Annotated in this window: 48 protein-coding genes and 3 pseudogenes (2 of these 51 running past the window's edge); 20 read left to right on the top strand and 31 right to left on the bottom strand. The window is 54.1% G+C overall.

Annotation, left to right across the window (positions count from 1 at the left end):
- The 3 genes and pseudogenes from Q8X51_RS08880 to Q8X51_RS08870 all read left to right on the top strand — a co-directional run.
- Positions 1-678 carry the end of an SMODS domain-containing nucleotidyltransferase gene (locus tag Q8X51_RS08880; protein WP_407693749.1) on the top strand. Its footprint begins 747 nt before the window's first position, so only the last 678 of its 1425 coding nucleotides appear in the window; its start codon lies beyond the left edge, outside the window; it ends in the stop codon at positions 676-678.
- Between the two features lie 98 nt (positions 679-776).
- Positions 777-991, top strand: a pseudogene (locus tag Q8X51_RS08875) (DUF4113 domain-containing protein); the annotation flags it as partial.
- 783 nt (positions 992-1774) lie between these two features.
- Positions 1775-2761 carry a hypothetical protein gene (locus Q8X51_RS08870; protein WP_407693750.1) on the top strand — a complete coding sequence of 329 codons (987 nt, stop codon included), beginning with the start codon at positions 1775-1777 and terminating at the stop codon, positions 2759-2761.
- 367 nt (positions 2762-3128) lie between these two features.
- Here Q8X51_RS08870 and ltrA read toward each other — a convergent pair whose 3' ends face one another.
- Together ltrA and Q8X51_RS08860 are read right to left on the bottom strand one after the other, a co-directional pair.
- Positions 3129-4358, bottom strand: coding sequence for a group II intron reverse transcriptase/maturase (gene ltrA, locus Q8X51_RS08865; RefSeq protein WP_407693751.1), 1230 nt, complete (start codon positions 4356-4358; stop codon positions 3129-3131).
- Between the two features lie 513 nt (positions 4359-4871).
- Positions 4872-4940: pseudogene (locus Q8X51_RS08860) on the bottom strand (IS66 family transposase); the annotation flags it as partial.
- Between the two features lie 585 nt (positions 4941-5525).
- On the opposite strand from Q8X51_RS08860, the gene Q8X51_RS08855 reads away from it, so the two are divergent.
- From Q8X51_RS08855 to Q8X51_RS08825, 7 genes are all read left to right on the top strand, one after another.
- A complete protein-coding gene (locus Q8X51_RS08855) occupies positions 5526-6953 on the top strand; it encodes a 4-hydroxyphenylacetate 3-hydroxylase N-terminal domain-containing protein (protein ID WP_407693752.1) in 1428 nt (475 codons plus the stop codon).
- Between the two features lie 102 nt (positions 6954-7055).
- Positions 7056-8276 (top strand): M24 family metallopeptidase, encoded by a 1221-nt coding sequence (locus Q8X51_RS08850; protein WP_407693753.1) that lies wholly within the window; start codon positions 7056-7058, stop codon positions 8274-8276.
- Between the two features lie 19 nt (positions 8277-8295).
- Positions 8296-9327, top strand: a complete 1032-nt coding sequence (locus Q8X51_RS08845) for a pyridoxal-phosphate dependent enzyme (protein ID WP_407693754.1) — start codon at positions 8296-8298, stop codon at positions 9325-9327.
- Positions 9328-9380: 53 nt separating this feature from the next.
- On the top strand, positions 9381-9887 hold the full coding sequence (locus Q8X51_RS08840; RefSeq protein ID WP_407693755.1) for a flavin reductase: 507 nt from the start codon (positions 9381-9383) through the stop codon (positions 9885-9887).
- Positions 9888-9947: 60 nt separating this feature from the next.
- Positions 9948-11804, top strand: a complete 1857-nt coding sequence (gene asnB / locus Q8X51_RS08835; RefSeq protein ID WP_407693756.1) for an asparagine synthase (glutamine-hydrolyzing) — start codon at positions 9948-9950, stop codon at positions 11802-11804.
- A gap of 93 nt (positions 11805-11897) precedes the next feature.
- Complete coding sequence (locus Q8X51_RS08830) at positions 11898-13094, top strand: MFS transporter (protein WP_407693757.1); 1197 nt, start codon at positions 11898-11900, stop codon at positions 13092-13094.
- A gap of 72 nt (positions 13095-13166) precedes the next feature.
- Complete coding sequence (locus tag Q8X51_RS08825) at positions 13167-13772, top strand: TIGR00730 family Rossman fold protein (protein WP_407693758.1); 606 nt, start codon at positions 13167-13169, stop codon at positions 13770-13772.
- A 116-nt stretch (positions 13773-13888) separates the two neighbouring features.
- Here the strand turns inward: Q8X51_RS08825 and Q8X51_RS08820 are convergent, their stop codons facing one another.
- Positions 13889-14347 (bottom strand): nucleoside 2-deoxyribosyltransferase, encoded by a 459-nt coding sequence (locus Q8X51_RS08820; RefSeq protein WP_407693759.1) that lies wholly within the window; start codon positions 14345-14347, stop codon positions 13889-13891.
- A complete protein-coding gene (locus Q8X51_RS08815; protein WP_407693760.1) occupies positions 14340-15962 on the bottom strand; it encodes an SIR2 family protein in 1623 nt (540 codons plus the stop codon). The genes Q8X51_RS08820 and Q8X51_RS08815 overlap by 8 nt, the downstream gene beginning before the upstream one ends.
- Positions 15963-16224: 262 nt before the next feature.
- On the opposite strand from Q8X51_RS08815, the pseudogene Q8X51_RS08810 reads away from it, so the two are divergent.
- A pseudogene (locus Q8X51_RS08810) lies at positions 16225-16464 on the top strand (transposase); the annotation flags it as partial.
- 620 nt (positions 16465-17084) lie between these two features.
- Here the strand turns inward: Q8X51_RS08810 and Q8X51_RS08805 are convergent.
- Positions 17085-17288 carry a hypothetical protein gene (locus Q8X51_RS08805; protein ID WP_407693761.1) on the bottom strand — a complete coding sequence of 68 codons (204 nt, stop codon included), beginning with the start codon at positions 17286-17288 and terminating at the stop codon, positions 17085-17087.
- A 239-nt stretch (positions 17289-17527) separates the two neighbouring features.
- Here Q8X51_RS08805 and Q8X51_RS08800 point away from each other — a divergent pair, with 239 nt between their 5' ends.
- Positions 17528-18361, top strand: a complete 834-nt coding sequence (locus Q8X51_RS08800; protein WP_407693762.1) for a TniQ family protein — start codon at positions 17528-17530, stop codon at positions 18359-18361.
- A 51-nt stretch (positions 18362-18412) separates the two neighbouring features.
- Here Q8X51_RS08800 and Q8X51_RS08795 read toward each other — a convergent pair whose 3' ends face one another.
- The 20 genes from Q8X51_RS08795 to mnmG all read right to left on the bottom strand — a co-directional run bounded on the left by Q8X51_RS08795 (position 18413) and on the right by mnmG (position 40485).
- On the bottom strand, positions 18413-19885 hold the full coding sequence (locus Q8X51_RS08795; protein WP_407693763.1) for a TnsD family Tn7-like transposition protein: 1473 nt from the start codon (positions 19883-19885) through the stop codon (positions 18413-18415).
- Between the two features lie 23 nt (positions 19886-19908).
- Positions 19909-21354, bottom strand: coding sequence for an ATP-binding protein (locus tag Q8X51_RS08790; protein WP_407693764.1), 1446 nt, complete (start codon positions 21352-21354; stop codon positions 19909-19911).
- Positions 21347-23518, bottom strand: a complete 2172-nt coding sequence (locus tag Q8X51_RS08785) for a transposase (protein ID WP_407693765.1) — start codon at positions 23516-23518, stop codon at positions 21347-21349. Before Q8X51_RS08785 ends, Q8X51_RS08790 begins: the two co-directional genes overlap by 8 nt.
- Positions 23511-24410: a TnsA endonuclease N-terminal domain-containing protein gene (locus Q8X51_RS08780; protein ID WP_407693766.1), complete on the bottom strand. Its 900-nt coding sequence runs from the start codon at positions 24408-24410 to the stop codon at positions 23511-23513. The genes Q8X51_RS08785 and Q8X51_RS08780 overlap by 8 nt, the downstream gene beginning before the upstream one ends.
- Positions 24411-24674: 264 nt before the next feature.
- Positions 24675-26507 (bottom strand): glutamine--fructose-6-phosphate transaminase (isomerizing), encoded by a 1833-nt coding sequence (glmS, locus tag Q8X51_RS08775; RefSeq protein ID WP_074848068.1) that lies wholly within the window; start codon positions 26505-26507, stop codon positions 24675-24677.
- A gap of 10 nt (positions 26508-26517) precedes the next feature.
- Positions 26518-27285 carry a DeoR/GlpR family DNA-binding transcription regulator gene (locus tag Q8X51_RS08770; protein ID WP_027608178.1) on the bottom strand — a complete coding sequence of 256 codons (768 nt, stop codon included), beginning with the start codon at positions 27283-27285 and terminating at the stop codon, positions 26518-26520.
- A gap of 228 nt (positions 27286-27513) precedes the next feature.
- Positions 27514-28881, bottom strand: a complete 1368-nt coding sequence (gene glmU / locus Q8X51_RS08765) for a bifunctional UDP-N-acetylglucosamine diphosphorylase/glucosamine-1-phosphate N-acetyltransferase GlmU (protein WP_065926801.1) — start codon at positions 28879-28881, stop codon at positions 27514-27516.
- A gap of 122 nt (positions 28882-29003) precedes the next feature.
- Positions 29004-29420, bottom strand: a complete 417-nt coding sequence (locus Q8X51_RS08760) for a F0F1 ATP synthase subunit epsilon (RefSeq protein WP_003177061.1) — start codon at positions 29418-29420, stop codon at positions 29004-29006.
- A gap of 44 nt (positions 29421-29464) precedes the next feature.
- The gene (gene atpD / locus Q8X51_RS08755) at positions 29465-30841 is read right to left on the bottom strand and encodes a F0F1 ATP synthase subunit beta (RefSeq protein WP_003177062.1); all 1377 of its coding nucleotides are present in this window, start codon (positions 30839-30841) and stop codon (positions 29465-29467) included.
- Between the two features lie 27 nt (positions 30842-30868).
- Positions 30869-31729 (bottom strand): F0F1 ATP synthase subunit gamma, encoded by an 861-nt coding sequence (gene atpG / locus Q8X51_RS08750; RefSeq protein WP_003195829.1) that lies wholly within the window; start codon positions 31727-31729, stop codon positions 30869-30871.
- A 50-nt stretch (positions 31730-31779) separates the two neighbouring features.
- Entirely contained in the window at positions 31780-33324 is a 1545-nt protein-coding gene (gene atpA, locus Q8X51_RS08745) for a F0F1 ATP synthase subunit alpha (protein WP_003177064.1), read from the bottom strand.
- Positions 33325-33345: 21 nt separating this feature from the next.
- Positions 33346-33882 (bottom strand): F0F1 ATP synthase subunit delta, encoded by a 537-nt coding sequence (locus tag Q8X51_RS08740; RefSeq protein WP_065926802.1) that lies wholly within the window; start codon positions 33880-33882, stop codon positions 33346-33348.
- Positions 33883-33894: 12 nt separating this feature from the next.
- Positions 33895-34365 carry a F0F1 ATP synthase subunit B gene (locus tag Q8X51_RS08735; RefSeq protein ID WP_008439543.1) on the bottom strand — a complete coding sequence of 157 codons (471 nt, stop codon included), beginning with the start codon at positions 34363-34365 and terminating at the stop codon, positions 33895-33897.
- Between the two features lie 55 nt (positions 34366-34420).
- Positions 34421-34678 (bottom strand): F0F1 ATP synthase subunit C, encoded by a 258-nt coding sequence (atpE, locus tag Q8X51_RS08730; RefSeq protein WP_002555987.1) that lies wholly within the window; start codon positions 34676-34678, stop codon positions 34421-34423.
- A 133-nt stretch (positions 34679-34811) separates the two neighbouring features.
- Entirely contained in the window at positions 34812-35681 is an 870-nt protein-coding gene (atpB, locus tag Q8X51_RS08725; RefSeq protein WP_017736231.1) for a F0F1 ATP synthase subunit A, read from the bottom strand.
- Positions 35682-35697: 16 nt separating this feature from the next.
- Complete coding sequence (locus Q8X51_RS08720) at positions 35698-36105, bottom strand: F0F1 ATP synthase subunit I (protein ID WP_010565865.1); 408 nt, start codon at positions 36103-36105, stop codon at positions 35698-35700.
- Between the two features lie 148 nt (positions 36106-36253).
- Positions 36254-37126: a ParB/RepB/Spo0J family partition protein gene (locus tag Q8X51_RS08715; RefSeq protein ID WP_027608174.1), complete on the bottom strand. Its 873-nt coding sequence runs from the start codon at positions 37124-37126 to the stop codon at positions 36254-36256.
- Between the two features lie 9 nt (positions 37127-37135).
- Positions 37136-37933, bottom strand: a complete 798-nt coding sequence (locus Q8X51_RS08710) for a ParA family protein (protein WP_016978715.1) — start codon at positions 37931-37933, stop codon at positions 37136-37138.
- 18 nt (positions 37934-37951) lie between these two features.
- Positions 37952-38596 (bottom strand): 16S rRNA (guanine(527)-N(7))-methyltransferase RsmG, encoded by a 645-nt coding sequence (rsmG, locus tag Q8X51_RS08705; RefSeq protein WP_065926803.1) that lies wholly within the window; start codon positions 38594-38596, stop codon positions 37952-37954.
- Positions 38593-40485 carry a tRNA uridine-5-carboxymethylaminomethyl(34) synthesis enzyme MnmG gene (mnmG, locus tag Q8X51_RS08700; RefSeq protein ID WP_027608172.1) on the bottom strand — a complete coding sequence of 631 codons (1893 nt, stop codon included), beginning with the start codon at positions 40483-40485 and terminating at the stop codon, positions 38593-38595. The genes rsmG and mnmG overlap by 4 nt, the downstream gene beginning before the upstream one ends.
- A 564-nt stretch (positions 40486-41049) precedes the next feature.
- Here mnmG and Q8X51_RS08695 point away from each other — a divergent pair.
- The 3 genes from Q8X51_RS08695 (at position 41050) to Q8X51_RS08685 (ending at position 45031) form a co-directional block, all read left to right on the top strand.
- Positions 41050-41556: a sigma-70 family RNA polymerase sigma factor gene (locus tag Q8X51_RS08695; protein ID WP_065926804.1), complete on the top strand. Its 507-nt coding sequence runs from the start codon at positions 41050-41052 to the stop codon at positions 41554-41556.
- The gene (locus tag Q8X51_RS08690; RefSeq protein ID WP_407693767.1) at positions 41556-42500 is read left to right on the top strand and encodes a FecR domain-containing protein; all 945 of its coding nucleotides are present in this window, start codon (positions 41556-41558) and stop codon (positions 42498-42500) included. The genes Q8X51_RS08695 and Q8X51_RS08690 overlap by 1 nt, the downstream gene beginning before the upstream one ends.
- A gap of 92 nt (positions 42501-42592) precedes the next feature.
- Positions 42593-45031: a TonB-dependent siderophore receptor gene (locus tag Q8X51_RS08685; RefSeq protein WP_065946446.1), complete on the top strand. Its 2439-nt coding sequence runs from the start codon at positions 42593-42595 to the stop codon at positions 45029-45031.
- 60 nt (positions 45032-45091) lie between these two features.
- Here Q8X51_RS08685 and mnmE read toward each other — a convergent pair whose 3' ends face one another.
- The 5 genes from mnmE to rpmH form a co-directional block, all read right to left on the bottom strand.
- Positions 45092-46462, bottom strand: coding sequence for a tRNA uridine-5-carboxymethylaminomethyl(34) synthesis GTPase MnmE (gene mnmE / locus Q8X51_RS08680; protein WP_407693768.1), 1371 nt, complete (start codon positions 46460-46462; stop codon positions 45092-45094).
- 79 nt (positions 46463-46541) lie between these two features.
- The gene (yidC, locus tag Q8X51_RS08675) at positions 46542-48245 is read right to left on the bottom strand and encodes a membrane protein insertase YidC (protein WP_065926808.1); all 1704 of its coding nucleotides are present in this window, start codon (positions 48243-48245) and stop codon (positions 46542-46544) included.
- Between the two features lie 2 nt (positions 48246-48247).
- On the bottom strand, positions 48248-48493 hold the full coding sequence (gene yidD, locus Q8X51_RS08670) for a membrane protein insertion efficiency factor YidD (protein WP_010207715.1): 246 nt from the start codon (positions 48491-48493) through the stop codon (positions 48248-48250).
- Positions 48486-48890: a ribonuclease P protein component gene (gene rnpA, locus Q8X51_RS08665; protein ID WP_053128141.1), complete on the bottom strand. Its 405-nt coding sequence runs from the start codon at positions 48888-48890 to the stop codon at positions 48486-48488. The genes yidD and rnpA overlap by 8 nt, the downstream gene beginning before the upstream one ends.
- Positions 48891-48906: 16 nt before the next feature.
- Positions 48907-49041: a 50S ribosomal protein L34 gene (gene rpmH / locus Q8X51_RS08660; protein ID WP_003213577.1), complete on the bottom strand. Its 135-nt coding sequence runs from the start codon at positions 49039-49041 to the stop codon at positions 48907-48909.
- Between the two features lie 585 nt (positions 49042-49626).
- Between rpmH and dnaA the strand changes: the two genes are divergently transcribed.
- Genes dnaA through gyrB form a run of 4 tightly spaced genes read left to right on the top strand, consistent with a single transcriptional unit; the run spans position 49627 to position 55835 of the window.
- Positions 49627-51147, top strand: a complete 1521-nt coding sequence (gene dnaA / locus Q8X51_RS08655) for a chromosomal replication initiator protein DnaA (RefSeq protein ID WP_065926809.1) — start codon at positions 49627-49629, stop codon at positions 51145-51147.
- Between the two features lie 38 nt (positions 51148-51185).
- On the top strand, positions 51186-52289 hold the full coding sequence (gene dnaN, locus Q8X51_RS08650) for a DNA polymerase III subunit beta (RefSeq protein WP_065926810.1): 1104 nt from the start codon (positions 51186-51188) through the stop codon (positions 52287-52289).
- A gap of 20 nt (positions 52290-52309) precedes the next feature.
- A complete protein-coding gene (gene recF, locus Q8X51_RS08645; RefSeq protein ID WP_027608164.1) occupies positions 52310-53413 on the top strand; it encodes a DNA replication/repair protein RecF in 1104 nt (367 codons plus the stop codon).
- 4 nt (positions 53414-53417) lie between these two features.
- Positions 53418-55835: a DNA topoisomerase (ATP-hydrolyzing) subunit B gene (gyrB, locus tag Q8X51_RS08640; protein WP_027608163.1), complete on the top strand. Its 2418-nt coding sequence runs from the start codon at positions 53418-53420 to the stop codon at positions 55833-55835.
- Positions 55836-55941: 106 nt separating this feature from the next.
- Here the strand turns inward: gyrB and Q8X51_RS08635 are convergent, their stop codons facing one another.
- Positions 55942-56667 (bottom strand): response regulator transcription factor, encoded by a 726-nt coding sequence (locus Q8X51_RS08635; protein ID WP_027608161.1) that lies wholly within the window; start codon positions 56665-56667, stop codon positions 55942-55944.
- Positions 56668-57115: 448 nt separating this feature from the next.
- Here Q8X51_RS08635 and Q8X51_RS08630 point away from each other — a divergent pair, with 448 nt between their 5' ends.
- Positions 57116-57671: the beginning of a CHASE2 domain-containing protein gene (locus Q8X51_RS08630; RefSeq protein WP_407693769.1), read on the top strand. 1727 nt of this gene lie beyond the right edge of the window; the window shows 556 of its 2283 coding nt (coding positions 1-556); it begins with the start codon at positions 57116-57118; its stop codon lies off the right edge, out of view.

The raw sequence follows: 57671 nt of genomic DNA, 5'->3' as shown, positions 1-57671 counted from the left end.
TGGGACGAAAAAAAGTACAGAAATTTTCGAGAAACCATACATCGTTACCGGGGATGGATGGACGATGCATTTGAAGAAACAGACAAAGATGAAAGTTTGGCGAAATGGAGAAAGGTATTTGGAGATGAGTTTGCAAAAGCTGAAGTTCGAAAAATGGCTGCTCGAGTTAGCACTATTGCGTGCGAAAGCTTCGCAGCCATGGGCCGAAGTATTCGGGATCTAGTAGAGGGAGTTGAACGGTATGGGCAGGACGCACTGCCAAAAGGGTTCACTCGATTAGGACACATGCAACGCCCAACCTGGCGCGATGCTCCTGGGGGATCGCTAACAGTGAGAGTTCTAACGGACCTGTTTCCTTCTCATAATGGATCACGTGTAGGTAGCGTTTCTAGCCTTACAGTAAATAGCTCCGGATCCTGGTTAAGATTTACAGCATTGAATATCAACGGCGTTCCGTTTTCGACCGAGTATAAAATTGAGTGGAGGATCACTAACACCGACAGTGCGGCCGAAGCGGCCGGATCTCTGCGCGGTGACTTTTATGGCTCAAACTCCCATGGCATTCGCTGGGAGCAGCTCTCCTATAGAGGAGTACATATGGTGGAGGCGTTTTTAGTACGTAACCAGGATGACAAGTTATGTGGAAAAAGCGATCCATTTTTTGTCGTAGTTCGCTAATAGACTTCGATCTGATAACACTGCTGCTACAGGGTCGCCGATTAAGCGCTTGGGAAGTGCCTCAGCCAGCGCCTCTTCATCGAGTGCTTCGAGGTAATCAACCGGGCGAGTTTTCCGAGGACCTGTTCGCGGCCACGCATGCGGTTGCTGCGATCGGCTCACGCAGGTGATGAACACGACCAACGGGCGCTGGGGCAGAGGCACGATGTGCCCTGCCAGCGTACCGGTTGCTCCCGACTAGGGTGTGCGCAGGGATATGATGAGCCAGTCGTACACAACACGGTTCGATCAGCTCTGGACGGTGAAGTGCTAACGACTCAAAGCCTGTCAGCAAGCCCTTGCTCTCGAAGAGCTGCACCCTTTGGCCTGTTACAGCAAATGGGTGATGGTCCACCCCTGATCGGTCAATGCCTTTTTACACTCGTCTGAAACCCGTTCTGCATTGACTGCCAAGCACAGAAAGCTTGTAGGTCGCGACATGCCGACATACAGGTTTCGAAATTGAGAAAGCTGAGTCTCAGGCATTTTAGCGGAGCGAGTGCCAATCCCAGCAATGATAGGTAATGCCAGCTGTAGGTCGAAGCGACGACTTGGATGGCCTAGAGACTCCATGACGAGGGTCGCCAGATGCGTTTCGCCTTTCATCGAGGCGAGGGTACCGATATGAATATCTAAGCTGCGACCATTTTTTTCGATAGAGCACACAAGGGCTGATTTTTGAGAATTAAAACTGTCGCGGAAGGCCCTCGTTTTTCGCGGCGTCCAGCTCGTTTGCGAAATATCGCAAAACTGTCGCAACCTCCCAAAAAGCCGATCAAGGCGAGTGCTCTAGAGAATTAAAACTGTCGCAGCCATAAACGACGCGGCGTCCCGCCCGATCAAGAGTGCCAATCGGGGTAAGGGCGATCCTCGGACTCACGGCTGACCGTCCTTGCACTGTGGGTGGTCAGACGCAGTTCCCTTCAACACCCGAGCTCTAGTATCAAGCGATGGCACAAAGCCTTCCACCCAAAGCCTGAGCGGACTATACTGTTTATACATACAGACTCATGTACGCGTTCCATCTTCTCTCGTCTCAAACAGATTGGAGCAATTGATGCCAACAACCGACTTCATGGACTTCAAGACCTTAGCGGACATCCAAGGTCACTTTGACATTGCCCTCGATCTGCTGCTTAAGAAAGAAAATTTCGGGCACGGGGAGTGGCCATATAAGCTCTATCAACGTGAAGCAAGCTGCCAGTATGAAAAGCTTGGTAAGCAATGTGGTCAGCCTCACCAGAAAGGTTACGTCGTCAGTTGTACTGATGGTTCAGTGGTTCTGATCGGCAATTGCTGTGCCCACAAGTACCTCAGCTTAGATGATGAATCGCTCAAAGCAGGCTTCACGCAGCTTGATGCGAACCGGCGGCAATCAATCCGCCGTCGGAGAGTGGAATCCCTGCTCAAGAAGCGGCAATCCTACGTAGAGCAGGGCAAAGCCCTTCACATGCAGCACCGGGATGTGCAAGCTCGAATCTCAGGGCTCTACAACGCGCTCCCCCGGCAGATTTGGCAAAAACTAATCGAACGCTGGAAGGCTAATAGGCTGGAGGTGATCTGGGAATATCAGATAACCAAGACAGGCACCGAGAATGGCCGGAAGGTTGTTGAAAGAAATTGGTACCCGAGCTCCTACGGCAAGCTAATCGGTTTGGGAGCGTGGCTTGAGTGGGACCATCAAATGTACGCCGGCCAGATATCGGATTACCGTAAACAGCTCGAGCTCATCCCGACCAAAGACCAGTTGACGAACGCTGAAATCGATCATGCAGAGGCCACTCTCAATAATGTGTCTACTATCACGAGCTTGGAGCGAGAGCTCGGAGCTTTGTCCAAAATGATGAGCAATTTTGTCGAGCCATCCAATTTGGTACGTGCCGTTCAGCTCACCAGCAATCAAGCCGTTCGGGCGGAGACCGTGATCGCTGTGCACCGTTTGACGGGGGAAACTCTTGCAACGACGCCCGAGAGGTTCGTTGCGGTTATTGATGTAGAGCTGAAGCGCAAACACGAGGCAACCGGATTACGTATTCAGCAGTGAAGAACATCAGGACGTAGGCGCTAACGTCGGATGGCCATCCGTCCCATTTCACGGTTCAATTGTGACCATAACTGCAGGCTGCGAAGAAGGATAATCGTGGATGTCTGGCAACATGATTACCTTTGGCGAGTGTGGCGGGCAGTTACTCCAGGCTGACGAAGTCGCAATGGACTGAGGTGCGTATGCGTATGCCCTGAATGCCATCGGGCTTTGACCATTCAGTCGCGCAGACTGGATCAGACTCATGATCGCCGTTGCCCGTTTACCGCTGCGTAGCGACCCAGCGAGTCGAGTCAGCCGAAGGGAGTTTCACCCCTCGGCTGCTCACAGAACCGTACGTGACAGTCTCCCGTCATACGGCTCTTGATCACACATTCGATGCACGTAGTAAATACCAATGTGCGAACAGCTCCGGATTCTCTCTTCGAACAAGACGCAGCCGATGCTCCGCTTGACGTATAGAGATTCGGTACTTGCTCTTCATCCATTTGAGCAGGCGCGATTGCAACGCGCTCCACAATCGATAGCTGAAGTTTCTGTACCAGAATTTACCGTAGTATTCGATCCATCCTCGAATCACAGCGTTGTACCTGCGAGAGAAATCCCTCAGGTCGTCCGTCGTGGATCGATGGATGCGCCAGTGTTTGATCGTGTCCACCATCCTGCGCATCGCCTTCATCGACGCTCCCGGCATGCACTTGCGAAAGAGTTCGCCCTTGGAGTTTTTCAGGGTTCGCACCTTGAAGTCATATCCGAGGAAGGTGAAGCTCGTCGCGACGTTGTGCCGCTCGAATGTGTCGATGTAGACAATTTTCGACTTTTCTTCGTTGATGGTCAGGCCCACTTCACTCATCCGTTGCGTCAGGCTCTCCCTGATTCGAACCGCCTCGCTCATCCTTGTGCAGTGAATAACAATATCGTCGGCATACCGTTCGAACGGCACGCCGCGATGCGTCCTGTCCATCCAACGATCAAAAGCGAAATGCAGGAATAAATTGGCTAACAAGGGCGAGATCACACCTCCTTGAGGTGTCCCTCGTCCCCGCTCCTGAAGCAACCCCGTCTCACTCTGCATCGGCGCTTGCAGCCAGCGTCGACAGTATAAGATCACCCATTTCGGCATCTGGTGATGTTCCAGAGCCTTGATGATCAGGTCGTGCCCAACGTGGTCGAAGAACGCACTGATATCCACTTCCAGTACCCAGTTCTTACGACGGCACCGAATGGAACATTGACGCAAAGCATCGTGGGCCGATCTTCCGGGCCTGTACCCATAAGAGTCAGGATGGAAAATCGGATCGATCACAGCCTCCACATATCTTTTCACCGCGCCTTGGGCTACCCGATCAGAAACCGTTGGGATACCAAGGATGCGCTCCTTGCCGTTGTCTTTCGGAATGCGCTTTTCCCGTACAGGTGGCGGGAAATACGACCCTGAGCACAACCGGTTCCAGATGCGGTAGAGGTTATGATCGCGCTGCCGATCAAAGTCCGTGAGCGTCTGACCATCACAGCCCGGCGCACCACGATTGCGGCGTACATCCTGATACGCCATCCACACCAGCGACTTCGGTATCTCGAATGCTTTTCGCTGCACTAAAACGTCATCCTCATTTGAGTTGTGTCCCGCACAACGAAAGTGATCCCCACCCCTTCGCTCCAGCCCCATTACAGGTCTTTCATCACTACTACGGGTGAGTCCGTCCCTATCCCCACGATACGTGCCGAGGATAGGTTCTCACGTTCCCCAAAATGGCCTGACTCAGGTTCTTGCTGCCTTAACAACGGGTGCCGTGCAGTCGGTAGACAGGTGTCCTCTGCACTTCTCGGGGCCCGGCTATACAAGCCCGTTTTGACACCAGTGGAGATTTCGTCGCTTCATCAGTCAGTTCACTTTCGTTCAACTACCTGGGCCTTACGTGACAGTAGTTACTCTGCCTTTTCCCGAATCGCTCACCACAAACATGCTGAACATGTTCGCAGCATCGGGTCGTTTGATCAGTACGCCTGCACGCCCTGACCGGAGGGCCTACCTCCATCAATCTTGGAGCATGGAGTGTCATGCCGCCGTTTTCATCTCGTCGTCATGACGACTCCTTCGTGACACACAGAGCCAGTTTTTACTTCCAAGAGCCCAAGGGCGGATCTGATTCTCACACCAGTTGTTATCTATGGGTACGAACGGCCTGGTTCTCCCTGACTACTGGGTAAGCGTCCATTTGACGCGTTCCAAACCTCGGGTCTAAAAACGATGGCTCTTGCCGGGCGGCTACGATCATTGAGCGTTTACGTCCGGATGAATTGACGCTCTTAATTGCTTCAAGTCGAATCGGGACAAGCACATTATCAGTGCATCAAAAAATCTTCAGAGCCATGGTAGTTGAAATTCTTTGTTAACGGAATTTGAAGAGCAAAGTATTGAATTTACGACGATTAACGTGATTTTAGTCAGTGCATTTGTCTATGGCGCAAGCGAGTTTAGAAGATAGGAGTACGATATAGTGTTCGATTATAGGTCGACCGCAGTGCGATTTTGCTCCAGCTCGGTGCAGTTTATAAAAAAATTAAAGGCCGCCGCGCTATCATCGTTAAAAAAATTTCATATTTAAATTTTACTTGATTTTTATGATTTTGCTCAACGACTTACAGCTATTTTTGTTACTTGAGCTAGCGTAATAGTCAAAAAAATGGAGCAGCGGTATTTACAAATTCATTATTGATTCGTAGCCTAATGACGCAGGGTTAACTGACTAATGGAGTTGTCATGGCTAATGCAATGGATATGTACACCAAGCGCTTAGCAGTGCCTCGTAATATTTGGGTTGCCGGCAAAAAGGTTGGTGATCTCCTCGCAGAACCTTCATTTCGTGGTGCCATTGAGAATACGCTTTCATATTATAAGATGCTTGAGAGTCCTGAGTTTCATTTTGACTATAATGGCTGCTCGGCGGCTATTAGCTTAATGGTACCCAAGTGTAGGGATGATCTTACGCGTAAGCGTAATTCTTATAAGAAAATTGCCGACAGTTCATTTGGGATGTTGGGTAGAACTCCTGACTTTATCAATGCTGGCTTAAGCGCCATGTACTCTCATAGTGTTTTTTTTGGGCAAGGAGAGCATGCTAACTACTCTGATAACGTCGTAAACTTTTACGACCGCTGCGCTAGGGAGCATTTTTTTGTAGGACACGGTGCAATCAATCCGCAGATTGATCGTTCCAAGCCTATCGGGCTCCAGTCTAATCTTTATGCTGGCGTTAAATGCACGAACGTTAGTGATCAAGGAATTGAGGTCTGTGGTGCCAAGATGATCGTCACCCTTGCACCTATTGCCGATCAATTATTGATTTTCAATATGCCAGGGCTCACCGAACACGACGCAGATTATGCGTTAGCCTTTACAGTACCCACCGATGCACCAGGTCTGAAAATCATCTGCCGAAAAAGCTTGGTGCACGCAGAGGCATCAGAGTTCGATTATCCATTATCGAGCAAGATGGATGAAATAGACGCATACCTTGTTTTCGATCAAGTTCATATTCCTTGGACTGATGTCTTCATTTTTCGCGATGTTGCCAAGTCAAATCAATTCTACGACGTTACCCGAACTCGCCACCATACGGGGCATCAGGGGATTGTGAGAGGTTTGGCTAAGGCCGAGCTGTTGATTGGGGTTGCAGATAGTCTTGCGCGCAACCTCGGGCTTTCGACTTATATTAACGTACAGGAGCAATTAGGCGAGTTAACCACGGCGTATGAGCTAATTCGTGGTGCTGTAATGCTCTCCGAATTTGAAGCAAGTGTGGATGCAGAAGGCGTATGCAATCCGAGTATCCATGCAATCCAGGCTATTCGATGCCATTTTCCAAAGTGGTATCAGAAAATGCTCCAGACTGTTCAATCCCTTGCTGCAGGGTCAATGCTAGCAGTCCCTCACGGTGACGACTTCCATAATGAGAATGAAGGATGCCTCCAGCTGGCATTGCAAAATCCATTTTTGTCTCCTAAAGACCGGAGTAAGTTACTAAACTTAGCTTGGGATGTCAGTGGTGATGGCTTCGGTCAGCGGCAAATGATTTATGAAAACTATCACGCTGGCGATCCTATGCGCATTGCCGCTGCGCATTACTCAAACTATAACAAGCAATCAATGACCGACGCAGTGGAGAGAGCACTCAAAGGTACATGTTAGCGAAAGCTAGAATATAAGCCTCCTATCATTTATTGCGTCCTCAGATTGTTAGTGCTCAAGAAGCCCTCGCACGATAACTTTAAAGAATGGAATTTATTTTTCATGATTTATAATATTGATCGGCTCTCCAGTCTCATGGATTCGCAAAGTATCGACATGTTATTAGTGTCTACGCGTGAAAACATAAATTATTTCACAGGGATAAGGCCTGTCGTTAAGGAGTTGAATCCGTATTATGGCGAATGCTATTTGCTGATTTGCCGACAGCAGCCCGAGGTTGTTCATATTGTTCATTCTTGTGGTGAGTGCGACCAGATTACTGAATCGAAAAGCCAAATTGGTCTTGTTTTTACCTACGGCACTTTCTATCGAGAGCTGGCGGATGAAGCAGTCTTGCTCGGGGATGAATTCTCTATACACACATGGACTAGCAAGTCGGTAAAACATTTAAACGCTCAACAGGCGCTTTTCTCTCTATTGCAAGAGCTGGGTGTTACCCCTTTAACGCGTATAGGTTGTGACGAAGACGGAATAGCTCATGCCCAACTCGCTTTCATGCAAGAAAAATTCGGTCGGGAAGCTCTCGTATTCGCATCGTCCCTGATACGGCAACTGCGCAGGGTCAAGACCCCCTATGAAGTCGAGATGCTCACCCGCTCGGCTCGTTGCAACGAAGCGGCAATAAAGTGCGTGATGGACGCGGTACATGTGGGTATCAGTGAGATACAAATTAGCAAGATCTTTGAGACCGCGGTCACCGAACTCGGTGGTCGTCCCGAACTGACGATGATCAAAATCGGCCGTGGGGCGGTTGGCGGCCAGCGTCGTCAGCGAGCAGATATCACTCTGCAAACTGGAGACTTGATCTGGTTCGACTCGAATACTCGCTACCTAGGGTTCTGGGCTGATCTGGCCAGGGTCTATGCCTTTGGTGACGTGGCCGATGCAACGGCCCTGCGCTATGCAGCGCTACGTGCAGGGATGCTGCACGCGGCCCGGTCTATCAGGCCTGGGATGTCTGGCAAAGAGATTTTCAATATGACTATGGAGTGCGTCAGAAACGAAGGCTTCCCTGAGTACAGACGTCACCACGTTGGACATGGGATTGGTCACGAACCCTACGAGCGGCCGATCTTAGCGCCTGGTGAAGACGCGCAGGTTGAGCAGGGGATGGTGATCTCAATAGAAACGCCTTATTACGAGTTCGGTCTTGGGGCGCTGCACCTCGAGGACCCGTTGTTCATCGGACCTGAACTCAACACCTTTTTGACTGTGGATCCTTGTCCCGAGTTGGGGATTATCGCTTCGTCGTCGTTTCGATAGGAAATGAAGGGAGTCAACTTTGAAAAGCATATTGGAAACCATTGGTTCGTGTCCTGTCGTTGAGCTTTCGCACTCGCTTGTCCCCAGCGGTAAGAAACTCTACTTGAAATTGGAGCAATTTAACCCTAACCACAGCATCAAGGACCGAACCGCATTGGGCTTGGTGCTAGCGGCTCTGGAATCAGGCCAACTGAAGCCTGGTGGCACCTTGATCGAATCTACCTCTGGCAATCTCGGAAAGTCCTTGGCCATGATTGGTGCTGCGATGGGATTGAAGGTGATCGTGGTGGTCGACCCCAAGGTCAGTTCCACTGCTATCAACTGGTACAAGGCTTACGGGGCGATAGTTGACCTAGTGACAACACCTGATGATCAAGGCGGATATCAACGGGCAAGGATCGAAAGGGTCCAGCAACTGTTGCTCGATTATCCTGGTTCCTATTGGCCTAATCAGTATGACAATCCACACAATCCCGCTTATCACGAAAAGGTTTCAGCGAAGGAATTCGACAACCATAACTATGACGTACTGGCTGGCTGTGTAAGCACGGGCGGACATCTATCCGGCATAGCCAGAGGCATAAAACGTGATCGCCCTCTGGTCAAAGTACTAGCGTGTGATGTGGTGGGGTCTGCGGTTTTAGGTGGGGCATTTTCTCCTTACTTGCTCAATGGCGTCGGCCTGGCGTGGAGATCGGCCAACACTCACCTGGATTGCTTTGACTACCACAGTCTGATCGATGATCACCACGCAATATCTATGTGCCGGATTTTGGCCCGCGAAAATGGTCTGCTGCTAGGCGGCTCCGCGGGGCTAGTAGCCTACGGCGCACTGCAATGCCTATACGGCTCATCGGCGAAGAGTGTCTTGGCGATAATGCCTGACAGCGGTACCAACTACCTCGATACGCTGTATGACGAGCGTTGGTTAGAAGAGAAAAAAATTCACTTATACAACGTCGAAGAGTTACGGCAGGACCTGTTCGCGAACAAGTTCGAAAGTACAGCATCGGTCGTAGGCATTGAACCTGTAACATCGTTGAGTTTTTAAACGCAGCACCTCTATTCGTATAGCGTTTGCTCGATCTCTCAATGAGGTATCGCATGTTTGAATTCAGTCAGAGCGAAGTTGTACCCAAACATGATTATCACAATGGGATGGCCAAGTTGGGGGCTGGAGTTTGCATCATTGCCACGCGTGCCAATGGCCATTCTGAAGGGATGACTGCGACGTCCGTATGCAGCGTATCGGATGCTCCACCAACGTTGCTGGTATGCCTAAATCAAATGTCGAGCACTTTCCAAGCGTGCTTACAGAGCGAGATTTTAAGCGTCAATGTGCTTTCTTCTCATGATACAGAGCTCGGCGAGATATTCGCTAAACCCAGTAATAGCGTTGAAAAGTTTTCATTTGGCCGATGGCATACCGGTGCAACAGGTTCTCCTGTACTCACGGATGCTTTAGTGGTCTTCGATTGCCGAGTTGTCGCTACTCATCGTGTGCACTCTCACGGGGTACTCTTCTGCGAACCTGTGAACGTGCACATAGGAAATGCAACTGAGGGGTTAAGCTACTTCAACCGGTGCTTCGTTCGCATGGCAGCTAATTAAATCTGCCTGCACTTTTAGTTGTTCGATTAGAGAGTTCCTATTACAACTGGAGATAATACTATGTGCGGAATGGCGGGTTGGCTTTCTTACTCAAGGGATCTGAGGCAGCATCGGGATACTGTCCAGCGAATGACCGATACTATGGCTTTGCGTGGGCCCGACGGTGAAGGTTTATGGATCGAAGGCCCCATTGCCCTAGGCCATAGGCGCCTGTCGGTTATTGACTTGGAGGGAGGCAAGCAGCCTATGGCTGCAAGCTCGCCTGGTCGGGAGAACGATGTGGCCGTGATTAGCTATGTCGGTGAGGTCTACAATTTTCGTGAGCTGCGCGCTGAGTTGGTGACCAAAGGGCATTCCTTCAAAACCAGTAGTGACACCGAAGTTGTATTACGCGCCTATATTGAATGGGGAGAGCAGTTTGCCGAGCGCCTCAATGGCATGTACGGTTTTGCCCTATGGGATATCCGTAAAAAGGAGCTGTTGCTGGTTCGAGATCGAATGGGTGTAAAGCCGCTTTTTTACTTCCCTACTGCTGATGGCGTGATATTTGGCTCTGAGCCTAAAGCTATCTTGGCCAACGCGCTGGTGCCGAGGCGAATCCAGGCTGATGGTATGCGTGAGTTGCTAGAGCTAGTCAAAACGCCCGGACAGGCTATCTTCGCAGGTATGAAGGAGGTACTGCCCGGTGAGATCGTCAAGGTCAACCAAGATGGCCTGAAGACTCGTCGTTATTGGCAATTGGAAGCAAAAGAGCACGCTGATTCGTTGCAGCAAACTATTCAGCACACTCGCGATCTTTTGGAAGACATTGTTGACCGCCAGATGATCACAGACGTTCCTCTGTGCGTTCTATTGTCGGGAGGTCTGGACTCCTCGACAATTACCTCTCTTGCCTCCAAAAAACTTCTGGCTCAAGGCAAGGAAAATGTCCGCACCTTCTCCCTTGATTTCAAAGACCATGGTGAAGAGTTTGTCAGCGATGGCTTCCGTCTCACACCTGACACGCCCTTTGTCTGGGACTTGGTCAAATGGGTGGATTCCAATCATGGGCAGATAGTGCTCGACAGCCGGGAGCTCGCGGACCCGGCACTACGCACGGCGGTCGTTCGGGCTTTAGACTTGCCACCCGCCTATTGGGGAGACTTATACCCTTCACTTTATCGTTTATTTCAGGAGGTACGTAAGCAGTCCACTGTAGCGCTATCAGGCGAGGCCGCTGACGAAGTATTTGGTGGGTATCGTTGGTTTCATGATCCAGCAGCTATTCCAGCCAATACCTTTCCCTGGATGTCTACGGCGACGGTCAAGCTGTTCGATGGCAAAAACTTGTTCGACCAAGGAATGCTGACGAAACTTGATATGCCCGCCTTTGTTCAAGACAGCTACAGCCAAGCACTTGCCGCCGTTCCCGAACTGCCAGGGGAAGACCCCACCAATCGGCGCATGCGGCAGATCACTCATATTCACCTAACACGCTATGTGCAGTCATTATTGGACCGAAAGGACCGCATGAGTATGGCGGTGGGTTTGGAGCTTCGTGTACCGTTCTGTGATCATCGACTTGTGGAATATGCTTTTAATATTCCTTGGGAAATGAAAACCTTCGATGGAAGGGAAAAGAGCGTTTTGCGCGCCGCGGCACGGGATCTGCTGCCGGACTCCATCGTTCAGCGAATCAAGAATCCGTATCCGGCCACCCAGGACCCAGCCTATGAAAAAGAACTACGTTCAGCCATGTCTGCAATTGTGGCGGATACTGATGCTCCGGTGCGGCCTCTTTTGGATTTGGCGCGAGTCAAGGACACCTTGACGCGGGAGGCAGGTAAAGTCTCTCCATTGCATGAGCGCATGGGTATGGAAAGGGTTGTAGGCATGAATAGCTGGCTGGCTGAGTACGACGTATCGGTAGATATCTAATGTAAGAAGGTGCTGGACCCAGCAGCGCGTGTCTGACGAGGCCGCGCTGGTGGGTTCAGCTGACTCGGCTGTGAACAGGGATGGTAGTTAGCGATGGTCAATTCAGCCTTGCGGATATGGTGTGCCGTCAGCGTTCTATGTGTAGCTTCATTCACAATGGTAACTTCCGAGTTCGCTCCCATCGGACTGTTGTCGCAAATATCGACTAGCCTAGAGCAGCCCCCATCTACCATCGGGCTGACAGTAACGCTATACGCATGGATTGGAGCCGCTAGCGGACTGCTGTCGAATTGGTTGAACCGGTGGATCCCCCGTAAGGTGCTGCTGATCGTTTTAATGTTGATATTGGCCGTGTCAAATGGCCTGGCTGCCCTATCGCCTACCTTCTCGGCGTTGCTCGCTGCGCGTGCCGTTGGTGCTCTAGCGCACGGCGTATTCTGGGCAATTGTCGCTGCAACCGCCGCCCATATTGTTCCCACAGAACGCATTGGGTTGGCGACTTCGATCGTTTTGGGGGGGATCACTATTGCCACAGTTATGGGGGTTCCACTCATAAATCTGCTAGGCCAGTACGATGGCTGGCGCACCGCATTTATGTGCTTGACGTTGCTGTGTTTCGCCAGCGCGGGCGTTATAGCTCTTGTAGTGCCATCTATGAATATTAATTCGATGTCCAAAGGTGTGGGACTTGCCACGGTGCTCCGTCGCAAGGATCTTCTTATCACTTACGCTATCACTGGGCTGACTGCGGCTGCGCATTTCGGTGCGTACACATTCGTAGAGCCATATATTGGTCAGATACCGGATATTACGGTCTACCTCATCGCTGTTCTATTATTTGCCTTTGGAGCAGCTGGATTTCTCGGCAATTTGCTTAGCGCGCTATTCATTGATCGCCATTTGAAAGAGTATATTCTGCTGGCGTTAATTGCGATGGCATGTGCGTTGGCGGCTCTGGGATTCTTCGGTCCTGCAGTAGGTATAGTTCCGGTCGTTGTGTTGCTGGTAATTTGGGGCGTGGCCATTTCTGCTTTATTTACCGGCCTGCAAACTTGGGTTCTGAGAATTGCCGGGGAACATACCGTGCCAGCAACGGCGATCCATACGGCGGTTCTGAACAGTGCGATCGGCTTAGGAGTGATCATCGGAGGTGGGATGCTTAATATCGCAGGGTTTAGAGGAGCGATGTTATCGGCAAGCGTAGTGATTTTGCCTGCGGTCATCCTAATGATCGTCTCAGGCATGCAGGCGCGCGCGAATAATAGTACTTTGAGTAGAAACATATATTAGCAAACGAATATTTTTTCTGTGATCATTAAAGGTAAGCGTAGATTTTTAGTAAGTGCTCAGAAGGTGAATTAAATGCATTCTATAGGTATTTTTTGTGGCTCGTCTGAAGGTAGCGATCCCGTCTATATGGACGCTGCTCGAGCGACAGGTAAGCTTTTGGCGGAGACTGGCATTAGTGTTGTGTATGGTGGCGGCCGAGTTGGGCTGATGGGAGCTTTAGCAGACTCTGCCCTGCAGCATGGGGGCGTCGTTACCGGAGTTATACCTCGAGCACTTGTTGAACGCGAAATTGCCCATACCAGCCTGACCGATTTACATGTAGTTGAAAATATGCACGAACGCAAAGATAAAATGGCGGCACTGTCCTCTGCCTTTATTGCTTTACCTGGGGGCGCAGGGACACTGGAGGAGATTTTTGAACAGTGGACTTGGGCACAGTTGGGTATACACCGAAAGCCCTGTGCGTTTCTCAATATAAATGGTTTTTATAAACCTCTCGAGTTGATGATTAAGCGCATGGTTGGACAGGGGTTTATGCGTCAGAATTATGCTGACATGGTACTTTTTTCAAGTAGCACATTAGATATAGTGGAATATTTTAGAAGCTATATCCCGCCAGAGTCGAAGTGGACTGTTGACGCTGACGCCGAATTGACCCATGTGCCGACGCCAGACTAACCCACCTCCAGATCGGCATAAACCCAGCACAGGCAATGGTCGGGAAGAATCAGGCTGGGTCAGTGGCCCCTCGGCAACTAGGTTAATTCCACATCGGTGCCAACACCAGGGCTAAATTAAATGCTAAAGTTGTGTTTTTTGGCGTAGGTAGCGATAAGCCAAGAAACAAGAGCATCCGTAGAGTTGAAGATTCTCTCGCAGCTTTGATTTATCATCGGATTATTGCCTGTGGGCAACGATTGCCTAATATCACTCTTCAGCCCCACGCATCGTTTTCCAAGCGCGAAGGAAAAACCAAGTTCGAATGCGACTCCCTCATCAATGTGAGCGCCATTTAGGACAGCCACAATAAGATTTGACTCCTTCATGGCAGCTATGTCGGCGTCGAAAACCATCCTCTCGGCTAGCGCCGCCGATGTACCGTTTGCTACTAACTCACGTAGCAGTAACCCATCCTCTTGAGGCAGAAATATGTCAAAGTGAGACTGAAGTCTGGCTTTGAGCGATTTGTTATATGCCAACTCTGCCTCATTAAAAAGCGGTGCAGCGAGGTAAATTGTAGTTTTTTTAAGCATTCGCGATATCACTCATACGCTGATCCAGATCTGACGGAGAATAACCGCAAGAAAAGATTACTTTTGCAACGTCACGTACAACGTCAACCTCCTTTCTTTGAGTTGAATGTATTTTCTTAGGCTGCAAGCCTTCATAAATCGCCAAACTCTTTTCCTGCAGCGCATGAATTTTAGCAGGCGGCCAGCTGCTTTCTTTCCGTTTTGTAATTAAACGCGACCATATTTCATTGACATCTCCAATCATATGGATAATTTCGCCAGGGACGATTTTCTTTTTTGAAAACCCTGGCCGAATTCCATGACTAAGCATTGATTTAGCGCGATCATTTTCAGGTACGCCGACGACGAAACTCAAAGGATCTAAGGGAGATCTATCGACTAGAAAAACTCCAACTTTTTTCCTATCTAAGTAGTTATTTTTCTTCCCAAACTGCTCGTTAGTCCAGTCATCGATGGTGATTGTCTTGCTCGTGCTAAGATCGTCAGGAGAGCGGGCCATCTCCGGCGGCCTTTCATCAAACCATTCGTCGAGCGTAACTAAGCTCCCAAATTGGCTAATCACGGTGGATTTCCCGATCCCAATGGAACCTACGACGTAATAAACATATTTAGTTTGAAGGCCCAAAAAATCAGACTCTTGGATAAATTCCACCTCGGGCATAGTGATGGCCCGTAAAAATTCTTGAATATCGGCGCCGTCGAAGAACAAGGTCACAAGGTTGTAGTTGTTGAAATTCGCTTCAAATATTGCAGTTTTATTCTGAGGGTCAAGCTCTTCGTTTGTGAATCTGATAAAGTAATTATAATTTCCCGGACTGACAGAAGCTGCTTTTCTAAGAAGATGAAGCAGGGTGGAGTCAGTCAGCGAGTGCCCAACTAGAATGCTCGTCTTCTTCGTAAGAACATGGAGAAGTGTAGATAAGCCTCCCCCTATGCCATCAAGCAACTGATCCGCAAATGCTCCGTCCGAAAAAATCAGATTTTCACTCTGAAACTTGTTGTGGTCAAATGGCAAAAATCCATTCGGATGATATATCACACATTTGTCTTTTGTGAACTGAGTATGATGTGACCATACAGTCTGATACGGTCGCTCATGCTTAGTGGGATTCAGATCTGCGCATGAAAGGCCAAATTCTAAAAAGTCATCAAAATTGTATGTGACGGTCAATTCAGAATGTTTTGCAAATTCAATAACTTCCTTAAAGTATGGGTGTGCATCTATCGTCGCGCGTCGTCCGTCAGGATTTATATCTTGATATAAGGCTTTGTGGATTAATTCACGCCAGTCGGAAAGAATTTTCTTTTCAACAATCGCATCGTTTGTGTAGCGCCCCTCTTGAGCGAGGTCGTATTTTTTGTAAGAGCTGAATATCTCAAAAAGCACCAACGCTGCCTTTCCAGCTGCGTCGTTTACGCCATGTACTTCAGGAGCTCGACTTGCCATGGAGGCCTTCATCCGTCCGACCAAAACTTCCCACATAGGAAGGTTCAGGTCACGTGATACTCCAGCACCTAACACCAGGCTTGCCTTATTCTTTGCAAGCTGCGAACGAAGCTGGCAGACATATTTCCATGCAGATTTTACAGCTTCAGACTTAAAATGATGCGTCATGTAGACATCCAGGGTGGGGGCATTTCTGAATGAGCTCGATTTAGTAGGGATGATAGCGTGTTTCACTGGGCATTCAGACGATTTGACTGCAGAGATTGCACAAGGGAGCGATGAGCCGGTTCCAACCCTCCAACGAACGGAAGTCACGGATCGATTTCTGCCTGTCGCGACCGGCAGCTTTGGGTCGATTCTGTTGAAAAAGTAGCTCTCCTGATTGGTCTAAGGCAAAATCTGCTCATCGGCCAGCGGGAGAGTACGCAGCATGATGGGACAGTTATCGAGTGGACAGGAGCGCCTGTTTTACTCGTTCAACCTTGAAGATCACATCCCAAAAAATCATCTTCTGCGCAGCATTGATCGGTGTCTCGATCTGAGCGACCTTCGCCACTACCTCGCCGATTTCTATAGCCCGATTGGGCGTCCTTCGATTGATCCTGAGCTGATGATCCGCATGCTAGTCGTGGGCTATTGCTATGGCATTCGCTCCGAACGGCGCTTGTGTGTTGGCGCCGACGGCAAACTGACCCGGTTGCCGAGATGTAAATGCCCCAGTTTGTTTCTCGCCAACCATTGTCCTAGTGAGTTTTTTGAGATTTGGTGACGGATCAGTATTGCGTCAGCATGTGGGTCAATTCTGCGTTGGCATCAACAAGCAGGGCTTTTCTGCAGAGGCACTGGCGTTGCGGCAAGTGCTTTCTGGCCGACGTTTTGGCCGTTTTCTGCCGTTCATGGTTGTTACTGCTGATGCATAATTGACCCATCGGCTACATTTTCGCTGACCCAAGCTTCTACTTCGTCAAGCGTTAGGAGGTCTGACTCGGGACTGAATACTTATGAGGCATTGAATCGCCAAGTCGGCAGATGGTCAATTTTGCATCAGCGTGACATTGTGGGCCATTTCTGCGAAAGCACCACCAAGCGTGCGGATCCTGGTAAATATCCAAATATATCCTGCTGACTATAAATTATAGTCAACAGGATATATTTGGATATTTCCACTGGTAGCTAAGCATCAGCACTGCAGCGCTACGCTTGCGTTCATGAGCGAAAGATGGCGCTACACCGTCATCGTGTGCTCGTGCAATCAACTCGTTTGGCATGCGAAGTACCTCAGTTAACGGGCTAGTGTTTTTTTGTTGAAATTCCTTCCGGTGCCTTGCGGCTACCAGCAAGTAGTCCGACAGGCTCCTCAAGCTCCGTCTGCGCAGTGATACGCAGAAAGCGCTGGCCGGCGTCCGGCTTTGAAGCGAGTATGGCCCGGGCTTCGCGAATGAACTGATCGCGCATATGCCATTTGTCAGTTTTAACCTTACGACGTCCCTTCATTTGCATCCTCGCAAGCCAGGTTCACTAATGCGCGCTTATCCAAGCTGATACCTCAAGATCCGCCTGAGCAGGCCGTCATCTAAAACATTAGCCACGGCGGCATCATCCCAAAACGCGACCGCTAACCGGGCAATAGCCTAGTAAAAATCAGGTAAATCATCAAACGGATAACTATCAAGTAGAATAGCCGGCTTGTGCGCTTGCAGCGCTGCCAGGAAAGGCCGATTACGGAATAACTGATGAAAATTTTTACACCCTTGCCCGGGGAGTATGTTGCGTCTGTGCTACAGAGAGGGAACGAGATGCTGGGCCTCAAAACAATAACGCTGAAAGACTTTCACATAAAACCATTGCCCAGAAAAGGCTACGGATACGCACTTGGTCATAAATATGAATCTAGAGCACACGCCGTATTTCAATTCCCTGATTTCTTTACAGAAAGAAACGTATCTGAAGAAGTTCTAAAAAACCATACCTTGTACCCGCTGACTGCGGCACTTGCGCGAACTAGAAAAGATATTGCTGTAACCCCAGCGGTTTGGAGGAAAATTTGTCCTATTTGTGCATTAGAGGATTTTGAAAACTATGGCACGGCATATGTTCACCGGAAACATGTCCCTACGTCGGTACAAGTCTGTAGCGTGCATGGCTCAAGACTCATGGATAGATGCACAACATGCTTAACGCTAATAAAAAACCATCAGATTTCTAGACTGAGCATATGCAGCCAAAAATATAAATCTCAAGTCGAAGAGCCAGACTCATTCAGCTTCGCCTATTCAAAGTTTGTTGCCGACTTGTTGACGTACAATGGTGCCACGCCTATGTCATATAGAACTGATTGGCTGATTATTAATAGCATTCGCTTGAGATATGGAAATGAAATAAAACAAAATGAAAATTTTATAAAAAATCTTATAAAGAACAAATTCGGCGTAGACTTAAGAACCCCTATTTCCAAAACTTACTCAGACAACAATTACACTATACTCGCATTTCTTGGGTGCGAGACTGCCGAAGTATATTTTAAATTATTGCTCAAGAGCGAAGCATCTTCTCGACAAGTAAAATAGTTGAGATATATAAGTTATTAACTCTAAAGCGTAGAATTTATTAGTAGTAAATCATGCGATTGAAAGTATATGTAATACTTCCTTCACAGTGACATGAGGCACCCTGATTCCGGCAAGTCGGTATACAACACTCACAGCGCTTTGCTCAGGCGGAAGATAATGCCTCACCGCCCAGTAGATTTTACGAATTTGATAGTCATGATCAGATTCGAGCATGTCCTTCATCAGTAAAAAGCTTATTGGAAATTTACCTGGCCTCCTCAAAAAATCGTAGCTATGGGCGACTTTCCTGCCCAGCGCCGCGCGGGTGATCTTTTGAGGCCTGCTCTGTGTAGATAGGATCTGATCCCTCGCCACTAGCAGATCTCGAGCTAGCGCTAGATCTCGTGCGTCCCAATCGACTAACTCCGGCCTTAATCGGATAAAGGGATGTGCAGACACGTAATCTGCTAGCCACTCCCTATCATGGCGGTACAGCCACTGATAGCCAGGCTTTTCATGACATTTCATATTGAGGCTGCTTGAAAACACTGCCCGACGCGCCTGGACTTCGCCATGATCGATAGTGGTACCAGGGTCATTGCCTTTATGTGCTTCTTCGTTGCAAGTATCAGCTTGAGGATCGAAAGCCCTTAGCTGTTCGAGGTCTGTCTCAAGGAGCCAGCAAAGAAAATAAAATTTCAAAGGCTGTATGACCCTCTCGCGGGGGCGCAAGACTGTAAATACCCAGTCACAGGAGTGGCAGATCTCCTGAAACTCATTAGCGAGAGAGCTAAGTAAAAGACTCGGCGTCAAGAAAGCCCGTAAAGCCTGCTCCTTAATCCTGCCGGACTTGAGAAATCCCATCTTCTCCAACCGGTATCCCAGGAAGTTACCAGCCAGGAGCCTCTGCACATCCGTAGGATGATTGAGAGCCCATAACTGCATCTGACTTACGATATCAACTGCAGATTCGGCAGGAGTCTCCATGATCTGGGAACCTACTGCCTCTCCCGGGAGCAGCATGCAACGCCAATCGGCTCCATCCGGAAATGTAATTGCGCGGAGTGCCTTCCCATGCAGGGGGCAAACACAAACGCCCATCGCTTGGTGAATACGGTGCCAGTAGGCCGAGCCGCAATTGCGACTGTCTTCAGCAACGCAGCTTTCGCAATATCGAAAGGACGCATGCTTGAGGAAACCTGACGCTGTGAGGCCTAAGCTCATCTTCAGACCAGTTCCGGAATTACCAGCCATCGCGGCTCGCGCGGCACTGCGCTTCGCTTCACTCAAAAAAGGCTCATAGAGAGGTAAAAGCGTAAAACGGTTAATTAGCTCGTTCACCGAATAGGCCCGGGCTAACTCCTGAGATAAGGTCCCCAAGCAGCATGGCAGGATTGAGCCGCAAGTCCGAGAATACACGCCAAATAAATCCTGGCTTGTCCGGCGATAACTGTGGTTTGCCGATAGTCTGTGATAGCGCACCGCTAGGCTGTAGAGCAACTCATCGGGAAAAGGCTGAGGAAACCAATGCAAGCGCTCCATTGACTTGGCTCCCGCGATTCATGTCACCAGGCAGAGTCCGGATCCACCCAGCCACGCTGTTTAAGTTGCGCCTCAACATCATCGCCTTTAGAAAAATGGGCGTTTGGTAGTGTCTCGTTGGCAACCGGAACTACTGGCTTGCGGACCGACTTCACAGTCTCTGTTTCAATATGCTCGACGGGTGCAATCGCTGCTTGGGCAATGAGAGAAAGGTGAGTTCTATCGGCACGGCGCGCCAGATCGTAATTCATCATCTGCGCGATCTGGTCCTTTGTAGGCATCATGTCCTCGAAGTCAGCGATCTGCAATGGGTCGCCGCTCCGGAGTGCCTCAACCGGCTTATGGAGGAGCCTCATCTGGTTGTCGTACACCTGCTGAAGTAACGCTGGTGAGATAGAGTCGATGCCCTCCCAGATTGCGTGACGCTGAGAAAGCATTAGGAGTTTGGCTAAAAAGTCAGTGTTTCCTTGGGTGAGATCGTAGATTTTGGAAAGCAGCCGCCCCGTCAACGGGGCGGGAGTTTTGGTCCAGTCGTAAGCCCAGAGTTGGGACACCAAGTGCGCCCAAAATGGATCATCCTCGGAGAATCTGTCAAAAGCGATCGGCCCCATTCCCGCCGCACGGCGAGCATTTCGTAATACACCTGAAAACAGCGGAAGCATTGCATTTGTGCCGACATAGACCAGTGGGACGCCCGCGTCATTCGATAGTGTCACGAAGAAATTGAGCAGCTTTTCACGATCCTGGCCGCCTCGAGACGAGCAAAGGTGCTGCATTTCATCAATGATAAGCGCGCCAATAGAAAAGGTTTTGCACAGTTGACTGATGTTTTGAAGCATGACACTGATGCTGCGACCAGTAGAGCCTCTGCTGGAATATTTCTCGATGCCTAATGCCGCATCCAACGAAGAGAAGAAAGCCGCACAAAACCCCCGTAACGAGCCATCGTGCGGACATTCGATCTTGAGCCACACCACCTGCGTCTCAATGAATATCTGCTCCTTGTATTTACTGTGGCTGATCACCTGTGGATAAAGTTTGGCAATGGCGTTGAGAGCGGTCGTTTTGCCCATTCCGCTCAACCCGATCAGGGTCATTGTTTCTGCGGTGGACATAAATCCGTGCCCCTTGATTTCCGCAGAAGAAGGCAATCGGTGCTTTACGGTGGACGCATGCAAAGGATTGCGTCCGGTGTACCCGTACCGAATCAACTGACTGAACAAATCCTCCAGTCGCAGGTGGATTTCAAATGGTACGACGACGTCCTTCAGCCTGTTAATCCCATGACCACGAAGTTTCGGGTCCATCGCCCTTTCCGTCTCATTAGGCCGTGCAGGGGTGTTTCCGATGCGTCTGACGACATCGACATCCGACAGAATCTTGGGGAGGCACTCAATCAGGGGATTACCATCGTATTGAGGCATGCCTGTCGAGACGTACTCAGCAGGCGCAAAACTGAAGTCACTCATGATTGGCCTCGTTATCCGCGTTGATCACCAGTTTCAGAAAAGCAGCGCTCCTGCCCGAAACAGGTTTTTCGACTACTGGATTTGAAATTTCAACTGCGTCTGGCGAGTTATTTACAAGGCGGAGTTGATTTAGATCAGCGGTATGCAAGTCACGCTCATTCTGAGTTTCTGTGGCACGCTTCGAACGCTTGTCACGCTTAAAGTCAGCGTCTGATTCTGGGTTACCTTGGGCCCTCCGTTTAGCTTTCGCCCGGTTAAGGATTTCCTCTTGACGACTCTGGAGGAGTGCTCCAGTGGAAGCATCTTCATATCGGGCGTCAGGCGAGACCTGGTTCAAAATCTTGATCATATCGAGGACCTCCTCCATACGAAGCCCAGCATACTTAGCACGGTGCTGCGGTACGATGGTCAACGGCTCGAAACCGGCCTCAGACTTGATCCAGCAATTCTCGATCGAGTTTGGATCGTAAAAAACCCTGACGTATCTGGTTTTGAAATTGTGAGAGCGTTCCAACCACTCTGAACGGATAGCCGTTTCACACGTGTACTGCACGCCTTGAAAACTGATACCGCCTCGGCCGATGCGACACTCCTGCGAGGGCAACAACGCAATCTTAAGCTCCGCGGGCGACACGACTTTCGAATTCAGAAGATTGTTTGCCATAGACCAGTTCCACATAGCTATCGGAGTGGGCTCTACTTCCGCAGCGATCATCTCCCGGGTCAGAAGATGAGGGACGCGAAGGCTCTTGTTGTGAGCCAGAACACCGACGATGACCATTTCAGTAAACTCATCGATATCGAAGATGGCATCCAGCTGGTAGTCACGATCACCACGCTCCATTTTCCGAGCATCTACGCCGCCCGGGGAAAATTTCAAATCCAGCTTTTCGTTGATCAGGCGAAACCGGCTCTCAATGATACTTTTCCAGTCCGGCCGAAACGGTGGCAAAATCTTGAGGACCGTACCTAAAGTCTTTGTCATCGTCTCCCCAGCTTCACTGAGCAGCTCGGCTCGATCTGCGACAATTTCAACTGGCAGGTGAGCGCACGGCCAGTCACCCTCATCAATCTCAATGTTATAGCGCTTGCAAAAATCTTTCTTGGCAGTGCAGGCGTTGTAGATGGCATGCCTAGCGCCATTCCAACTGGGTCCCTCAAGACCCACATGAACGCCTACAATCATCCTGGTGAACGTATCGACCACTACATACAACACTGGCCTGCCAATAAGCCACAACCGATTGACTCGATGGACCAGATATACATCAGCAACGGTCGAGTCGATTTCGTACCGATGGCCGGCACCGACCAACCCCTCCGAGGCAGACCCCACTAGCGGACGATGATCTTTGTTGTAACGGATTGCTCCGCCGCGAGTCTTCAATCTATAGAGTTCATCAAAAAACAGTTTTCCATGATGATTCAGTTGGTGGATGGAGGGATAGCTGCCGCGTATCAGGTTTCCCTTCGAACCATCGGACTTGACCGACCTATAAAATTTATCGAGCATCCATTCATGCGCTCTCTTTAGGCTGCCACATCTGCCACTGGCAACGCGACCATAAGCCAGACGGATATGCCCCATGTGTCGCGCTTCGAGCAAAATTGCGCCACCATCATCCACTACTACGCCACGATATTTAAGCGGTCGGCCAGGAACGATACCGGAGGTACGGTTTTTTGATTTCCCAGGACCTCCACACGCACTTGTATTCCATAAAAAAGCGTTACGTGTCTGCCCCATGCTCCAATACCGATAAAGCAGGCGATAGATTTGTTTTCGGTCTACCCCCATCACCAGCGCATGATTAGCAACGAGAGCTCCAAAGTTAGACGTTAAAATATCGAGTGGAACCTGACCCTCCACTAAACCACGTACTAGTTTCCAATTCTTTTCCCTGCTTAATTTTTCATTCTCGCCAATCTCATCATCGCTTCGAAGCAGATGCATGGGCACCATTTCGAGATTGAGCACCGCCGCACCATTATTTATCTCTTCAACTAAAAGCGACCTTTCAATGCGCCAAGGCTTAGATGGATTCGTTCCCAATTCAATAACTAAGACAAAATCATTCCTTATTCCTAAAACCCTAACTGGTTTCTTCAGAAGCCCAGAGCTCTCACCTGGAGAAACGATACTGTTAACGCCCAGACTAAGCATGGCGGGGTACCTCAATTTTTGGTGCACCGGAAAAGGACGAATCACTAACCCAGACGCGCAACGGCTCGGATAAGCTTATCAAACTAGTAGTTAGGTCCGTCTTAAGCCTACCCGTCCATAAAAGATGATGAAACAGTCGCTTAACACCCATATATTCGATAAAAATTGACCTTGAAGCTTTTTCTAAAAGTGCTTTTAAGGGCAATTGATCAGTCGCACATTCAGCTATATATTCTAGCAGGCTATTAACATTCTTATCCGTAGGCAAAGAAGGATGGATATGTGCATAACTTCTAAGAATAGTTAAGTTTTTTATTTTGATTTTCGAAAGATTTTCATGGAAAACAAGTTTCCATTCTACCTTCCTCATAGCCCAGTACTTTGCTTCGATTTCAAGCTTTTCTGCCATCCGATTCCGCTCCCTGATACCGGCTTCCTCAAACTCCTTTCGATACTTTACAGAACGCGCGGCCAGCCTTTCTTCGCCCTCTGAATCTATGAAAGTGATAAGGAAGTCTGTAGTCATAACGACAGGGACCTGAGTACCCGGGTACACAGGGTGACGGAAGTTTAGACTCGAAGCGATCGCTTGGGTTTCAGCTTGTGTTAAAAGCGGAAACTGCTCGCGAACGTCGATGATAGAGGGATCCTGCTCAAGGATCAGGTGATAGTCACGCTCAGCGTTGGATAGCAGGTGATGGCTGCGATGGAATTTCACTCCCGGCACAAGGTGAGACACGCCCCTCGATTGTATATCCCAAATCTTGATCCAGGGCTCATAGGATTCTCTTACGCCGGAGCCACGACCTGATTTAATTTTCCTATCAATCTTCCGCTGAGTCATCAGTCTGGAGGTAGCAGGTTTTTTTGGTGCAACGGGCGCAGATGTCATTTCACGAGTCGCTCATTGTTAGGCGACCCACTCGATCAGAACGGCACAGGGCATGTGGCGTGGAGAATTCATGAGCGGGTTTAGCCAGGACAGAAGTGACAGTGTCGAGGTAGATAATGAGCCGTTATTCCTGAGCCTGCCACTACCCCGGCAAAAGCGCCGGGATAGAGGCTTGTGACACACTTTACCGACTTGTGACAACCTTTATTATTTTGTGACATCCTTTATTCTTTGGAAACAGGCGGGCCTCCAGGGTGGAGCGGGTTACTCCACCGTCACCGACTTCGCCAGGTTACGCGGCTGGTCAACGTCGGTGCCTTTGAGCACGGCGACGTAGTACGACAGCAGTTGCAGCGGGATGGTGTAGAGGATCGGCGACAGGGTGTCGTGGATGTGCGGCATGTTGATGACGTGGGTGCCTTCGCCGTTGGTCATGCCGGCTTTTTCGTCGGCGAACACGATCAGTTGGCCGCCACGGGCGCGGACTTCCTGCAGGTTGGACTTGAGCTTCTCCAGCAGTTCGTTGTTCGGCGCTACGGTGACCACCGGCATGTCGTCGTCCACCAGGGCCAACGGGCCGTGTTTGAGCTCACCGGCCGGGTAGGCTTCGGCGTGGATGTACGAAATTTCCTTGAGCTTCAGCGAGCCTTCCATCGCCACCGGGTACTGCGCGCCACGGCCGAGGAACAGAGTGTGGTTCTTGTCGGCGAACAGCTCGGCGACTTTTTCCACGGTGCTGTCCATGGCCAAGGCTTCGCCCAGGCGGGTCGGCAGGCGGCGCAGTTCTTCCACCAGGGTGGCTTCGACGCCAGCAGCCAAGGTGCCGCGAACCTGGCCCAGGGACAGGGTCAGCAGCAACAGGCCAACCAACTGGGTGGTGAACGCTTTGGTGGAGGCCACGCCGATTTCGCGACCGGCCTGGGTCAGCAGGGTCAGGTCGGACTCACGTACCAGGGAGCTGATGCTGACGTTGCAGATCGCCAGGCTGGCGAGGAAACCCAGTTCCTTGGCATTGCGCAGCGCGGCCAGGGTGTCGGCGGTTTCGCCGGACTGGGAAATGGTCACGAACAGGGTGTCGGGCTGCACCACTACCTTGCGGTAGCGGAACTCGCTGGCGACTTCGACCTGGCACGGGATGCCGGCCAGTTCTTCCAGCCAGTAACGGGCAACCATGCCGGCGTGGTAGCTGGTGCCACAGGCGACAATCTGCACATTGCGCACTTTGGCGAACAGCTCGGCGGCTTGCGGGCCGAAGGCATTGACCAGCACTTGCTTGTCGCCAAGGCGGCCTTCCAGGGTGCGTTGCACCACGGATGGCTGTTCGTGGATTTCCTTGAGCATGAAGTGGCGGAACTCGCCTTTGTCAGCGGCCTCGGCACCGTCGCGATATTGCACGGCTTCGCGTTCGACGGAATTACCGTTCACGTCCCAGATCGCCACGCTTTCACGGCGAATGTCAGCAATATCGCCCTCCTCCAGGTACATGAAGCGGTCGGTCACCTGGCGCAGGGCCAGTTGGTCGGAGGCGAGGAAGTTCTCTCCCAGGCCCAGGCCGATCACCAGCGGGCTGCCACTGCGGGCGGCAACCACGCGGTCCGGTTGGCTGGCGCTGACCACGGCCAGACCGTAGGCGCCGTGCAGTTCCTTGACCGTGGCCTTGAGGGCGGTGGTCAGGTCGCTGTGGTCCTTGAGCTTGTGGTTGAGCAGGTGGGCGATGACTTCGGTGTCGGTGTCCGAGGTGAACACGTAGCCCATGCTCTTGAGCTGTTCGCGCAGCACTTCGTGGTTTTCGATGATGCCGTTGTGCACCACCGCCAAGTCACCGGAGAAGTGCGGGTGGGCATTACGCTCGCACGGTGCGCCGTGGGTAGCCCAGCGGGTGTGGGCAATCCCCAGGCGACCTACCAGCGGCTCGCCGGCCAACGCCTGCTCCAACTCGCTGACCTTGCCTGGGCGGCGCATGCGCTCAAGCTTGCCCGCGTTGGTGAAGACGGCCACGCCCGCGCTGTCGTAGCCGCGGTATTCCAGACGCTTGAGGCCTTCAAGCAGGATGGCCGTTACGTTACGTTCGGCGACTGCGCCAACAATTCCACACATGGTGCTTCTCCTAGATGATTGCCGCGCATATCAGCGTAATGCCGCGGGCTTGGATCTGGTCGCGGGCCTCAAGCGGCAGGCGATCATCGGTAATAAGGGTATGGACGCTGCTCCAGGGCAGTTCCAGGTTGGGAATCTTGCGGCCGATCTTGTCGGATTCGACCATCACCACCACTTCACGGGCGACCTCGGCCATCACACGGCTCAGGCCCAGTAATTCGTTGAAGGTGGTGGTGCCACGCTGCAGATCGATACCGTCGGCGCCGATGAACAGTTGATCAAAGTCGTAGGAACGCAACACCTGCTCGGCGACCTGGCCCTGGAACGAGTCCGAATGCGGGTCCCAGGTGCCGCCGGTCATCAACAGCACCGGTTCGTGTTCCAGTTCGCTCAAGGCGCTGGCCACGTGCAGGGAGTTGGTCATGACCACCAGGCCGGGCTGGTGGCCCAGTTCCGGGATCATGGCGGCGGTGGTGCTGCCGCTGTCGATGATGATGCGGGCGTGTTCACGCAAACGCATCACCGCAGCACGGGCGATCGCACGTTTGTAGGCCGAGACCGGTTGGGCGGGGTCGCCGACCAGTTCCTGAGGCATGGTGATCGCGCCACCATAACGACGCAGCAACAGGCCGTTACTTTCGAGCGCGGCCAAGTCCTTGCGGATAGTGACTTCCGAGGTTTCGAAACGCTTGGCCAATTCGTCCACGCTGACTTCGCCCTGTTCGTTGAGCAAGGTCAGGATGTTGTGGCGTCGTTGGGGTGTATTTCGTTTCGACATGGCGATGATAAGTTTCGTTTCGAAAGATAACGAAGGCAATCAAAACCTATTGAGAAGATATCGTCAAGCGTCGGAAACAGATTTTTCAAGCAACGCACGACAAATGTGGGAAGGGGCTTGCCCCCGATTGCAGGAGATCAGTCGACTAAAACATTGACTGAAAATCCGCCATCGGGGGCAAGCCCCCTCCCACATTTGGATAGCGCTGCTGATGAGACTGTGGATAACTCAGGTCTTTTTGATTTTGACGGGGCGTTTCCAGCCGTCGATGTTACGTTGGCGTGCACGGGCCACGGCCAGTTGGGACTTATCCACATCCTGGTTGATGGTTGAGCCCGCGGCAGTGTTCGAACCATCGCCGATCGTCACAGGTGCAATCAGCGAATTATTCGAGCCGATGAATACGTCCTCGCCAATGGTGGTCTGGTACTTGTTGGCACCGTCGTAGTTGCAGGTGATCGCGCCAGCGCCGATGTTGCTGCGCGCACCGATCACCGCATCCCCCAGATAAGCCAGGTGACCGGCCTTTGCGTCGTCGCCCATTTGCGCGTTTTTCAGTTCGACGAAATTGCCGACGTGCGCCCTGGCGCCCATCACAGTGCCCGGACGCAACCGCGCAAACGGACCGGCATCGCTGCCCTCGCCCATTACGGCGCCGTCGATATGGCTGTTGGCCTTGATCACCACGCCCTTGCGCAGGGTGCTGTCCTTGATCACGCAGTTCGGGCCAATGACCACGTCGTCTTCGATGATCACGCGGCCTTCAAGGATCACGTTGATGTCGATCAGCACATCGCGGCCCACGGTGACCTCACCGCGGACGTCAAAACGCGCAGGGTCGCGCAGGGTCACGCCCTGGGCCATCAGGCGGCGGCCTTCACGCAGTTGGTAGTGACGTTCGAGCTCTGCAAGCTGCTTGCGATCATTGGCGCCCTGCACTTCCATCGGGTCGTGGGGCTGTTCGGTGGCGACCAGCAGGCCATCACTCACGGCCATCTCGATCACGTCGGTGAGGTAGTACTCGCCCTGGGCGTTGTTGTTGGACAGGCGGCTCATCCAGTCGGCGAGCTTATTGGCAGGCACCGCAAGGATGCCGGTGTTGCCTTCGGTGATAGCCCGCTGGGCTTCACTGGCGTCCTTGTGCTCGACGATCGCCGCGACCTTGCCGTCGGCACCGCGCACGATGCGCCCGTAACCGGTGGGGTCATCCAGCTCAACGGTGAGCAGGCCCATCTGGCCGGGCGCCACATGCTTGAGCAGGCGTTGCAGGGTTTCCACTTCGATCAGCGGCACGTCACCGTAGAGGATCAGCACGGTGTCAGCGGTAATGAACGGCACAGCTTGCGCGGTGGCGTGGCCGGTGCCCAGTTGTTTGTCCTGTAATACGAAATTCAGGTCATCCGCCGCCAGGCGCTCGCGCACCACATCAGCACCGTGGCCGATCACCACGTGGATACGTTGTGGGTCCAATTGACGAGCGCTGTGGATAACATGCCCAAGCATGGAATTGCCCGCGACCGGGTGCAGCACCTTGGGCAAGGCCGAACGCATGCGAGTGCCCTGGCCTGCGGCGAGAATGACGATTTCAAGAGACATGAATGGCTACCAATCCTGGGCGGTCCGGCTTCAGACCAAAGATGTGTTTTGCTAAAAAAGAAAAAGGGTAGCCGAGGCTACCCTTTTTAATCAATCGCGCATAAGCGTCACGGCTTCGCCGCTTACTTCTTGCGGATCTGCTGGAGCGTGCGCAGCTGAGCTGCAGCCTCGGCCAGACGTACAGCAGCAGCGCTGTAGTCGAAGTCCGCACCCTTTTCGTTCAGGGCCTTCTCGGCAGCCTTGACGGCTTCCTGAGCGGAGGCTTCATCCAGGTCGCCAGCACGTTGCACGGTGTCGGCAAGTACCTTGACCATGTTCGGCTGAACCTCAAGGAAACCACCGGAGATGTAAAACACCTCCTTTTCCCCGCCTTGCTTGGTCAGAGTGATCGGACCTGGCTTCAAGCTGGTGATCAATGGCGCGTGGCCCATGGCAATACCCAGGTCACCGAGTTCGCCGTGTGCAATCACCATTTCTACCAGACCGGAGAAGATTTCCCCTTCCGCGCTGACGATATCGCAATGGACTGTCATAGCCATCTGATTGCCTCAACCTGATGAGCGCCCGTTTCCGGGCGCCTGGATTACAGTTTCTTGGCTTTCTCGATCGCTTCTTCGATGCCGCCGACCATGTAGAACGCTTGTTCTGGCAGGTGGTCGTAGTCACCGTTGAGGATGCCTTTGAAGCCAGCAATGGTGTCTTTCAGGGAAACGTATTTACCCGAAGCACCGGTGAAGACTTCAGCCACGAAGAACGGCTGCGACAAGAAGCGCTGGATCTTACGAGCACGGTTTACCAACTGCTTGTCGGCTTCCGACAGCTCGTCCATACCCAGGATCGCAATGATGTCCTTCAGTTCTTTGTAACGCTGCAGCACGTACTGAACGCCGCGAGCGGTGTCGTAGTGCTCCTGGCCGATCACGTTCGGGTCCAGCTGGCGCGAAGTCGAGTCGAGTGGATCGACCGCTGGGTAGATACCCAGGGAAGCGATGTCACGGGACAGAACGACGGTGGCGTCCAAGTGGGCGAAGGTGGTCGCAGGCGATGGGTCGGTCAAGTCATCCGCAGGTACGTATACCGCTTGGATCGAAGTGATCGAACCTTCCTTGGTCGAAGTGATACGTTCCTGCAGAACGCCCATCTCTTCAGCCAGGGTCGGCTGGTAACCTACTGCGGAAGGCATACGGCCCAGCAGTGCGGATACTTCAGTACCGGCCAGGGTGTAACGGTAGATGTTGTCGACGAACAGCAGAACGTCGTTACCTTCGTCACGGAACTTCTCGGCCATGGTCAGGCCAGTCAGTGCTACGCGCAGACGGTTTCCCGGCGGCTCGTTCATCTGACCGTAGACCAGTGCCACTTTGTCCAGAACGTTGGAGTCCTTCATCTCGTGGTAGAAGTCGTTACCCTCACGAGTACGCTCACCCACACCGGCGAACACGGAATAACCGCTGTGCTCGATGGCGATGTTACGGATCAGTTCCATCATGTTTACGGTCTTGCCTACACCGGCACCACCGAACAGACCGACTTTACCGCCCTTGGCGAACGGGCAAACCAGGTCGATAACCTTGATGCCGGTTTCCAGCAGGTCGTTGCCGCCAGCTTGTTCCGCGAACGAAGGTGCTGGACGGTGAATGCCCCAGCGCTCTTCGGTGTCGATCGGGCCAGCTTCGTCAATCGGGTTGCCCAGTACGTCCATGATCCGGCCCAGGGTCGCTTTACCGACCGGTACGGAGATGGCAGCGCCGGAGTCGATAACGTCCAGACCGCGCTTCAAGCCTTCGGTGGAACCCATCGCAATGGTACGAACTACGCCGTCGCCCAGCTGCTGCTGAACTTCCAGAGTAGTTTCCGCGCCTTGTACTTTCAGCGCGTTGTAGATGCTCGGTACGCTGTCGCGTGGAAATTCCACGTCGATAACGGCGCCGATGATTTGAACGATACGTCCGCTACTCATAGCTGGATCCTCTGAATATTTGAACCGTTAAACCGCGGCAGCGCCGCCGACGATTTCCGAGATCTCTTGGGTGATCGCAGCCTGACGCGCCTTGTTGTAGATCAGCTGCAAATCGCTGATCAGATCACCGGCGTTATCGGTAGCGTTTTTCATCGCGATCATCCGCGCCGCTTGTTCAGCTGCGTTGTTCTCGACCACCGCCTGGTACACCTGCGACTCCACGTAGCGCACCATCAAGCCGTCAAGCAGCTCTTTGGCGTCTGGTTCGTAGAGGTAGTCCCAGTGGTGCTTGAGTTCCTGATCCGGAGTCGCCACCAGTGGAATCAATTGCTCCACGGTTGGCTGCTGGGTCATGGTGTTGATGAACTTGTTGGATACCACGGAGAGGCGGTCAATCCGGCCTTCCAGGTACGCATCCAGCATCACCTTCACACTGCCGATCAAATCATTGATCGACGGCTCTTCACCCAGGTGGCTGATAGCTGCAACGACGTTACCGCCGAAGTTGCGGAAAAAGGCCGCACCCTTGCTACCAACAACACACAGATCGATCTCGACGCCGTTTTCGCGGTTTACCGCCATGTCCTTGACCAGGGCCTTGAACAGGTTGGTATTCAAACCACCGCACAAACCACGGTCACTGCTCACTACCACATAACCCACACGCTTGACGGCGCGTTCGATCATGAAAGGGTGGCGGTATTCCGGGTTGGCGTTGGCCAGATGCCCAATTACCTGGCGGATACGCTCCGCATAAGGACGGCTAGCAGCCATGCGCATTTGTGCCTTGCGCATTTTGCTGACCGCCACTTTTTCCATGGCGCTGGTAATTTTTTGCGTGCTTTTGATGCTCGCAATCTTACTGCGAATCTCTTTTGCGCCTGCCATGTAACACCTATCAGGTTAGCAAGCGGGAGCCTTGCGGCTCCCGCTGCGGCTTACCAGGTTTGGGTGGCCTTGAACTTCTCGATACCGGCTTTCATGCCAGCGTCGATATCGTCATTGAAGTCACCCTTCACGTTGATCTTCGCCATCAATTCGGCGTGATCGCGGTTGAAGTAAGCAATCAGCGCTTGTTCAAAGCTGCCGACCTTGGCGATTTCAACGTCGGTCAGGAACCCACGCTCAGCGGCATACAGCGACAACGCCATGTCAGCGATCGACATTGGGGCGTATTGCTTCTGCTTCATCAGCTCGGTAACGCGCTGACCATGCTCAAGTTGCTTACGGGTCGCTTCGTCCAGGTCAGAAGCGAACTGGGCGAATGCGGCCAGTTCACGGTACTGAGCCAGAGCGGTACGGATACCACCGGAGAGCTTCTTGATGATCTTGGTCTGAGCGGCACCACCCACACGGGATACCGAAACACCGGCGTTCACTGCAGGGCGGATGCCCGAGTTGAACATGGCCGATTCCAGGAAGATCTGACCGTCGGTGATGGAAATCACGTTGGTCGGAACGAACGCGGAAACGTCGCCAGCCTGGGTTTCGATGATCGGCAGTGCGGTCAGGGAACCGGTTTTGCCGGTCACTGCGCCGTTGGTGAACTTCTCTACGTACTCTTCCGAAACGCGGGATGCGCGCTCCAGCAGACGGGAGTGGAGATAGAACACGTCGCCTGGGTAGGCTTCACGGCCTGGTGGACGACGCAGCAGCAGGGAAATCTGGCGGTAAGCCACTGCTTGCTTGGACAGATCGTCATAAACGATCAGCGCGTCTTCACCGCGGTCGCGGAAGAATTCACCCATGGTGCAACCGGAGTACGGTGCCAGGAATTGCAGCGCAGGAGATTCCGAAGCACTGGCAGCCACGATGATCGTGTTGGCCAGGGCGCCGTTTTCTTCCAGCTTGCGAACGACGTTGGCGATGGTCGATTGCTTCTGACCGATCGCTACGTAGACGCAGAAAATGCCGCTGTTCTTCTGGTTGATGATCGCGTCGATCGCCAGAGCGGTTTTACCGATCTGACGGTCACCGATGATCAGCTCACGCTGGCCACGGCCGACTGGGATCATGGCATCGACAGCCTTGTAGCCAGTCTGTACAGGCTGGTCTACCGACTTACGCCAGATCACGCCTGGAGCAACTTTCTCGACCGCGTCGGTCTCGGTGTTGCCCAGTGGACCTTTACCGTCAACAGGGTTACCCAGTGCGTCGACTACGCGACCCAGCAATTCCTTACCAACCGGAACCTCCAGGATGCGGCCAGTGCACTTGGCGCTCATGCCTTCAGCCAGACTGGTGTACGCGCCCAATACAACGGCACCTACGGAGTCTTGCTCCAGGTTGAGGGCCATACCGTAGACGCCGCCCGGAAACTCGATCATCTCGCCGTACATAACGTCGGCCAGACCGTGAATCCGCACGATGCCGTCAGATACGCTGACGACAGTGCCTTCGTTACGGGCTTGGGAGGTCACATCGAGCTTGTCGATGCGGCCCTTGATAATTTCACTTATTTCGGAAGGATTGAGTTGCTGCATTGCTCTGCTGCCCCTTCAAACTCAAGATTTCAATGCTTCGGCAAGATTCGCGAGTTTGCCGCGAATCGAGCCATCGATAACCAGGTCGCCGGCGCGAATGACAACACCCCCAATAAGGGATGGGTCTTCCGCAACTTGCAGGCGCACTTCCCGGTCGAGTCGTGCACTGAGAACCTTGGCGAGTTTGTCTTGCTGTTCTTGGTTCAATGCAAAAGCACTGGTCACTTCAACGTCTATCGATTTCTCTTGCTCGGCCTTGTACAGGTCGAACAGAGCGGCAATCTCCGGCAAAAGCAGGAGACGGTCGTTTTCGGCGATGACATTGATGAAGTTCTGCACTTTCACATCAAACTTGTCGCCGCACACTTCAATAAAAGTGGCGGCCTTGTCTGCGCTCGTCAGTCGCGGGGCCTTGAGCACGCGCTGCATGGTGCCGTCTTGCGACACTGCTGCAGCCAGGCCGAGCATGGCTGACCAAGAGGCCAGCTGCTGGTGGGCCTGGGCGTGCTCGAAGGCTGCCTTAGCGTAAGGTCGGGCCAACGTGGTCAATTCTGCCATGATCGCCCTCGCTTAAATTTCAGCAGCCAGTTTGTTAACCAGCTCCGCGTGCGCGTTTTGATCGATTGTGGCACCCAGGATCTTCTCAGCACCGCCGACGGCCAGAGCACCCAGTTGGGCACGCAGCGCATCTTTGACACCGTTCAGTTCCTGCTCGATCTCGGCTTGAGCCTGAACCTTCACACGGTCAGCGTCGATACGGGCTTTTTCAACAGCCTCTTCAACAATCTGGTTACCGCGTTTCTTGGCTTGCTCAATGATTTCGGCTGCTTGAGCTTTCGCTTCGCGCAGTTGCTGACCCGCTTTATCTTGGGCCAACTCCAGGTCGCGAGCTGCTCGTGCGGCAGCGTCCAGTCCATCCGCGATCTTCTTTTGACGTTCGTGCAAAGCCGCGATGACCGGAGGCCATACGAACTTCATGCAGAAAACGACAAAAATCAAGAACGCTAAGGACTGACCAATAATGGTTGCATTAATGTTCACGCCAATACCTCGCTCATTCGTTGCACAACACACCAATCACTCGAAAAACGAGTGATTAACCGGCGAGTTGACCAACGAAGGGGTTCGCGAAGGTGAAGAACAGAGCGATACCAACGCCGATCATGGTCACGGCGTCGAGCAGGCCGGCAACGATGAACATTTTAACTTGCAGCATTGGAACCATTTCTGGCTGACGCGCTGCGCCTTCCAGGAACTTGCCGCCCAGCAGGCCGAAACCAATGGCAGTACCCAGGGCGCCCAGGCCGATCAACAGTGCAACAGCGATAGCGGTTAGACCAACTACAGTTTCCATCTTTCCTCCCGACTTTTACGTCGTATGGTTTAGGTTTTTTAGATTTTAAAGCGGTAAAACAAATCGTTTCATAGCCCTGGTGGGCCACCTTCCCGTTTCACCGGGAAGGACATCAGACTAGTCGAGACTGGCCTTAATGGTTCTCTTCGTGCGCCATCGACAGGTAGACGATGGTCAGCATCATGAAGATGAAGGCCTGCAGGGTGATGATCAGGATGTGGAACACAGCCCACGCCCACTGCAGAACAATGCCCAGGCCGCTAAGCCAGAGCAGGCCGCTGCCGAACATCACAGCGATCAGAATGAACACCAGCTCGCCGGCATACATGTTGCCGAACAGTCGCAGGGCCAGGGAGATCGGCTTGGCGATCAGGGTGACGAATTCCAGCAGGAAGTTCACCGGGATCAGCAGGGCTTGAACGAAGATGTTCTTGCTGCCGAACGGGTGCAGGGTCAGTTCGCCGATGAAGCCGCCGATGCCCTTGATCTTGATGCTGTAGAAAATGATCAACGCAAATACCGACAGGGCCATGCCCAGGGTAGCGTTCGGGTCAGTGGTCGATACGGCACGGAATGGAATGTGCGGGTCGCCGGAAATCGCCATGGCCAACTGAGGGATCCAGTCAACCGGGATCAGGTCGACGGCGTTCATCAGGAACACCCAGACGAAGATGGTCAGTGCCAACGGTGCAATCACCGGGCTACGGCCATGGAAGCTGTCTTTCACGCTGCCATCGACGAATTCGACCAGTACTTCAACGAAGTTCTGCAAAGCACCTGGCTGACCGGAAGTCGCCTTCTTTGCCGCCATGCGGAAAATCAGGACGAAGATCAGACCCAAAGCGACCGACCAGCCCAGAGTATCCAGGTGGAAAGCCCAGAAGCCCATTTCTTTGGCTTCTGCTGCGGAGTGGGCAAAGCCCCAGCCGCCGTTGGGAAGCTGACCGAAGGTCAGGTTCTGCAAGTGGTGCTGGATATAGCCCGAAGCGGTTGTTTCTGCCATGGTTGCCTCAAACGCCCTAAGGTTTCGAAAGTCTTGTTTTCATCAGCAGGGGAGCGAACCAGCTGACCAGTTGGGTCAACACGAAGACGCCGAATACAGCCAGCGGCGCCAATGGCTTCACACCTGCAAAGGTCAGTGCAAACAGCACTGCCGTCAAAATCAGTTTCCCCGCCTCGCCGGCATAAAAAGACCGGACGATAGCCTGGGCTGCTCGGGCGCCGGAAAACCGAAAGGCCCTGTGAGCAAAATACATATTGGGCAGCAAGGCTATCAGGCCTCCGCAAAGTCCTGAATATCCGGCTACGACTCCATGCCAGTACCAAAGCGCCAATGCGGCGATCAGCAAGATGACAAATTGAGCCAATAAAACCGGAAAAACAGCCAAGCGATGGAAGGGCAACGTGTTTGGCGTGCGGGTTTCCATCACTCTTGCTCCTCAATAGTCGGCTGCCGGAAATCAATAACTTGGCATAATTTGTGCCGACAAAATGCGCGCAGAGTATAGGGGCGGTTCTGCCCCTATTCAACTGCCGGGTAGTGATTTCCGATCACGCGCTACATAAGCAAATGTTTCAGCGGATGTGGGCAAGGACGCCCTGAAGCTCATCAAGGGAGTTATATCCGATGACCAATTGCCCTTTGCCTTTCTTGCCGTGGCGAATTTGTACCGCAGAGCCCAGGCGCTCGGCCAGGCGCTGCTCGAGACGCGCGATATCCGGATCAGGTTTGGCTGTTTCGACCGGTGCAGGTTTGCCGCTGAGCCACTGGCGAACCAGGGCCTCGGTCTGACGAACGGTGAGCCCTCGTGCGACAACGTGTCGCGCCCCTTCAACCTGTTGATTTTCCGGCAAACCGAGCAAAGCACGGGCGTGGCCCATCTCGAGGTCGCCATGGGACAACATGGTCTTGATGACTTCCGGCAGCGCGATCAGGCGCAGCAAGTTGGACACGGTGACACGGGATTTACCCACGGCCTCGGCGACCTGTTGCTGGGTCAGCTGGAATTCCTGCTGCAAACGCTGCAAGGCGATCGCTTCCTCGATCGGATTGAGGTCTTCACGCTGGATATTCTCGATCAACGCCATGGCGATGGCGGTTTCATCCGTTACATCGCGCACCATCGCCGGGATGGTGTCCTTGCCTGCCTGCTGGCTGGCGCGCCAGCGGCGTTCACCGGCAATGATTTCAAAGCGGCCGCCGCCGATCGGGCGCACCACAATCGGCTGCATCACGCCCTGGGCCTTGATCGAATTGGCCAGTTCCTCCAGCGCCTGGGGGTCCATGTCCCGGCGTGGCTGGTATTTGCCGCGCTGGATCAGGTCCAGGGGCAGGTGCTGCAGCTCGCGTTCGTCAGCCTGCACCGCTTGTTCTTCAAGCGATGTGACGGTCGGACCACTCAGCAGTGCATCCAGTCCACGTCCGAGACCTCGTTTCTTGACGGCCATGGGGATTCCTTAAGTTGGCTGGGCTGCAGCGGTGCGTGAGTTGCGGCGTTGACGACGAACCATCTCGCCGGCCAATGCCAGGTAGGCAATGGCACCACGGGATGATTTGTCGTACGCCAGCGCGGGCATGCCATAGCTTGGCGCTTCGGCCAGGCGGATGTTGCGTGGAATCACGGTGTCGTACAGCTGGTCGCCAAAGTGTTCCTTGAGCTGCGCCGACACATCGTTCATCAGGCTCAGGCGCGGATCGAACATGGTCCGCAGCAGGCCTTCGATCTGCAGGTTCGGGTTGAGCAGCTCGGCGATACGCTTGATGTTATCCACAAGGTCGCTCAACCCTTCCAGCGCGTAGTACTCGCACTGCATGGGGATAATCACCCCATCGGCAGCCACCAATGCGTTAAGCGTGAGCATCGACAGCGACGGTGGGCAGTCGATCAAAATGTAGTCGTAATTCTCGCGGATCGGTGCCAACGCGCTGCGCAGACGGCTTTCCTTCATCTGCATTTCCAGCAGCACCACTTCCGCCGCAGTCAAATCGCGGTTGGCCGGCAGCAGTTGATAACCGCCATGCTCGGAGTAGTGCATGGCCTGGGCCAGGTCGCACTCGCCAATCAGCAAGTCGTAGACCGAGTTTTCCAAGCCGTGTTTATCCACACCGCTACCCATGGTGGCGTTGCCCTGTGGATCGAGATCGATCAACAGCACCCGGCGCTTGGTGGCGACCAGGGATGCTGCGAGGTTGATGCAGGTGGTGGTTTTGCCCACGCCACCTTTCTGGTTCGCTATCGCGAATACCTTAGCCATTCTTGCTTGTGTTCCCAATCATGCCGTGCGGCGCAGTATCAGCAGATGGCGTTGGCCTTGGCAACCGGGTACGGCCAAGGCATGTTCGCTATCGAGGTGGAAGTCTGCCGGCAATGCTAACAGCTCATCGCTTGGATGGACGCCCTTCATTGCCAGCCAGCGGGTGTCGCGGTCGCCCAGGTGACGGGTCCAGTTGCTGAAGTTCTCCATGCTGCTGAACGCCCGGGAAACAATTCCGTTGAACGGCAGTTCAGGCGTGAAGGCTTCGACGCGACTGTGGATAACTTGCAGGTTATCCAGCTTGAGTTCGAGCTTGACCTGGGTCAGGAAGCGGGTTTTCTTGCCGTTGCTGTCCAGGCAGGTCACTTGCGATTCAGGAAACAGGATAGCCAGTGGGATGCCAGGCATACCGCCACCACTGCCGACATCGAGCCAACGACCGTTTTCGATAAACGGCATCACGCTCAGACTGTCGAGCAAGTGACGGGAAACCATTTCGTCGGGATCACGCACAGCCGTCAGGTTGTAAGCCTTGTTCCATTTGATCAACAGGGCCAGGTAACCCAGCAGCAAATCGTGCTGGGCCTCGGTCAAGTCCACGCCCAATTGGCGCGCACCTGTGGATAACTCTTCGGCGTGTTGCGAGGTGACCAACGAACTCAAGCGCTTTGCTCCAACTGACGGCCCGCGCCGCGTTTTTTCAAATGAATCATCAACAGCGAAATAGCTGCAGGGGTGACGCCCGGGATACGTGAAGCCTGGCCGAGGGTCTCGGGGCGAGTTATCCCCAGCTTGCTTTGGATTTCTTTCGACAATCCGGAAATACCGGTGTAGTCGATATCCACAGGCAGCCTGGTGTCTTCACTGGCGCGCAGACGAGCGATCTCGTCCTGCTGGCGGTCAATGTAACCGGCGTACTTGGTCTTGATTTCGACCTGCTCGGCAACCTGTGGATCATCGGCGCCGCCGCCGGTCACTTCGACCAGACCGGCGTAGTCGATTTCCGGACGGGACAGCAGGTTCAGCAGGTTGTATTCATGAGTCAGCGGCGTGCCGAATTTTTCCGCAATCGCGTCGCCCTGCTCGGTCCCGGGGCGAACCCAGGTACTTTTCAGGCGCTGCTCTTCAAGCTCGATGCTTTCGCGTTTTTTGCAGAAGGCCGCCCAGCGCGCATCGTCGACCAGCCCCAGTTCACGGCCTTTTTCGGTCAGGCGCAGGTCGGCGTTGTCTTCCCGCAGGATCAGGCGGTATTCCGCTCGGGAAGTGAACATCCGATACGGTTCCTGGGTTCCCAGGGTAATCAGGTCGTCGACCAACACGCCGATATACGCTTCATCGCGACGCGGGCACCAGCTGTCTTTGCCTTGTGCACGCAATGCGGCGTTGGTCCCGGCCAGCAAACCCTGGGCGCCGGCTTCTTCGTAGCCGGTGGTGCCGTTGATTTGCCCAGCGAAGAACAGACCGCCGATAACCTTGGTTTCCAGGCTGTACTTCAAATCACGCGGGTCGAAGTAGTCGTATTCGATGGCGTAGCCCGGACGCACGATGTGTGCGTTTTCCATGCCGCGAATCGATTGCACGATCTGGATTTGCACATCGAACGGCAGGGAAGTGGAAATCCCGTTCGGATACAGCTCATGGGTAGTCAGGCCTTCGGGCTCGATGAACACCTGATGGCTTTCCTTGTCGGCAAAGCGGTGGATCTTGTCTTCGATCGACGGGCAGTAACGTGGGCCAATACCTTCGATCACCCCGGAGTACATCGGCGAACGGTCGAGGTTCGCGGCAATGATTTCGTGAGTGCGCGCATTGGTATGGGTAATCCAGCAGCTCACCTGTTTGGGGTGTTGCTCCTTGGAACCCATGAACGACATTACCGGAATCGGTGTATCGCCAGCTTGTTCAGTCATCACCGAGAAATCCACGGAACGCCCGTCGATACGCGGTGGGGTCCCGGTTTTCAGGCGACCGACGCGCAGCGGCAATTCGCGCAGGCGTTTTGCCAGGGCAATCGACGGCGGATCACCGGCGCGGCCACCCGAATAGTTCTGCATGCCGATGTGGATAAGTCCGCCGAGGAACGTACCGGTGGTCAACACCACGGATTCTGCGAAGAAACGCAGGCCCATTTGGGTGACAACACCGCGAACCACGTCCTGTTCGACGATCAAGTCATCGGCGGCTTGTTGAAATATCCACAGGTTGGGCTGGTTTTCCAGGGTTTCGCGGACCGCGGCTTTGTACAGGATGCGGTCTGCCTGGGCCCGAGTGGCACGCACGGCCGGGCCTTTGCGGCTGTTGAGCACGCGAAATTGAATACCACCCTTGTCGGTAGCCTCGGCCATCACGCCACCAAGGGCGTCGATTTCCTTGACCAGATGGCTTTTGCCGATCCCACCAATGGCGGGGTTGCAACTCATGGCGCCGAGGGTTTCCACGTTATGCGTCAGCAACAGGGTTTTTACGCCCATGCGTGCTGACGCCAGTGCTGCCTCGGTACCGGCATGACCGCCGCCGATGACGATCACTTCAAAACGGGAAGGGAAATCCACCACGCACCTCGTGCCTGCTTATGTAGGTAATCAGGAATTGTTTGTTGAAAGGGTTTTGGAGCTTTGGCGGCAAGTATAGGGACTTCGCCCTTCCTAAAGAACCCTTTGCACAAAATTTAACCAGCTGTGGATGAATCACAGACAATAGAAATTAAAAGAGAGAAATTTATTAAATCTTTGTTTTTATGTTTATTTCTACTGGGCACCGTTTCTGTGGATAGATCTCTACAGGCCTTTATTTACAATGTGTACAGCGATTCAAAAGTCTGTGGCCATGTGCCAATGAGGCCCTTGGATAAGTGCTTTAAGCCTGTGGATTAAATAGGTGGTTATCCACAGATGGGTTTTTACTCAGGTTTCGAGCCCTGTTATCAACTGGGCCCACGGGCGGTTATTCACAGGGCTTAATCCACAGAAATCCGTGCAATCGTGTGAATTTCGCCCACGACGAAGCCAACCGAATCTTTCTATTCGGAGGTGAGCACGTCAAAAAGAGATCTATTGTGAGAAAACAGCCAGGCAGTTAATAATAGCGATTATCATTAACTTAGCTTGTCATGCCCTATGTCCCCTTCTTCACACACGGCTGCGGTTCAGAACATCTACGAGCAGCACCACTCCTGGTTGCACGGGTGGCTCAAAGGTAAGTTGCATAACGCCTGCGATGCAGCCGATGTGGCGCACGATACGTTCGTGCGCATTCTGGGTGGGCGGCATGCGGCGCAGATCGTTGAACCGCGTGACTACCTGGCGACCATCGCCAGGGGCCTGGTGATTGACCGTTATCGCCGGCATGCCATCGAACAGGCCTACAAGCAAACCTTGGCCGAACGGCCTGAAGCCACGGCCATCAATGAAGAAGACAAAGCCATCATCATCGAGACGCTGGTGGCTGTGGATAAAGCCCTGTCCGGACTCGGTGAGCGAGCGCGACGGATCTTCCTGTTGTCGCAGATCGAGGGGCTGACTTATCAACAGATCGCCGATGAACTGCAGGTGTCGCTGACCACGGTGAAGAAGCACATGATCCGTGCATTGACTGAATGCTCGCTGATCATGGCCAGCCTGTAATGGCCGCCCCCGATCGCAAGACCTTCGAGGCCGCTGCTCACTGGTATGTACAGTTTCAATCCCAAACGCCTACGGCTGCTGAACGCCTTGCCTGGCAACAATGGCTCAGCGGCGATCCGTCCCATCAGGCGGCGTGGAACCAGATGGAGCAATTGCAGCGCAGTCTCGGCGCCCTGCCCCAGGATTTCACCCGCCGGGCATTGTCGGCCACGCAACAACGTCGTCAGATATTGAAGTGGATGCTGGTAATGGGCGGTACCGGGTGCCTGGGCTGGAATGTCCAGCAACACACCTCCCTGGGCAATGTATGGGCCGACTACCGGACGTCTGTGGGTGAACGCCGGCGTATCGCATTGGCTGACGGCACGCGGATTGATCTGAATACCAGCACGGCGATTGACGTGATATTCGACGGGTGCCAACGTTTGATCCGGCTGCGTGAAGGTGAAGTACTTATCCACACCGGCAAGTTGGGCGGGCACACGCCCTTTTATGTCGAAACCCGCCAAGGCCGAGTCCAGGCACTGGGTACTCGGTTTACAGTGCGCCAGCTGCCAGATTCCACGCGTGTCGGTGTTCTGAAGGATCGCGTGAGTGTGTCCCCTGGTGACCGGCCCAACCATGCTCGACTGCTCGGTGCCGGTGAAAGCGCTGACTTTGATCGTCAAAACATAGGGCTTGACCACACGTATAGCGGATCCCAGGCAGCCTGGGTCGATGGGCAGCTGATCGTATTGGATGCTCGCCTCGGGGATGTGATCGAAGACCTCTCCCGCTACCGTGCCGGTGTCCTGAAATGCGACTTGGCTTGTGCACGCCTACGTGTTTCCGGGACTTTCCGCCTGGATTCCACCGATGCGGTACTGGCGAATCTGCAGGCAACCTTGCCCATTCAGGTGAAATACTTCACTCGCTATTGGGTTTCGGTGGAGCGAATCGCCTGATCGCAAAAAATATCCTCACAAGGGGTTATCTTTTTTTTACCTGGCACGGCCCTAAAGGTAATAACGACGCCACCTTCAGGGCTTACCCACCTATGCGCCTTCGCACCAAGCTCCGCCAGCGACTTTCCTACCACGGTATGACGTGCAGCCTACTGCTCGGCACGGCAGCCACAGCCGGTGTTTTGCTATCCAGTGACGCCATGGCCGCCAGCGCGGTGCAGCATTACGTCATTGCGGCCGGTCCCCTGGACAATGCCTTGAGCCAATTTGCCGCCAGGGCGAATGTGATTCTGTCTTTCTCGCCCCAGCAAACCGCACGCTTGAATACAACCGGGCTGGAAGGTGACTATTCGGTTGAGCAAGGCTTTGCATTGTTGCTGCAGAACTCGGGGTTACAAGCGGTAGTCCAGGCGCCTGGCAGCTATGTCCTGCAGGCCATTCCTACAGGGCAACTCACGCTCGCGCCCACCACGGTCAGCACTTATCAACAGGCTGGGTTCACTCAGGAGATTGCCGGGGATGTGGGCTACAAAGCGCAAAACAGCCGTATCGGTACCAAGACCAGCACACCTCTGTCGGAAACACCGCGTTCGGTATCGGTCGTCACCGGCCAGCGCATCAAGGACCAGAAGTCGCAGACCCTGACTGAAGTATTGGGCTACGTGCCAGGTATTTTCGCGCCACCCTTTGCTGCTGGCGACGGTCTCGCGGGTGACTTGTTCTTCATCCGCGGTTTCAATGCCACAGATTACGGCTACGGCCTGCTGCGAGATGGCCTGCGCGTACAAGGCAATCGGTACGACACCACCAGTGAGCCTTATGGCCTGGAGCGGGTCGAAATCTTCCGTGGGCCCTCTTCCCTGCTGTACGGTGAAAACGCGCCTGGGGGCTTAGTGAACCTGGTGAGCAAACATCCGACTGCCACGCCGCAGGGTGAAGTGCAGCTCGGTTATGGCTCGAATAATCGGCGTCAGTTGGGTGTGGATATCTCTGGTCCACTCAACGATAGCGGCAATATCCTTGGTCGGGTGGTGATGCTCGGCCGCAAGTCTGATACGCAGACTGACCATGTTCCTGATGATCGCCTGTACATCGCGCCTTCATTGACCCTGAATTTCGACGACTTCAACACGCTCACTCTGTTGGCCAATTACCAAAAGGACCACACCAATCTCGAACTCGGCCTACCCGCCGCGGGGACCTTGCTTACAAATCCGAACGGAAAGCTGTCCAAGCACACCATGCTCGGCGACCCGGACTGGAATACGTTCGAACGTGAAGCCTGGAGCAGCGGCTACGAATTCAGCCACAGCTTCAATGATGAGTGGCAGTTCCGCCAGAACTCGCGGTACATGCAATCGCGCATCAACCGTCATGAAACCTGGCCGGGCACATTGAACAATGGCGGTTTCGGCACCCAACTGAACATGACGGCCTACGACCGCTACAACAAATCGATGGTCTACTCCCTGGATAACCAGTTGGAAGGCAAATTCCAGGTCGGGGACCTGGAAAATACGGTGCTGTTCGGCGCCAGTTATGACCGCACCTCGTTCAACCAGGATTGGGACGCAGGCTTCGCCGGCACCATCAATGTGTATAACCCCGTGTACCTGCGTGAGCCGCTTACCCCGGTGGCTGTGCAAAACACCTTGCTCGAGCAGCAGATGAAGGGTGTTTATGCACAAATCCAGAGCAAGTATGACCACTGGTTGTTCCTGCTGGGTGGCCGCCAGGACTGGGTCGACAGTGATTTCCGCGACAAGGTCAACAAGACCAGCAATACCGGCTCCGAAGACCGCAAGTTTACCTACCAGGGCGGGGTGATGTACCAGTTCGACAACGGCCTGACGCCGTACGTCAGCTACTCCACCGCATTTGTGCCTGTACAGCAGATCTCCAACGCCGGTTCACCGTTGAAGCCGATCACCAGCAGTCAGTACGAAGTGGGTGTGAAGTACGAACCGGTCGGCTGGGATACAGCGATGACCCTGTCGGTGTATGACTTGCGCAAGGAAGATGACACCTACCTCGACGCCACCACCAACAGCTACCGCCAGGTGGGCGAAAGCCGGGCCAAAGGGGCCGAGGTCGAGGTGAACAGCAACATCACGCCCAACCTGAATGTGACCGCAGCCTACACCTACACTGACGCTCGTATTACCAAGGACTCGGCTACCTCGCTGGTCGAGGGGCATCAGATGACGGGGGTTCCGCGCAACCAGGCCTCGGTGTGGGGCAAGTACCGCTTCCTCGATGGCCAACTCAAGGGCTTGTCCCTGGGCGGCGGTGTGCGCTATTTCGACAGTACGTTTTCTTACACCCAGCCAAGCCTGTACGGAAAGCTGGATGCTGGGAGCGTCACTCTGGTGGACGCAGCCGTCGGCTATCAGATCGACAAGCACTGGTCAGTGGACGTGAACGCCAAGAACCTGTTCGACAAGGAGTATGTTTCTGGCTGCAACGACGCGGGCCGCTGCTACTGGGGTGACAGTCGTACACTGCTTGGGACTGTTTCGTACAACTGGTGATGGATGATGGCCTGAAGAATCAAAATGCTCTTCAGGCCGCTATCGCTGGCAAGCCTGCTCCTACTTGCCGATACAGAAGCTGGAGAAGATCCGTCCCAACAAATCATCGGAGCTGAATGCGCCGGTGATTTCTCCCAACAGCTGCTGCGCCTGGCGAAGATCCTCAGCCAGCAGCTCCCCCGCCCCCGCCAAGGTCAACTGCGCCCGGCCGTGCTCCAATGCCGCGCTTGCATGGCGCAGCGCCTCCAGGTGCCTGCGGCGCGCACTGAAGCTGCTTTCCGACGTCTGCTCGTAACCCATGCAGGCCTTGAGATGCTCACGCAGCAATTCCAGGCCCTCCCCCGCAGACTTGGCGCTCAGGCTGATAGTGACGTGGCCATCAGCGCTGGTTTCCATCGCAATGGCTTCACCCGTCAGGTCGGCTTTGTTACGAATCAAGGTGACTTTGGCCGGGTCCGGCCGTTGCTCGAGGAATTCCGGCCACAATGCAAAAGGATCCACAGCCTCCGGCGCGGTGGCGTCCACCACCAGCAGTACCCGGTCCGCTTCGCCGATGGCTTTGAGCGCGCGTTCCACGCCGATCTTTTCAACCTGGTCATCGGTATCGCGTAAACCGGCGGTGTCGACGACGTGCAACGGCATGCCATCGATGTGGATATGTTCGCGCAGGATATCCCGGGTGGTGCCGGCGATCTCGGTGACAATGGCTGCTTCACGCCCCGCCAGCGCATTGAGCAGGCTGGATTTACCGGCATTGGGACGCCCAGCGATCACGACGGTCATCCCGTCTCGCAGCAACGCGCCTTGCCCGGCTTCCCGCAGGACTGTGGATAACTCATCACGGACCTTATCCAGCATCGCCAATACATGGCCATCGGCAAGGAAGTCGATTTCCTCTTCAGGAAAATCAATCGCCGCCTCGACGTAGATGCGCAGGCTGATCAACTGTTCGGTCAAGTTATGCACACGCAGGGAAAAAGCGCCCTGCAGAGAGCGCAGCGCATTGCGTGCAGCTTGCGCAGAACTGGCCTCGATCAAATCGGCAATCGCCTCGGCCTGTGCCAGGTCGAGCTTGTCGTTGAGGAATGCCCGCTCACTGAACTCACCCGGGCGAGCCAGGCGGCAACCCAACTGCAGGCAGCGTTGCAGCAACATATCCAGAACGATCGGGCCGCCGTGCCCCTGCAATTCCAGTACGTCTTCACCCGTGAAGGAGTTGGGTCCCGGGAAATACAGGGCCAGGCCTTCGTCCAATACTTCCTCACCAGAGCCGAGGAAGGGGCCGTAATGGGCATAGCGCGGCTTCAACTCACGCCCGCTGATGGCCTTCGCGGCCATCCCGGCGAGCGGTCCGGAAATACGAACGATACCGACACCGCCGCGACCTTGAGCGGTAGCGACAGCAGCGATGGTTTCACGAGGAGCGCTCATCAGCAGGTTCCAGAATAAAAGTGACGGAAAGCAAAACGCCCCACTAGGGGGCGTCTTGAGTGGTTATCCACAGAGTAAATTACGCCTCGGCTTTTTTGGTAGCCGCTTCGATTTTACGTGTGATGTACCACTGTTGAGAGATCGACAACACGTTGTTGACCACCCAGTACAGAACCAGGCCAGCCGGGAACCACAGGAAGAAGAAGGTGAAGATGATTGGCATCATTTTCATCACCTTGGCCTGCATCGGATCCGGCGGCGTCGGGTTCAGGCGCTGCTGGATAAACATGGTCGCGCCCATGATGATCGGCAGGATAAAGAACGGGTCTTTGATCGACAGGTCAGTTATCCACAGCATGAACGGTGCCTGGCGCATTTCCACGCTTTCCAGGAGTACCCAGTACAGCGACAGGAATACCGGCATCTGTACCAGAATCGGCAAGCATCCACCCAGCGGGTTGATCTTCTCTTTCTTGTACAGCTCCATCATGGCCTGCGACATTTTCTGCCGGTCATCGCCATGTTGTTCTTTCAGCGCGGCCAGTTTAGGCGCCACGGCACGCATACGCGCCATCGACTTGTAGCTGGCGGCCGACAGTGGGAAGAAGATCCCCTTGATCAGCATGGTCAGGAAGATGATCGACCAGCCCCAGTTACCGACGATGCTGTGGATATGTTGCAGCAGCCAGAAGATCGGCTGGGCAATGAACCACAGGATGCCGTAGTCCACAGTCAGTTCCAGACCTGGGGACAACTCTTTCAGCACCGCCTGGCTTTTCGGGCCGGCGTACAGGGTAGCGCTGGTTTCAGCCTTGGCACCTGGAGCCACGGTCAACGCCGGGCCGGTGTAGCCGATGATGTAGTTGCCTTTGCTGTCCTTGCGCGCCAGTACTGCATTGTTCTGGCCGGGCTGAGGAATCCACGCGGTCACAAAGTAGTGTTGCAGCCAGGCTACCCAGCCACCGTTCACGTTATAGGTGATCGGCGCCTTGGTTTTGTCTTCGGCCACTTTATCCATGTCTTTCATGGATACTTTTTTGTACGGCTCCGAACTTGTCCACAGGGCAGCGCCCAGGTAAGTCGCGGTACCCGTCGCAGTGCTGGACGATGGATCGGAACTGGCGTCACGCTTGAGCTGCGCAAACATTGCGCCGGTCCAAGGCTGGGCGCTCTGGTTGTCGATCAAATAGGTGACAACGATGTCGTACAGGCCGCGCTTGAGTGTGAAGCGCTTGATGTAGTTGACGCCGTCCTTGCTGAACTTCAAGTCCACGACCAGTTGGTCTTGGCCATCTGCCAGTTGATAGCTCTTCTTCTCCGCAGAGAAAATCGGACGACCGGTTGCACTCGCATCAGGGCCGTTGGTACCGATCAGGCCACTTTGTGCCTGGTAAACACGTTCGCCACCGTTATCGAACAACTGGAATGGGATTTCCGGGTGATCCTGACGACGCGGATACAGCGGAAGTGTCAGCTTGGCAACATCGCCACCTTGCGGGTCGATAGCCAGGTCCAACACATCCGTCTTGATCTGGATGAGGTCGGTGCTTGCGGCAACTGCAACTTCGGCAGGTGCTTTTGTTTCGCCCGCTGCCCGTGGAATGTCATCACTGGCGGCAGTATTGGTGCCACTTACTGTATCGGGAAGCCCCGCTGGAACAGCATTGGCAGCAACATTCTGAGTCGGCAGGGCAGCCTGGCCATAGTCCTGGTTCCACTTAAGGACCATGACGTAGGACACGATTGCCAGGGCGACGATCAGGATCGTGCGTTTAATATCCATGATTACTCGGCCATCGAAGAAGAACGGGAGGTAGGGATAGGTGGAACCGGGTCATAACCACCGGGATTCCACGGATGACAGCGACCTAAACGACGAAAGGTCAGCCAGCCACCGCGCAGAAGACCATGATTTTCTATGGCCTCTAACGCGTAGCAGGAACAACTGGGGTAGAAACGACAGTGGCTGGCCATCAGAGGACTAATGGCATAGCGATAAAACTGGATCGGAACGAGTGCCAGTTTACGCATCGGTGCTGTCTACCCCTACAGTTTCGGTGCTGACTGCTGGTGCTGGTTTGTTGGTACGCGCCAGACGTTTCCAGAGCTTGCCGAAATGCTGAATCAATTCGGGGTTTTCTACATCCCCCAAGCCTTTGCGCGCGACGATAACAATATCCCAACCAACCAGAGTGTCCTGGTGGAGGCGAAACGATTCGCGCATCAGACGCTTGAGGCGATTGCGCTCAACGGAGAGCTTTACGCTCTTCTTGCCGATCACCAACCCGAGACGGGGGTGATCAAGATCGTTGTTACGCGCAAGGAGCAGGAGATTTTTCCCCGGAACCTTGCCGGTGGGGGAGTCAAAGACTGCCTTGAAGTGCCGGGGGGTTAGCAGACGCTTTTCCCGACTGAAGTCCTGACTCACCACCAGTACCGGATTATCAAACTGCCAGACGCGCACGACCTTTGGCGCGGCGACGCGACAGGACAGCACGGCCGTTCTTGGTAGCCATGCGAGCACGGAAGCCGTGGGTACGGGCGCGTTTGATGGTGCTTGGTTGGAAAGTACGTTTCATGGCGTTGTTACCTGGTTCGTCCACAACGGGCCGGAATGGCCCCCGTTTTAAGAGACCGGCGATTCTAGAGAAAGCAAGCCTCTAGGTCAATTTCCAACCAGCTTTTCCTTCAATTAGATCTTTATGGGCCTCCAGACCTTTTCTTTCCGTTCTGCTTCCATGAGCAATGCCATAGATATAAAAATAAAGAAGGAAGTTATTTAAAGCTTTTCTGTAAAGCTTATAAAAGCTAGGCAGGCCATCCTCTGTGGATAACTGCCTTAAGGCCATATTCCACGTGCTGTACAGAGAATGACAACATGGGGGAGAAGCGGTGCTCTGCCTGTGCTGCGCTGTCGGATAAGCTGTGTGTGGAATGGCATGTTATCCACAGGTCAGTTACCCACAGACTTTCGACCCCACTTGTACAACGAGCTCAGGCCCGCTTATCCACAGAGCTTATGCACAGACCATCTGTCGCATTTTTTGCAGTTAAGGCATTGATTTTGGCTGGCCTGTGAGCAACCTACATGTGGATAAGTGGGCTGCTGGCCGCTACAATGGCGGCTGTTTTTGCCTCACCGGCTTTCAACTTAGGGGATATCCGTGTCAGTGGAACTTTGGCAGCAGTGCGTGGAGCTTTTGCGCGATGAGCTGCCTGCCCAGCAATTCAACACCTGGATCCGCCCGCTACAGGTCGAAGCCGAAGGCGACGAGTTGCGTATCTATGCGCCCAATCGTTTTGTTCTCGACTGGGTCAACGAGAAGTACCTGAGCCGCGTTCTCGAATTGCTCGATGAACACGGCAATGGCCTTGCGCCCGTGCTCTCCTTATTAATAGGCAGCAAACGCAGCTCGGCACCCCGTGCTGCACCGAATGCTCCGCTCGCAGCCAGTGCCTCGCAGGCTCAAGCCCCTGTGGCGCCTGTTAATAACTCGCCAGCGCCGGTTGCCCAGACGCCTTCGAAATCCTCGTCGCAGAACAACGCGCCTATCAATGAAGAGCCGTCCCGCGACAGCTTCGATCCGATGGCGGGTGCCAGTTCCCAGCAGGCTCCGGTCCGCGCCGAGCAGCGCACGGTGCAGGTCGAAGGTGCGCTCAAGCACACCAGCTACCTGAACCGCACGTTCACCTTTGAGAACTTCGTCGAAGGTAAATCCAACCAGCTGGCCCGCGCGGCCGCCTGGCAGGTCGCCGATAACCCCAAGCATGGTTACAACCCGCTCTTCCTTTATGGCGGCGTTGGCTTGGGTAAGACCCACTTGATGCACGCTGTGGGTAACCACCTATTAAAGAAGAACCCGAATGCCAAGGTTGTGTACCTGCACTCGGAGCGTTTCGTGGCAGATATGGTCAAGGCCCTGCAGCTCAATGCGATCAACGAGTTCAAGCGGTTCTACCGCTCCGTTGATGCATTGCTGATCGATGACATTCAATTCTTCGCGCGCAAGGAGCGTTCCCAGGAAGAGTTTTTCCACACCTTCAACGCCCTGCTCGAAGGCGGCCAACAGGTCATCCTGACCAGTGACCGTTACCCGAAGGAAATCGAAGGCCTGGAAGAACGCTTGAAGTCGCGCTTTGGTTGGGGCCTTACCGTTGCGGTAGAGCCGCCGGAGCTGGAAACCCGCGTAGCGATCCTGATGAAAAAGGCCGATCAGGCGAAAGTCGATCTGCCCCACGACGCCGCGTTTTTCATCGCCCAACGCATCCGTTCCAACGTGCGTGAGCTGGAAGGTGCGCTCAAGCGTGTCATCGCGCACTCTCACTTCATGGGCCGGGACATCACCATCGAGCTGATTCGCGAATCCCTGAAAGACTTGCTGGCATTGCAGGACAAACTGGTGAGTGTGGATAACATCCAGCGCACCGTGGCCGAGTACTACAAGATCAAGATTTCCGACTTGCTGTCCAAGCGCCGTTCGCGCTCGGTGGCTCGTCCTCGTCAGGTGGCCATGGCACTCTCCAAGGAGTTGACCAACCATAGCCTGCCGGAAATCGGAGACGTGTTTGGCGGCCGCGACCACACCACGGTCTTGCACGCGTGCCGCAAGATCAACGAACTTAAGGAATCCGACGCGGATATTCGCGAGGACTACAAGAACCTGCTGCGTACACTGACTACTTGATGACACCAGCGCAGCTTATTAAGGCAAGGGACTAGACCATGCATTTCACCATTCAACGCGAAGCCCTGTTGAAACCCCTGCAACTGGTCGCAGGCGTCGTCGAGCGCCGACAGACCTTGCCGGTGCTCTCCAACGTATTGCTGGTGGTCGAAGGCCAGCAATTGTCCCTGACCGGTACCGACCTGGAAGTCGAGCTGGTCGGTCGCGTGCAACTGGAAGAACCCGCTGAACCTGGCGAGATTACAGTACCCGCGCGCAAGCTGATGGACATCTGCAAAAGCCTGCCGAACGACGCGCTGATCGACATCAAGGTTGATGAGCAGAAGTTGGTGGTCAAGGCGGGTCGCAGTCGTTTCACGCTGTCTACTTTGCCGGCCAATGATTTCCCGACTGTGGAAGAAGGCCCAGGCTCACTGACCTGCAGCCTGGAGCAAAGCAAACTGCGCCGTCTGATTGAGCGCACCAGCTTCGCCATGGCCCAGCAGGACGTACGTTACTACCTCAACGGCATGCTGCTGGAGGTATCGGAAGGCATCATTCGCGCCGTGGCCACTGACGGTCACCGTCTGGCGATGTGCTCGATGCGCGCCGATATCGGTCAACCTGACCGTCACCAGGTGATCGTGCCGCGTAAGGGTATTCTCGAACTGGCGCGCCTGCTCACCGAGCCGGATGGCAATGTCAGCATCGTGCTGGGTCAGCACCATATCCGCGCGACCACCGGCGAGTTCACCTTCACCTCCAAGCTGGTCGACGGCAAGTTCCCGGATTACGAGCGCGTTCTGCCTAAAGGCGGCGACAAGCTGGTGATCGGTGATCGCCAGGCCCTGCGTGAAGCGTTCAGCCGTACTGCGATCCTGTCCAACGAGAAGTACCGGGGCATTCGTCTGCAACTGGCCAACGGTCAGTTGAAAATCCAGGCCAATAACCCGGAGCAGGAAGAAGCGGAAGAGGAAGTGGGCGTCGATTACAACGGCGGCACTTTGGAAATCGGCTTCAACGTGAGCTACTTGCTGGACGTGCTGGGTGTGATGACCACCGAACAGGTTCGCCTCATCCTGTCCGACTCCAACAGCAGCGCCCTGGTGCAGGAATCCGATAATGACGACTCGGCTTACGTCGTTATGCCGATGCGCCTGTAATCATGCCCAGCAGAAGCTAGATGTCCCTTAGTCGCGTCTCGGTCACCGCGGTGCGCAATTTGCACCCGGTGACCTTCTCCCCCTCCCCCCGCATCAATATCCTCCACGGCGCCAACGGCAGTGGCAAAACCAGCGTGCTGGAAGCCATCCACTTGCTAGGGCTTGCCCGTTCCTTTCGCAGTGCCCGCTTGTTGCCGGTGATTCAGTACGAACAACTGGCCTGCACGGTATTTGGCCAAGTCGAACTGGCAGAAGGTGGGCACAGCAGCCTGGGGATTTCTCGTGATCGCGGCGGTGAGTTCCAGATTCGCATCGACGGGCAAAACGCTCGCAGTGCTGCGCAACTGGCAGAGATCCTGCCGTTGCAACTGATCAATCCTGACAGCTTCCGCTTGTTGGAAGGCGCGCCAAAGATCCGCAGGCAGTTTCTCGACTGGGGAGTGTTCCACGTGGAACCGCGATTCATGGCCACGTGGCAGCGCCTGCAGAAGGCCCTGCGGCAGCGGAACTCATGGCTGCGGCATGGTACACTTGACGCCGCTTCGCAAGCGGCCTGGGACCGGGAATTGTGCCTGGCCAGCGATGAAATAGATGAATACCGCCGCGCCTATATCAAAGCCTTGAAACCAGTCTTTGAGCAGACCTTGAGTGAGTTGTTGGATCTCGAGGGGCTGACGCTGAGTTACTACCGTGGCTGGGACAAAGACCGTGAGCTGAGTGCAGTGCTCGCGACGTCCCTGCAGCGGGATCAGCAAATTGGCCATACCCAGGCCGGACCCCAACGGGCAGATTTGCGTCTTAGATTAGGCGCACATAATGCTGCGGATATCTTGTCCCGCGGCCAGCAGAAGTTGGTGGTGTGTGCACTGCGGATCGCCCAGGGGCATCTGGTTAGCCAAGCCCGACGTGGTCAGTGTATTTATCTGGTGGATGACTTGCCGTCTGAACTCGACGAGCAACACCGCCGTGCGTTATGCCGCTTGTTGGAAGACTTACGCTGCCAGGTGTTTATCACCTGTGTAGACCACGAATTATTGAGGGAAGGCTGGCAGACGGAAACGCCAGTCGCTTTGTTCCACGTGGAACAAGGCCGTATCACCCAGACCCACGACCATCGGGAGTGAAGGCATGAGCGAAGAAAACACGTACGACTCGACCAGCATTAAAGTGCTGAAAGGTTTGGATGCCGTACGCAAACGTCCCGGTATGTACATTGGCGACACTGATGACGGTAGCGGTCTGCACCACATGGTGTTCGAGGTGGTCGACAACTCCATCGACGAAGCTTTGGCCGGTCACTGCGACGACATCAGCATCATCATCCATCCGGACGAATCCATTACTGTGCGCGACAACGGTCGCGGCATCCCGGTAGATGTGCACAAAGAAGAAGGTGTTTCGGCGGCAGAGGTCATCATGACCGTGCTCCACGCCGGCGGTAAGTTCGACGACAACTCCTATAAAGTCTCCGGTGGTCTGCACGGTGTGGGTGTGTCGGTGGTGAACGCTCTTTCCGAAGAGCTGATCCTGACCGTTCGCCGCAGTGGCAAGATCTGGGAGCAGACCTACGTCCACGGTGTGCCGCAGGAACCGATGAAAATCGTTGGCGACAGCGAAACCACTGGTACCCAGATCCACTTCAAGCCCTCGGCTGATACCTTCAAGAACATCCACTTCAGCTGGGACATCCTGGCCAAGCGGATTCGTGAATTGTCCTTCCTCAACTCCGGTGTCGGCATCGTCCTCAAGGATGAGCGCAGCGGCAAGGAAGAGCTGTTCAAATACGAAGGCGGCTTGCGTGCGTTCGTTGAATACCTGAACACCAACAAGACTGCGGTCAACCAGGTGTTCCACTTCAACATCCAGCGTGAAGACGGCATCGGCGTTGAAATCGCCCTGCAATGGAACGACAGCTTCAACGAGAACCTGTTGTGCTTCACCAACAACATTCCACAGCGTGACGGTGGTACTCACTTGGTGGGTTTCCGTTCGGCGCTGACGCGTAACCTGAACACCTACATCGAAGCCGAAGGCCTGGCGAAGAAGCATAAGGTCGCCACCACCGGTGACGATGCCCGTGAAGGCCTGACCGCAATCATCTCGGTGAAAGTGCCGGACCCTAAGTTCAGCTCCCAGACCAAAGACAAGCTGGTGTCTTCCGAAGTGAAAACTGCGGTTGAACAAGAGATGGGTAAGTACTTCTCCGACTTCCTGCTGGAAAACCCGAACGAAGCCAAGCTGGTTGTCGGCAAGATGATCGATGCCGCACGTGCCCGTGAAGCGGCGCGTAAAGCCCGTGAGATGACCCGCCGTAAAGGTGCGCTGGATATTGCCGGCTTGCCAGGCAAACTGGCTGACTGCCAGGAGAAGGACCCTGCCCTCTCCGAACTGTACCTGGTGGAAGGTGACTCTGCTGGCGGTTCCGCCAAGCAGGGTCGTAACCGTCGCACCCAGGCCATCCTGCCGTTGAAGGGTAAGATCCTCAACGTGGAGAAGGCTCGTTTCGACAAGATGATTTCCTCCCAGGAAGTCGGCACCTTGATCACGGCACTGGGCTGCGGTATTGGCCGAGACGAGTACAACATCGACAAGCTGCGCTATCACAACATCATCATCATGACCGATGCTGACGTCGACGGTTCGCACATCCGTACCCTGCTGCTGACATTCTTCTTCCGTCAGTTGCCGGAGCTGATCGAGCGTGGCTACATCTACATCGCCCAGCCGCCGTTGTACAAAGTGAAGAAAGGCAAGCAAGAACAGTACATCAAAGACGACGACGCCATGGAAGAGTACATGACGCAGTCGGCCCTGGAAGATGCCAGCCTGCACTTGAACGACGAAGCCCCGGGGATCTCCGGTGAGGCGCTGGAGCGTCTGGTTAACGACTTCCGTATGGTGATGAAGACACTCAAGCGCCTGTCGCGCCTGTACCCACAGGAATTAACCGAGCACTTCATCTACCTGCCGTCTGTAAGCCTGGAGCAGTTGGGCGACCACGCACACATGCAGGAATGGCTGGCCCAATATGAAGTACGCCTGCGTACTGTCGAAAAATCCGGCCTGGTGTACAAAGCCAGCCTGCGTGAAGACCGTGAACGTAACGTCTGGCTGCCAGAGGTCGAATTGATCTCCCACGGCCTGTCGAACTACGTCACCTTCAACCGCGACTTCTTCGGCAGCAACGACTACAAGACCGTTGTGACCCTCGGCGCGCAACTGAGCACCCTGCTGGACGACGGTGCTTATATTCAGCGTGGCGAGCGTAAGAAAGCGGTCAAGGAGTTCAAGGAAGCCCTGGACTGGTTGATGGCGGAAAGCACCAAGCGCCATACGATCCAGCGATACAAAGGTCTGGGCGAAATGAACCCGGATCAACTGTGGGAAACCACCATGGACCCAGCCCAGCGCCGTATGCTGCGCGTAACCATCGAAGATGCCATTGGCGCAGACCAGATCTTCAACACCCTGATGGGTGATGCGGTCGAACCTCGCCGTGACTTCATCGAGAGCAATGCCCTGGCAGTGTCTAACCTGGATTTCTGATCCAGGTACGACGCCCAAAATAAAAAAGGCCAACGTTATGCGTTGGCCTTTTTTATTGCGTGGAAATCATCTTCCGCAAAATGCTCCACGTGGAACATCGTGTTTTTTATCCATGAGAAGAAGCCGCCGCCACACTCTCCAATCGATACCCATACCCATAGATCGTCAACAACTGCCAACCTCTATCAGCGGTAAGCCCGAGCTTGTTGCGTAGCCGATAGATATGCGTATCCAGCGGCCGCGAGGACACCATTTCTTCATGGGTCCAGAACCGCTCATAAAGATACTCACGCGACAGCGGCCGAGCCAGATTGGCGAACAAGCAGCTCGCCAGGCGGTATTCGCGCTCGGTAAGGTTGATCGGTTTGCCTGCGCGTGTGACGGTCAACTCTGCATCGTCGAAGGTCAGGTCGTTGAAACTCTGCACTTCAGGGGTTGCCGATCTCTGCAGGCCATGCCGACGTAGAACGGCTGTCACTCGTGCCTTCAGTTCGTTAGGACGAAAGGGTTTGCTGACGTAGTCGTCGGCCCCGCTGTTCAATGCGCTGACGATATCGCTTTCGGCATCACGGCTGGTGAGCATGATGACTGCCGGTGGCGACTCCATGTGTTCACGGGTCCAGCGCAGTAAGGCAATACCGGTGATGTCGGGCAGTTGCCAGTCGAGTATCAGCAGGTCGAAGGTCTCCCGACGCAACTGACGCAGCAGGTCTTCGCCGCGCTCGAAGCAATGCAGTGTCCAGGGTTGTTCGGCGGTGCTGGGGATTTGTCGCAGTGTCTGTTCCACCCGTCGCAATTCAGCGGGTTCGTCATCCAGTATTGCGACACGCATGGGTGGGTCCTTTCTTCTCGAAGAGTACGGCAGTCGTATTGAAGGGCACGTACTGCGCAGATGCCGGTCAATGAATCTGAAGAATTGTGCTCAGGTTCGTCGACCCCTTGGATCTCTCGGTACGCTGGGATCAATAAGCGAATACGCCATTGAAAGCTCTCCATACCTATGTGGGAAAGATACCGGCTCCAGGCGTTAAGGAAAAGGATCAGCCGACGCGTGCGCTGTCGTAAACTCCTGCGCCCCGATAGTGGATGCCCTTTGGAATTCCCGCCGTTATGAACATCCAGCAGGAATTTTTTTCCACCGCGTCGAAAATGAGCTTCACTGGGCTCAACGCGTCGTTCTATCACGTACGTGTGTCGGCTTAAGCCGTGCAACGCCTGAGGAGGAATCGGGGGTCTATGCCATCTTCTATCGCACGCCAACAACTCAGGCGCGTTGATCCATGACGCTCTGGGGAAAGGCTGAAAAGCGCCAACCCACCCATGCCCAGCGCCTGTTCCACGGTCTGGTACGTGAGTGGTTATGGATCGGTTTGCTGCTGTTGCCAATCACTGCCTACCTCTCGATGAGTCCTGGCCTGGCCTTGAACAACCCGCTATACGACAGCCTTCGACGTCTGGCGCCCCTGCCGGTGGATCCGCGCATCCTGCTGGTGACCATCGATGACCCTAGCCTGAAGAAACTCGGCCAGTGGCCCTGGCCGCGTAGTGTGCACGCCGACCTGATCGATCGCCTGAGCGCGGCGCAGCCGGCCGGTATCCTGTTTGATGTGATCTTCAGCGAGCCCGGTAACCCGGTCAATGACAAGCGCCTGGTCGACGCGGTGTGCAACGCCGGCAACGTATTGTTGCCCTTGGCTCGTGACGATTCGGCCAGCTACAGCCAGTCTGGGGCACAAATGCTGTCACTGCTCAAATGTGCCAAGGGTGTCGGGCATATCAATGTGGAGGCGGATAGCGATGGCGTGGTCCGCAGGCTGTATATGCGGGAGGGGCCAG

It is taken from the genome of Pseudomonas sp. Yb2C2 (assembly GCF_052112325.1).
Lineage (GTDB): Bacteria > Pseudomonadota > Gammaproteobacteria > Pseudomonadales > Pseudomonadaceae > Aquipseudomonas > Aquipseudomonas marginalis.
Note: the sequence above shows the minus strand (reverse complement) of the source record. Positions and strands in the feature narration are given on the sequence as shown.

Bases quoted from the DNA above. Each gene is read 5' to 3' on its own strand.
- Q8X51_RS08870 (WP_407693750.1), top strand. From the start codon at position 1,775: ATGCCAACAACCGACTTCATGGACTTCAAGACCTTAGCGGACATCCAA.
- Q8X51_RS08855 (WP_407693752.1), top strand. From the start codon at position 5,526: ATGGCTAATGCAATGGATATGTACACCAAGCGCTTAGCAGTGCCTCGT.
- Q8X51_RS08850 (WP_407693753.1), top strand. From the start codon at position 7,056: ATGATTTATAATATTGATCGGCTCTCCAGTCTCATGGATTCGCAAAGT.
- Q8X51_RS08840 (WP_407693755.1), top strand. From the start codon at position 9,381: ATGTTTGAATTCAGTCAGAGCGAAGTTGTACCCAAACATGATTATCAC.
- asnB (WP_407693756.1), top strand. From the start codon at position 9,948: ATGTGCGGAATGGCGGGTTGGCTTTCTTACTCAAGGGATCTGAGGCAG.
- Q8X51_RS08830 (WP_407693757.1), top strand. From the start codon at position 11,898: ATGGTCAATTCAGCCTTGCGGATATGGTGTGCCGTCAGCGTTCTATGT.
- Q8X51_RS08825 (WP_407693758.1), top strand. From the start codon at position 13,167: ATGCATTCTATAGGTATTTTTTGTGGCTCGTCTGAAGGTAGCGATCCC.
- Q8X51_RS08820 (WP_407693759.1), bottom strand. From the start codon at position 14,347: ATGCTTAAAAAAACTACAATTTACCTCGCTGCACCGCTTTTTAATGAG.
- Q8X51_RS08815 (WP_407693760.1), bottom strand. From the start codon at position 15,962: ATGACGCATCATTTTAAGTCTGAAGCTGTAAAATCTGCATGGAAATAT.
- Q8X51_RS08805 (WP_407693761.1), bottom strand. From the start codon at position 17,288: ATGAAGGGACGTCGTAAGGTTAAAACTGACAAATGGCATATGCGCGAT.
- Q8X51_RS08800 (WP_407693762.1), top strand. From the start codon at position 17,528: ATGAAAATTTTTACACCCTTGCCCGGGGAGTATGTTGCGTCTGTGCTA.
- Q8X51_RS08795 (WP_407693763.1), bottom strand. From the start codon at position 19,885: ATGGAGCGCTTGCATTGGTTTCCTCAGCCTTTTCCCGATGAGTTGCTC.
- Q8X51_RS08790 (WP_407693764.1), bottom strand. From the start codon at position 21,354: ATGAGTGACTTCAGTTTTGCGCCTGCTGAGTACGTCTCGACAGGCATG.
- Q8X51_RS08785 (WP_407693765.1), bottom strand. From the start codon at position 23,518: ATGCTTAGTCTGGGCGTTAACAGTATCGTTTCTCCAGGTGAGAGCTCT.
- Q8X51_RS08780 (WP_407693766.1), bottom strand. From the start codon at position 24,410: ATGACATCTGCGCCCGTTGCACCAAAAAAACCTGCTACCTCCAGACTG.
- glmS (WP_074848068.1), bottom strand. From the start codon at position 26,507: ATGTGTGGAATTGTTGGCGCAGTCGCCGAACGTAACGTAACGGCCATC.
- Q8X51_RS08770 (WP_027608178.1), bottom strand. From the start codon at position 27,285: ATGTCGAAACGAAATACACCCCAACGACGCCACAACATCCTGACCTTG.
- glmU (WP_065926801.1), bottom strand. From the start codon at position 28,881: ATGTCTCTTGAAATCGTCATTCTCGCCGCAGGCCAGGGCACTCGCATG.
- Q8X51_RS08760 (WP_003177061.1), bottom strand. From the start codon at position 29,420: ATGGCTATGACAGTCCATTGCGATATCGTCAGCGCGGAAGGGGAAATC.
- atpD (WP_003177062.1), bottom strand. From the start codon at position 30,841: ATGAGTAGCGGACGTATCGTTCAAATCATCGGCGCCGTTATCGACGTG.
- atpG (WP_003195829.1), bottom strand. From the start codon at position 31,729: ATGGCAGGCGCAAAAGAGATTCGCAGTAAGATTGCGAGCATCAAAAGC.
- atpA (WP_003177064.1), bottom strand. From the start codon at position 33,324: ATGCAGCAACTCAATCCTTCCGAAATAAGTGAAATTATCAAGGGCCGC.
- Q8X51_RS08740 (WP_065926802.1), bottom strand. From the start codon at position 33,882: ATGGCAGAATTGACCACGTTGGCCCGACCTTACGCTAAGGCAGCCTTC.
- atpE (WP_002555987.1), bottom strand. From the start codon at position 34,678: ATGGAAACTGTAGTTGGTCTAACCGCTATCGCTGTTGCACTGTTGATC.
- atpB (WP_017736231.1), bottom strand. From the start codon at position 35,681: ATGGCAGAAACAACCGCTTCGGGCTATATCCAGCACCACTTGCAGAAC.
- Q8X51_RS08720 (WP_010565865.1), bottom strand. From the start codon at position 36,105: ATGGAAACCCGCACGCCAAACACGTTGCCCTTCCATCGCTTGGCTGTT.
- Q8X51_RS08715 (WP_027608174.1), bottom strand. From the start codon at position 37,126: ATGGCCGTCAAGAAACGAGGTCTCGGACGTGGACTGGATGCACTGCTG.
- Q8X51_RS08710 (WP_016978715.1), bottom strand. From the start codon at position 37,933: ATGGCTAAGGTATTCGCGATAGCGAACCAGAAAGGTGGCGTGGGCAAA.
- Q8X51_RS08695 (WP_065926804.1), top strand. From the start codon at position 41,050: ATGTCCCCTTCTTCACACACGGCTGCGGTTCAGAACATCTACGAGCAG.
- Q8X51_RS08690 (WP_407693767.1), top strand. From the start codon at position 41,556: ATGGCCGCCCCCGATCGCAAGACCTTCGAGGCCGCTGCTCACTGGTAT.
- Q8X51_RS08685 (WP_065946446.1), top strand. From the start codon at position 42,593: ATGCGCCTTCGCACCAAGCTCCGCCAGCGACTTTCCTACCACGGTATG.
- mnmE (WP_407693768.1), bottom strand. From the start codon at position 46,462: ATGAGCGCTCCTCGTGAAACCATCGCTGCTGTCGCTACCGCTCAAGGT.
- yidC (WP_065926808.1), bottom strand. From the start codon at position 48,245: ATGGATATTAAACGCACGATCCTGATCGTCGCCCTGGCAATCGTGTCC.
- yidD (WP_010207715.1), bottom strand. From the start codon at position 48,493: ATGCGTAAACTGGCACTCGTTCCGATCCAGTTTTATCGCTATGCCATT.
- rpmH (WP_003213577.1), bottom strand. From the start codon at position 49,041: ATGAAACGTACTTTCCAACCAAGCACCATCAAACGCGCCCGTACCCAC.
- dnaN (WP_065926810.1), top strand. From the start codon at position 51,186: ATGCATTTCACCATTCAACGCGAAGCCCTGTTGAAACCCCTGCAACTG.
- recF (WP_027608164.1), top strand. From the start codon at position 52,310: ATGTCCCTTAGTCGCGTCTCGGTCACCGCGGTGCGCAATTTGCACCCG.
- gyrB (WP_027608163.1), top strand. From the start codon at position 53,418: ATGAGCGAAGAAAACACGTACGACTCGACCAGCATTAAAGTGCTGAAA.
- Q8X51_RS08635 (WP_027608161.1), bottom strand. From the start codon at position 56,667: ATGCGTGTCGCAATACTGGATGACGAACCCGCTGAATTGCGACGGGTG.